The 53584-nt window shown below is 37.8% G+C and carries 48 protein-coding genes and 2 pseudogenes; 16 read left to right on the top strand and 34 right to left on the bottom strand.

Going from position 1 to position 53584, the window contains the following annotated elements; translation table 11 throughout:
• Positions 1 to 616, top strand: a 616-nt coding sequence (locus L659_RS0101475) for an IS30 family transposase (protein WP_024589359.1), incomplete at its 5' end; no start/stop codon positions are given.
• Positions 617 to 705: 89 nt separating this feature from the next.
• On the opposite strand, the gene L659_RS0101480 is transcribed toward L659_RS0101475, so the two are convergent.
• From L659_RS0101480 to L659_RS0101500, 5 genes are read right to left on the bottom strand one after another with little or no spacing between them, the layout of a single operon-like run.
• Positions 706 to 2028 carry a Na+/H+ antiporter family protein gene (locus tag L659_RS0101480; protein ID WP_024589360.1) on the bottom strand — a complete coding sequence of 441 codons (1323 nt, stop codon included), beginning with the start codon at positions 2026 to 2028 and terminating at the stop codon, positions 706 to 708.
• A gap of 8 nt (positions 2029 to 2036) precedes the next feature.
• A complete protein-coding gene (locus tag L659_RS0101485; protein ID WP_024589361.1) occupies positions 2037 to 4007 on the bottom strand; it encodes a transglutaminase family protein in 1971 nt (656 codons plus the stop codon).
• A complete protein-coding gene (locus tag L659_RS0101490) occupies positions 4007 to 4993 on the bottom strand; it encodes a DUF58 domain-containing protein (RefSeq protein ID WP_024589362.1) in 987 nt (328 codons plus the stop codon). Before L659_RS0101490 ends, L659_RS0101485 begins: the two co-directional genes overlap by 1 nt.
• Before the next feature lie 6 nt (positions 4994 to 4999).
• On the bottom strand, positions 5000 to 5905 hold the full coding sequence (locus L659_RS0101495; RefSeq protein WP_024589363.1) for an AAA family ATPase: 906 nt from the start codon (positions 5903 to 5905) through the stop codon (positions 5000 to 5002).
• A gap of 13 nt (positions 5906 to 5918) precedes the next feature.
• Positions 5919 to 6302, bottom strand: coding sequence for a response regulator (locus L659_RS0101500; protein ID WP_007582739.1), 384 nt, complete (start codon positions 6300 to 6302; stop codon positions 5919 to 5921).
• Positions 6303 to 6831: 529 nt separating this feature from the next.
• Between L659_RS0101500 and L659_RS0101505 the strand changes: the two genes are divergently transcribed.
• The 6 genes from L659_RS0101505 (at position 6832) to L659_RS0101530 (ending at position 13689) form a co-directional block, all read left to right on the top strand.
• Entirely contained in the window at positions 6832 to 8160 is a 1329-nt protein-coding gene (locus L659_RS0101505) for a hypothetical protein (protein ID WP_024589364.1), read from the top strand.
• A gap of 152 nt (positions 8161 to 8312) precedes the next feature.
• Positions 8313 to 9617 carry an ABC transporter substrate-binding protein gene (locus tag L659_RS0101510; RefSeq protein WP_024589365.1) on the top strand — a complete coding sequence of 435 codons (1305 nt, stop codon included), beginning with the start codon at positions 8313 to 8315 and terminating at the stop codon, positions 9615 to 9617.
• Positions 9618 to 9763: 146 nt separating this feature from the next.
• Positions 9764 to 10636, top strand: coding sequence for a carbohydrate ABC transporter permease (locus L659_RS0101515; protein ID WP_024589366.1), 873 nt, complete (start codon positions 9764 to 9766; stop codon positions 10634 to 10636).
• 2 nt (positions 10637 to 10638) lie between these two features.
• Complete coding sequence (locus tag L659_RS0101520; protein ID WP_024589367.1) at positions 10639 to 11469, top strand: carbohydrate ABC transporter permease; 831 nt, start codon at positions 10639 to 10641, stop codon at positions 11467 to 11469.
• Between the two features lie 10 nt (positions 11470 to 11479).
• Complete coding sequence (locus L659_RS0101525; protein ID WP_024589368.1) at positions 11480 to 12481, top strand: ABC transporter ATP-binding protein; 1002 nt, start codon at positions 11480 to 11482, stop codon at positions 12479 to 12481.
• A gap of 248 nt (positions 12482 to 12729) precedes the next feature.
• The gene (locus L659_RS0101530; RefSeq protein ID WP_002960874.1) at positions 12730 to 13689 is read left to right on the top strand and encodes a sugar-binding transcriptional regulator; all 960 of its coding nucleotides are present in this window, start codon (positions 12730 to 12732) and stop codon (positions 13687 to 13689) included.
• A 420-nt stretch (positions 13690 to 14109) separates the two neighbouring features.
• On the opposite strand, the pseudogene L659_RS01000000122850 reads toward L659_RS0101530, so the two are convergent.
• The 14 genes and pseudogenes from L659_RS01000000122850 to L659_RS0101600 all read right to left on the bottom strand — a co-directional run bounded on the left by L659_RS01000000122850 (position 14110) and on the right by L659_RS0101600 (position 28958).
• Positions 14110 to 14933: pseudogene (locus tag L659_RS01000000122850) on the bottom strand (alpha/beta fold hydrolase).
• A 460-nt stretch (positions 14934 to 15393) separates the two neighbouring features.
• Positions 15394 to 15819: a response regulator gene (locus tag L659_RS0101540; protein ID WP_024589369.1), complete on the bottom strand. Its 426-nt coding sequence runs from the start codon at positions 15817 to 15819 to the stop codon at positions 15394 to 15396.
• Between the two features lie 37 nt (positions 15820 to 15856).
• Positions 15857 to 18727, bottom strand: coding sequence for an ATP-binding response regulator (locus L659_RS0101545; protein WP_024589370.1), 2871 nt, complete (start codon positions 18725 to 18727; stop codon positions 15857 to 15859).
• Positions 18724 to 19890 (bottom strand): hypothetical protein, encoded by a 1167-nt coding sequence (locus L659_RS0101550; RefSeq protein ID WP_024589371.1) that lies wholly within the window; start codon positions 19888 to 19890, stop codon positions 18724 to 18726. The genes L659_RS0101545 and L659_RS0101550 overlap by 4 nt, the downstream gene beginning before the upstream one ends.
• Before the next feature lie 9 nt (positions 19891 to 19899).
• A complete protein-coding gene (locus tag L659_RS0101555) occupies positions 19900 to 20715 on the bottom strand; it encodes a type II secretion system F family protein (RefSeq protein ID WP_024589372.1) in 816 nt (271 codons plus the stop codon).
• A complete protein-coding gene (locus L659_RS0101560; RefSeq protein WP_024589373.1) occupies positions 20712 to 21587 on the bottom strand; it encodes a type II secretion system F family protein in 876 nt (291 codons plus the stop codon). Before L659_RS0101560 ends, L659_RS0101555 begins: the two co-directional genes overlap by 4 nt.
• Entirely contained in the window at positions 21580 to 22878 is a 1299-nt protein-coding gene (locus L659_RS0101565; protein WP_024589374.1) for a CpaF family protein, read from the bottom strand. Before L659_RS0101565 ends, L659_RS0101560 begins: the two co-directional genes overlap by 8 nt.
• A 6-nt stretch (positions 22879 to 22884) precedes the next feature.
• Positions 22885 to 23652: a hypothetical protein gene (locus L659_RS0101570; RefSeq protein WP_024589375.1), complete on the bottom strand. Its 768-nt coding sequence runs from the start codon at positions 23650 to 23652 to the stop codon at positions 22885 to 22887.
• Between the two features lie 98 nt (positions 23653 to 23750).
• Positions 23751 to 24140: a hypothetical protein gene (locus tag L659_RS0101575; protein ID WP_024589376.1), complete on the bottom strand. Its 390-nt coding sequence runs from the start codon at positions 24138 to 24140 to the stop codon at positions 23751 to 23753.
• A 374-nt stretch (positions 24141 to 24514) separates the two neighbouring features.
• The gene (locus L659_RS0101580; protein ID WP_024589377.1) at positions 24515 to 25192 is read right to left on the bottom strand and encodes a tetratricopeptide repeat protein; all 678 of its coding nucleotides are present in this window, start codon (positions 25190 to 25192) and stop codon (positions 24515 to 24517) included.
• Positions 25189 to 27108, bottom strand: coding sequence for a pilus assembly protein N-terminal domain-containing protein (locus L659_RS0101585; RefSeq protein WP_024589378.1), 1920 nt, complete (start codon positions 27106 to 27108; stop codon positions 25189 to 25191). Before L659_RS0101585 ends, L659_RS0101580 begins: the two co-directional genes overlap by 4 nt.
• A 211-nt stretch (positions 27109 to 27319) precedes the next feature.
• On the bottom strand, positions 27320 to 27892 hold the full coding sequence (locus L659_RS0101590) for a tRNA-(ms[2]io[6]A)-hydroxylase (protein ID WP_007586685.1): 573 nt from the start codon (positions 27890 to 27892) through the stop codon (positions 27320 to 27322).
• 47 nt (positions 27893 to 27939) lie between these two features.
• Positions 27940 to 28572 (bottom strand): sulfotransferase, encoded by a 633-nt coding sequence (locus L659_RS0101595; RefSeq protein ID WP_024589379.1) that lies wholly within the window; start codon positions 28570 to 28572, stop codon positions 27940 to 27942.
• Between the two features lie 14 nt (positions 28573 to 28586).
• On the bottom strand, positions 28587 to 28958 hold the full coding sequence (locus tag L659_RS0101600) for an MAPEG family protein (protein ID WP_024589380.1): 372 nt from the start codon (positions 28956 to 28958) through the stop codon (positions 28587 to 28589).
• Positions 28959 to 29111: 153 nt separating this feature from the next.
• Between L659_RS0101600 and L659_RS0101605 the strand changes: the two genes are divergently transcribed.
• Positions 29112 to 30464, top strand: coding sequence for a DUF2254 domain-containing protein (locus L659_RS0101605; protein WP_024589381.1), 1353 nt, complete (start codon positions 29112 to 29114; stop codon positions 30462 to 30464).
• Positions 30465 to 30467: 3 nt separating this feature from the next.
• Here the strand turns inward: L659_RS0101605 and L659_RS0101610 are convergent, their stop codons facing one another.
• The 3 genes from L659_RS0101610 to ggt form a co-directional block, all read right to left on the bottom strand.
• Entirely contained in the window at positions 30468 to 31193 is a 726-nt protein-coding gene (locus L659_RS0101610) for an SIMPL domain-containing protein (protein ID WP_024589382.1), read from the bottom strand.
• Between the two features lie 154 nt (positions 31194 to 31347).
• On the bottom strand, positions 31348 to 33042 hold the full coding sequence (locus tag L659_RS0101615; protein ID WP_024589383.1) for an NAD-dependent malic enzyme: 1695 nt from the start codon (positions 33040 to 33042) through the stop codon (positions 31348 to 31350).
• Between the two features lie 142 nt (positions 33043 to 33184).
• On the bottom strand, positions 33185 to 34963 hold the full coding sequence (ggt, locus tag L659_RS0101620) for a gamma-glutamyltransferase (protein ID WP_010552786.1): 1779 nt from the start codon (positions 34961 to 34963) through the stop codon (positions 33185 to 33187).
• Between the two features lie 97 nt (positions 34964 to 35060).
• On the opposite strand from ggt, the gene rrtA reads away from it, so the two are divergent.
• Complete coding sequence (gene rrtA, locus L659_RS0101625) at positions 35061 to 35657, top strand: rhombosortase (RefSeq protein ID WP_024589384.1); 597 nt, start codon at positions 35061 to 35063, stop codon at positions 35655 to 35657.
• Positions 35658 to 35746: 89 nt separating this feature from the next.
• On the opposite strand, the gene L659_RS0101630 is transcribed toward rrtA, so the two are convergent.
• The 5 genes from L659_RS0101630 to L659_RS0101650 form a co-directional block, all read right to left on the bottom strand.
• On the bottom strand, positions 35747 to 38251 hold the full coding sequence (locus L659_RS0101630; protein WP_024589385.1) for a S9 family peptidase: 2505 nt from the start codon (positions 38249 to 38251) through the stop codon (positions 35747 to 35749).
• A gap of 132 nt (positions 38252 to 38383) precedes the next feature.
• Positions 38384 to 39559 (bottom strand): endonuclease/exonuclease/phosphatase family protein, encoded by a 1176-nt coding sequence (locus L659_RS0101635; protein ID WP_024589386.1) that lies wholly within the window; start codon positions 39557 to 39559, stop codon positions 38384 to 38386.
• A 122-nt stretch (positions 39560 to 39681) separates the two neighbouring features.
• On the bottom strand, positions 39682 to 40830 hold the full coding sequence (locus L659_RS0101640) for a 5-(carboxyamino)imidazole ribonucleotide synthase (protein WP_024589387.1): 1149 nt from the start codon (positions 40828 to 40830) through the stop codon (positions 39682 to 39684).
• A gap of 2 nt (positions 40831 to 40832) precedes the next feature.
• Positions 40833 to 41315 carry a 5-(carboxyamino)imidazole ribonucleotide mutase gene (gene purE, locus L659_RS0101645; protein ID WP_002962540.1) on the bottom strand — a complete coding sequence of 161 codons (483 nt, stop codon included), beginning with the start codon at positions 41313 to 41315 and terminating at the stop codon, positions 40833 to 40835.
• Positions 41316 to 41475: 160 nt separating this feature from the next.
• Entirely contained in the window at positions 41476 to 43065 is a 1590-nt protein-coding gene (locus L659_RS0101650; RefSeq protein WP_076915491.1) for an ABC-F family ATPase, read from the bottom strand.
• Positions 43066 to 43703: 638 nt separating this feature from the next.
• On the opposite strand from L659_RS0101650, the gene L659_RS0101655 reads away from it, so the two are divergent.
• Positions 43704 to 44912 (top strand): porin, encoded by a 1209-nt coding sequence (locus L659_RS0101655; RefSeq protein WP_024589388.1) that lies wholly within the window; start codon positions 43704 to 43706, stop codon positions 44910 to 44912.
• A gap of 90 nt (positions 44913 to 45002) precedes the next feature.
• Here L659_RS0101655 and L659_RS1000000123880 read toward each other — a convergent pair whose 3' ends face one another.
• Together L659_RS1000000123880 and L659_RS1000000124020 are read right to left on the bottom strand one after the other, a co-directional pair.
• Positions 45003 to 45233, bottom strand: a complete 231-nt coding sequence (locus L659_RS1000000123880; RefSeq protein ID WP_024589389.1) for a hypothetical protein — start codon at positions 45231 to 45233, stop codon at positions 45003 to 45005.
• Positions 45234 to 45418: 185 nt separating this feature from the next.
• Positions 45419 to 45550, bottom strand: a complete 132-nt coding sequence (locus L659_RS1000000124020; protein WP_263640614.1) for a hypothetical protein — start codon at positions 45548 to 45550, stop codon at positions 45419 to 45421.
• Between the two features lie 11 nt (positions 45551 to 45561).
• On the opposite strand from L659_RS1000000124020, the gene L659_RS0101665 reads away from it, so the two are divergent.
• Complete coding sequence (locus tag L659_RS0101665; protein WP_024589390.1) at positions 45562 to 45789, top strand: hypothetical protein; 228 nt, start codon at positions 45562 to 45564, stop codon at positions 45787 to 45789.
• A gap of 521 nt (positions 45790 to 46310) precedes the next feature.
• On the opposite strand, the gene L659_RS0101670 is transcribed toward L659_RS0101665, so the two are convergent.
• The 4 genes from L659_RS0101670 to L659_RS0101680 all read right to left on the bottom strand — a co-directional run bounded on the left by L659_RS0101670 (position 46311) and on the right by L659_RS0101680 (position 48483).
• Positions 46311 to 47192, bottom strand: coding sequence for an alpha/beta hydrolase (locus tag L659_RS0101670; protein ID WP_024589391.1), 882 nt, complete (start codon positions 47190 to 47192; stop codon positions 46311 to 46313).
• 30 nt (positions 47193 to 47222) lie between these two features.
• Positions 47223 to 47393 (bottom strand): MarC family protein, encoded by a 171-nt coding sequence (locus L659_RS1000000123885; RefSeq protein WP_231388422.1) that lies wholly within the window; start codon positions 47391 to 47393, stop codon positions 47223 to 47225.
• A 23-nt stretch (positions 47394 to 47416) separates the two neighbouring features.
• Complete coding sequence (locus tag L659_RS01000000122860; protein ID WP_231388423.1) at positions 47417 to 47833, bottom strand: MarC family protein; 417 nt, start codon at positions 47831 to 47833, stop codon at positions 47417 to 47419.
• Positions 47834 to 48000: 167 nt separating this feature from the next.
• Positions 48001 to 48483 (bottom strand): GNAT family N-acetyltransferase, encoded by a 483-nt coding sequence (locus L659_RS0101680; protein WP_024589392.1) that lies wholly within the window; start codon positions 48481 to 48483, stop codon positions 48001 to 48003.
• Positions 48484 to 48590: 107 nt separating this feature from the next.
• Between L659_RS0101680 and L659_RS0101690 the strand changes: the two genes are divergently transcribed.
• The gene (locus tag L659_RS0101690; protein ID WP_024589393.1) at positions 48591 to 48797 is read left to right on the top strand and encodes a hypothetical protein; all 207 of its coding nucleotides are present in this window, start codon (positions 48591 to 48593) and stop codon (positions 48795 to 48797) included.
• 82 nt (positions 48798 to 48879) lie between these two features.
• Here L659_RS0101690 and L659_RS0101695 read toward each other — a convergent pair whose 3' ends face one another.
• Positions 48880 to 49434: a cytochrome b gene (locus L659_RS0101695; protein ID WP_024589394.1), complete on the bottom strand. Its 555-nt coding sequence runs from the start codon at positions 49432 to 49434 to the stop codon at positions 48880 to 48882.
• 201 nt (positions 49435 to 49635) lie between these two features.
• On the opposite strand from L659_RS0101695, the gene msrA reads away from it, so the two are divergent.
• From msrA to L659_RS0101715, 4 genes and pseudogenes are all read left to right on the top strand, one after another.
• Positions 49636 to 50235, top strand: a complete 600-nt coding sequence (gene msrA, locus L659_RS0101700; RefSeq protein ID WP_024589395.1) for a peptide-methionine (S)-S-oxide reductase MsrA — start codon at positions 49636 to 49638, stop codon at positions 50233 to 50235.
• Between the two features lie 227 nt (positions 50236 to 50462).
• Positions 50463 to 51377, top strand: a pseudogene (locus tag L659_RS01000000122865) (2OG-Fe(II) oxygenase family protein).
• Positions 51378 to 51711: 334 nt separating this feature from the next.
• Complete coding sequence (locus tag L659_RS0101710) at positions 51712 to 52974, top strand: hypothetical protein (RefSeq protein WP_029769797.1); 1263 nt, start codon at positions 51712 to 51714, stop codon at positions 52972 to 52974.
• Positions 52974 to 53414 (top strand): hypothetical protein, encoded by a 441-nt coding sequence (locus L659_RS0101715; protein ID WP_024589397.1) that lies wholly within the window; start codon positions 52974 to 52976, stop codon positions 53412 to 53414. The genes L659_RS0101710 and L659_RS0101715 overlap by 1 nt, the downstream gene beginning before the upstream one ends.
• The last annotated feature ends 170 nt before the right edge of the window (positions 53415 to 53584 follow it).

Below are 53584 nucleotides of genomic sequence, written 5' to 3' on the forward strand. Positions count from 1 at the left end.
AGATAAAAAAGCAGGTGGTGAGTTATACCTACATCTGCGCCGACACGGTAAGAAATATCACAAGCGCAGTCATGGTAAAACAAACCGAGGGCAAATAAAAAATCGCGTTAGCATTGAAGAGCGCCCACAAATAGTTGATGAGAAAGGCCGTATCGGAGATTGGGAAATAGATACCGTCATAGGCAAAGGTCATCGAGGCGCCCTTGTTACCATTGTAGAGCGGGTTACCCAATTCACTGTATCAACTCAGGTGGCAGGAAAAACAGCGGAAGCCGTCACTGCGGCGACGATAGAACTATTAAGGCCATATAGGTCAGCGCTTCATAGCATCACAGCTGACAATGGAAAAGAGTTCGCTTATCACGAGCAAATCACAGAGGCTTTAAGTGTACCTGTTTATTTTGCTCACCCTTATCACTCATGGGAGCGCGGATTGAATGAAAACACGAATGGATTACTACGTCAGTATTGGCCGAAGAGCACAGATTTTAAGGCGGTAACACCAGCACAAGTTATACCCGTACTTGAGCAACTTAATAATCGTCCGAGGAAGACACTTGGATTTGAAACGCCTGCAAAATTGATGCAGGATCACTTGGCGGCTAAAGCCGCCTAAACGTTATGCACTTCAGATTTGAATCCGCGATACCTTTTTGGTTGTATTTAGCTTTTAATTAAATTTACGAATACTTACATGCATACTACTTAAAGCACCATTGCTGCAATCCAGCCAAATATCAGCAGTGGAATGTTAAAGTGAATAAATGTTGGAATAACAGAGTCTCTAATATGGTCGTGCTGGCCATCTGCATTTAAACCTGATGTTGGGCCAAGCGTTGAGTCTGAAGCAGGGGAGCCTGCATCACCTAAAGCGCCCGCAGTACCAACAAGTGCAGCGGTAGCCATAACAGAAAACCCGAGGTCTAAACACAAAGGAACAAACAAAGTTGCAATAATAGGCACTGTTGAAAACGAACTACCAATTCCCATTGTAATTAATAACCCGACTAACAAAATAACACCGGCGGCCAAAGGTTTATTACCATCTAAAAGGGCGGCTGTGCTGTGTACTAAGCTCGCTACGTCGCCAGTGGCCTGCATAACTGATGCAAAGCCTTGTGCCGATATCATAATAAAACCAATCATCGCCATCATCGCAACGCCTTTGCTAAATACGTCGCCGTTTTCTTCCCACTTAACTACACCAAATACACTAAATATCATTACACCTACTAAACCGCCTAAAATCATTGAGCCACTTAGGTTTTGTGCAACAAGTGAGGCAAGTACCGCACATAGCCCTACAATCATTACTTTTTTAGGGTTTTCTACCTCAGCCGATTTACTCTGAGTTGTTAATGGGAGCTCGATGTATTCGCGGCGTTTTTTGTAGGTAATAAATACCGCAATAAGTAACCCAATAAACATACCTAATGCAGGAATTATCATCGCCACAGGGACTTGGGTATTTACAATGTCTAGGCCGTTATCAACTAGGTTTTTGTGCAAAATAGAATATAAGTAAATACCCCCAAAACCATAAGGCAGCACCATGTAAGAAGTTGCTAATCCAAATGTTAAAATACACGCTATAGCACGCCTGTCTAACCTTAACTGATTAAAAACCACGAGTAACGGCGGGATTAAAATAGGAATAAACGCTATGTGTACAGGTACTAAGTTTTGCGAAGAAATCGCACAACCTAAAATAATTAATAAAATGAAGTAACTTAAAAATGTTTCATTCCCGCTGCCTTTAGCATTTACTTTAGCAAGTAACTTATCAGCGAGAATGCGTGTTAAACCCGACTTAGAAATAGCAACAGCAAAAGCACCGAGCATGGCATAACTTAGTGCAATTTCAGCTCCGGCAGAAAGGCCAGAATTAAATGCATCAACACTTTCTTTTATACCCAAGCCTGCGGTTAAACCAGCAACTAAAGCACTTATGATCATGGCAACAATGACGTTAACGCGAGCCAGAGATAGCCCGAGCATTAAAATAACGCCTATAACAACAGCATTCATAGTATTCTCTATTTGGAAATTTTAATTAATTTTATCAGATCTTTAGCCTGAGTTTTACGCTCTTTCGTAAAAGGTTTTTTACCATAGCGTACTTGGTTAAATAACTGACGAAATGTGTTTATAGATTGTGCAGAACGAGGGGATTTGTCAGCAAAAAAATGTAACTGCTGACTCGGTGTTAAATTATCGGGTGTATTTATTTTTTGTTTTTTAGCCCATGCTTTTACTTCATAAAACTCTTTAACCATAGGCGCTAATTTAGCCGGGCGTTTTGGTAAGTTTAAATAAACAAAATAACCTACAAAACAAAAACCAGCTGTTAATAAAACCATTAATGGTACAAGCCAAATGTTTTTACTACCAAAAATTGATTTTAAAAAATCATTTTGTTTTTCTTCGTCAAAACCAAGTACCCAGCTAGACCATTGATAATCGAGATTTTCAAGTTCCAACCTTAACCAATTAATAGCGGGGAAATTACTTAAACTCACTAAACCAAAATCAAGATTACTTTTAAATTCGTCATTCAGCTCTTGGTTTTGCGAAAGTGAGCCATTTAAACGCTCTGGTGCGACAACTGCGGTTGCATCAAAAATAACCCAACCTTCGTTTTGTAAATATACTTCTACCCATGCATGTGCGTCGTATTGGCGAACAGTGAGCGTATTATTATCTTGATTTAATTCACCACCTAAATAGCCACTTACTAGTCGAGCGGGTATACCTGCGGTTCTAAAAATGTACGCAGCGGCACTGGCATAATGGCCACAAAAGCCACGTTGGTTATCAAATAAAAATTGATCTATGGTGTTATCGCCGCTCATAGGAGTGGGAGTTAATGTGTAAGTAAATCCCGTACCTGCAAAGTATTGTAATAAGCGGTTATAAAAATCGCGATCAGAGTGTGTCTTTTGCTTTAAGGTTTTAGCAAGTGATGATGTTTTTACATTCTCTTTATAAGCGAGGTATTTGTAGCGTTTTTCTTCAAATTCGCCAAGCGGTAAAGCTGTGAAGTTAAAGCTATTTACATCGTATTGTAAGTTTTTAGCTTGTCGGCTTTTTTTTCGCAATAAACCTAGCGAATTACCTTCAACATTTTGTGAGTTACTATTGGAGTAGGCTAAACCATAGAGCCATTTTTGTGTAGCAGGCTCTGTAATAACTGAGTAGCTTGCAATAAGTTGCTCATCATTTTCGCTCTGGGTATTTGTCTTTAGATTATTATATTTTAAAAAGTCAGACGTAAACCACGCATTGCCATTAAATTCATCATGAACTATTGCTCGCCAATAATAAGGCGCTACAGGTTTTTCTTCGTTAAATTTAGCTCTAAACACAAGTTCATCTGAGTTTGAAAGCTTTGCAATATCGAATGGATCGACTTGTTCAGAAAGCCCTGTTTTAGCAAGCTTAGGCCCAGGAAGCTGCCAAAAGGCGGGCATTTTTGGTAAAAAAAGCAGTAAAAATACAGCTAAAGGAAGTGCTAAAAGTAGCAATTTACCACTTTGCTTAGAGGCTATTTTTAAATTATGTTTGGACTCGAGTAGGCCAAGTACTGCAAAGTTTAATATGTATAAACTACTTACAGTTAAAGTCGTTAAAATGCTTTGGTTAAATAAATACACCGATGAGAGTGAAAAAAACGTAAGCGTTGTAATTACATGATAGTGTTTTTTGGTTTTAGCCTGTAGCAGCTTAAATAAACTAGCAAGTAGCAGCATGGCCACAAATAAAATAACCGTATCCGACATGCCTACTGTGTAGAGCATTAAACCTAATGACACACCTGCGAGTATATTTGCCAGCCAAGCACTTGGCTTTGGTTTATTACTCAGCGATATGTAAAAGTTCCATGCACAAATAAGTGTAAGTACACCTACGAAAACAAGCGGTAAATGTGATACAAAAAATACAATTAAACATGAATATATAAAAGACAGTGAATAATTTATTACTTTTTCGTTTTTAAGTATGTCCATTACACATCACCATTAAATGAGCATAATAATTCTAAGCATTGCTGCTTATGTTGCTGTCCGGTATTTGTATTTATTGTTTTATTCGGTAGCTTTAACATAAAAGGGGTGTTTTTCTCGGTTGCTTCACATACTAAAAAGCATAACTGGCTTAAACGTTGTTCTGTATCCCCATTCATCAACGTAAAATCGAGAAGCGCATTCGCTGTTTTAAAGTCTACAAACTCTTTAACTAACAACTGCTGTGTTTTTGCGTAATGCTTCCACGACACTCTTTGCAAGCCCATCTCAGGCAAGTGTGGGATTAACGACTCAAACTCTTCGCTACCAGATTGGGAAGAAATACCTTTATCGGCTTGCTCATCAAGCATAGAAACATGCGCATCACTGTGTACTTGTTCAAGCGACGGGTATACAAAAACATCTGTTTGTAATTGAATGTAGCTCCAAACAGTTATTAAACCAAAGGGATATTTACTCGCTATTTTAATACGTTGCACTGAGTACTTACCGCGTGAGCTGTAGGGTAAGTTGAGTGTAAGTAACTGAGTCTTACTATCAACTTCGTCGGTATGTTTGTGAGTTTGCTCACTACCTTGATATGTTAAATTAATAGATTGGGTAACTCTAGGGCTTTGTAATTCAAATACAATACTCGGTTTTTGAGGTGCGTAGCTGTTAAATGCATCTTTAAATTTAACCGTTAAGCCTTTAGCGTTACTGTAGCCCATTAATACAGCAATAATCATCACCACAAACATAAGATAAGACATTATTAAAATTAAATTATTTTGATAATTAATGCCCATTACAAAGTTTAAAATAGCCACAATTACAAAGTACCAGCCAAGGGATGATGGCAATACATAAATTGTTCTGTGTTCAAGTGTAATTGAGTTTTTTAAATGTTTATTTTTTAATAACTTATTAAATACACTTCGCTTAAATGACTTAAATAAAGAAGGGCGCTTAGCTGTTTTTTTTGGCATAAAAGTTTATACCGGAACTAAAACGTTTTTTAAAATATCGTTTACTTGCGCTTCACCGGACTCATTATGCAAACCTAATCGATGCTGACACACACTTGTAAATACGGCTTGAACATCTTCTGGCATTACAAAATCACGACCATCAATAAAGGCCCACGACCTAGCCGCTTTAGCGAGAGCCATACTGGCACGCGGTGATAACGATGATGCAAAAGCGTTGCTTGTGCGTGTGTAATTAACAAGCTCTATAATGTAGTCAATAATCGGGCTACTTAAAGTAATTTGGCTTATCTGGTTTTGAATTGCCGCTAACTCTTGTTGGTTAATACGCTTAGGTAATTGGCTGTAATCTCGTTTTTGCATATTCAAAATTAAGCGTTTTTCGGCTTCTTTAGGTGGAAAACCTAAGCTAATGCGCATTAAAAATCGGTCTAATTGCGACTCAGGTAACGGGTAGGTACCTGATTGGTAAAGCGGGTTTTGTGTTGCAATCACAAAAAATGGATTTGGCAGCGTATATTTTTTTCCATCAACTGTTACTTGTTGCTCTTCCATTGCTTCAAGCAACGCACTTTGTGTTTTGGGTCCTGCGCGGTTTATTTCATCAGCTAAAACAACTTGGCTAAAAATAGGGCCTTTATGAAACGTAAAACTGTGCTCGGTAGAGTTAAACACATTAGTACCCAGAATATCAGCAGGCAGAAGATCACTGGTAAATTGTATACGCTGATACGATAAACCTAACACAGCTGACAATGCATGAGAAAGAGTGGTTTTTCCCATACCAGGCAAATCTTCAATGAGTAAATGCCCTTCGCTAAATAAGCATGTAAGTGCCAGTTTTATTTGTTGTTGTTTACCAAATATAACACTCGAAAGATCTTCTATAATCGCAGTAACAGTACTATGCATGCTAACCTTATTATTATTCTATTATTTCAAGACGCTTCATTACAGTGTCTACTTTTTTTGTGTTGAAAGGTTTTGCAATAAAGCCTTTAGCGCCCATTTCCCACGTGTTTTGTACGTTTTCGAGACTATTGTGGCCAGAGCACATAACAACATGAGTGTGCGGATAAGCACTATTAATGTATTCCAATATATCTGCACCGTTAGAGTCAGGTAAATCTACATCTACAAATATTACGCCTGGCGGTTTATTGTTCATAATAGGTTTAGCAGAGCTAAAATCGGCGCTTTCTAATATATCTTCAAACCCTAAGTCAGTTAAAATTTGGTTTAGATAATCACGAATTTCCTTAACGTCATCAATAATGAGGATGGGCTCTAGCGGGCGAACAAATTCCATATGTAGGTTACTTCTATTTTGAATACATCTAAGTGCTTCAATACTAAGCTAACCCCATCATAAGCTCAAGAACGTTACTTAAAAAACACTAATAAATAAACTGTTTATAGGTTTGCCCAACAACCTATTTTTAAAGGATTACCTGCTTTTATATCTTCTACTAACTTATATTTTCATTAATTGTATTGAACAATAATGACGTATCTACAATAAATCCCTTAATCCTACACTTTATTTCCTCAAAATTTGATGTAACAAATTTGCTACTTAACTTATTGATTCAAAAATATTTACATAAAAATTCGATTTTTTGTAAACGTTTTGTAATAAAAAATCGTTGACCTTCTAAATTCATTCTGTGATTATGCTCAGTAGATGAGCTTATGCTCACAAGTGCAATTTCATTAACTATTTAATGTTTTGCTCAGTCAGCCTCATCTATACACACTGAATTAATACCAATTTCATTAAATGAATATGCAATTTAATAAAGTTGGCATCACACACCACACTAAATAAAGAGCTTATTATGTTGAATAATAAAAAGACTAAATTTGCAATTTCTCTCATAGCGGCAGCTATGGCTACATCGGCTCCAGCACAGGCTGATATTTCTGAATATTTAGATCGCGTTGACGTAGACTTTTTACTAATGCAAAACTTTCAGTCAATTCAAGCTAAAGACGGCGCATTTAGTCCAGAAGATGAAGAACAAGAGTCAGGATTTGGCCGTATTAGAGCTAATCTAATGCTTAAATTTCATATTAACGAGTTCATCACTGCCGATATAGATATTGCAGAAGAGCCTAATGACTTTGGTGGCGAAGATCGTGACTTTTCATTTCACAACGATTTTGCAGGTGTTGAATTTGACTTACTAGGTCTTTATGGCACACCAAAAGAAAACGTAAATTTAACACTGCGTTTGGGTAATATTGGTGGATCACCTTTTCAATTTAAAGGTTTTCAAGACGGTGCAGATAACCAAAGTAATGCACTTATTGGTAATGGTATTACCGATTACGCAACCGCAGAAAACGGCGCACAGCTAAGTTACAGCGAAACTTTCGAAAGTGGTGTAGTACGTGCTTATAATGTTACAGGTCACATTACGACTTCTAGTTTTGGTGAAGCGTTTCAAGAAGACAGAGGTTATAACTACCGACTTCAAGGTACTCTAGAATTTGAAGGTGGCTTTAAAGCAGGCTTAAACTTATTAAAAGCCAATCAAGGCGACCAGTTACGTTTTGAAAACGGTGTAGCCAGTCTTGATGGTGTAACCACAACAAACTATCGCTTTGGCGATGGTGAAAACTATAATTTTTCAGCGTCACCTTCAAACGAGCGTGACACTCACGTTGGCGCAATGCCAGGGCTTGAGCAATCAATCATCCAGCTTAATTTAGCTTATCAACCATCTGACGAAACTAGTCTAATTTTTATGGTTGGTAAATCATCTGATGATTACACGTTTGCAGATGCCGCTGGTAATGCAGTTGCCGGTATTACCTACTTTGGTACAAAAGGCATAGCTGATGAAAATGGCACTACTTTTGATTCAAACAGTGTAATAGAAGGCGACTCATCTGTTGAGTACTTCGTGTTTGAAGCACAACAATATCTAATCCCTAAAAAGCTATATGTAGCGGCTCGTTATGCAGAAGCCGAAAACACTTCCGACTTAATTGAACAAACAGACAACACAGTAGAGCGTATTCAAGTAGCCGCAGGTTACTGGTTTAACGATAAAACGCTTTTAAAAGTTGAGTATGTTAACCAAGAAGAAGGTGTTAATTCGGGCGGCCAAATCGGTAAAGGATTTGACGGCTTCACTTCTGAAATATCTGTTAAATTTTAAGTCATTATCCAACTAGTCTAACTATTTATACAAAGGACCTAAAAAGGCACTTTGCGGGCAGTTTTATGCGTCAAAACTGCCATAAATAGAATTGGTAATAGATTGAAATTTAATAGCACTGGTTAAAACATAACGTGTATGGGGAATACCCGATGAAAAATAAATTAATTATGCTCGCGTGTGGCTTTATAAGCATGGGCGCTGCGGCAAAAGAAACAATTACAATAGCGACTGTTAACAATGGTGACATGATCACCATGAAAGAATTAAGTAGTGACTTTACCAGCCAAAACCCTGATATAAATCTAAAATGGGTCACTCTAGAGGAAAACATTCTTCGCCAACGTGTCACTACCGATGTAGCAACAAAAGGCGGCCAATACGATGTTATGACCATAGGTACTTATGAAGTACCAATTTGGGGCAAGCAAAATTGGCTAAAAGAGCTGGATAATTTAGGTGAAAACTACGATTTAGACGATTTAATTCCGGCAATCCGAAGCGGTTTAACGATTAACGACAAGCTTTATGCTGCGCCATTTTATGGCGAAAGCTCAATGGTTATGTACCGCACTGACTTAATGGAAAAAGCAGGGCTGACAATGCCTAAAGCCCCAACATGGGACTTTATACGCAAAGCTGCTAAAGCGATGACAGATAAAAAAGAAGGTGTTTATGGCCTTTGTCTACGTGGTAAAGCAGGTTGGGGCGAAAACGTTGCGCTTATTACATCCATGGCAAATTCGTTTGGTGCTCGTTGGTTTGATGAAAATTGGAAGCCACAGTTTAATACCCCAGAATGGGAAAATACCCTTCAGTATTATGTAGATGTGATGAAAGAATCTGGTCCTGCTGGTTCATCTGCAAACGGTTTTAATGAAAACCTTGCACTATTCCAAACCGGAAAATGTGGTATTTGGATTGATGCAACAGTTGCAGGCGCATTTGTTACTAACAAAAAAGACTCAGAAGTTGCCGATAAAGTAGGGTTTGCACTTGCGCCAGATAACGGTCTAGGTAAACGCGGTAACTGGTTATGGTCTTGGACTTTAGCCGTACCGGCAAGCAGCAAAAAACCAGATGCCGCAATGAAATTTATTAGCTGGGCAACATCTAAAGAATACACTCAACTTGTAGCCGACAAAAAAGGTTGGGCAAAAGTACCGCCAGGTACACGTAAATCACTTTACAGTAATCAAAAGTACATGGACGCAGCACCGTTTGCGCAAATTACCTTAGATTCTATTCAATCTGCAGATCCTAAAAATCCAACCGTTAAACCGGTGCCTTACGTAGGTATTCAGTTTGTTGCCATTCCTGAGTTTCAAGGAATTGGTACAGCTGTTGGGCAACAATTTTCAGCAGCATTAACTGGCCAAATGACCGTTAAGCAAGCGCTTAGTACGTCTCAGCACCTTGTTGAGCGAACAATGCGTAAAGCTCGCTATCCTAAATAGCATGTAATGGGCGGGTAAGTACTCAAACTTACCCAATATTTTATGTCAATTCTATTTACTTGTTAGTTATAAACGCTATCAAGGGTTTCTGATTTTCACTTGATAGTTAACAAGTAAATAGAATTGGCTTTTTTAAGGTCACCTTTATGGCAACAACTAACTCGCGCACGCTTGCTCGGTTTATGCTTCTTCCTAGTGTAATTTTATTACTTGCTTGGATGATAGTTCCGCTGTGTATGACACTGTATTTTTCATTTATTGATTACAACTTACTCGTTCCAGGGGATAAAGAGTTTGTAGGCTTTTTAAACTATGAATTTTTCCTAACTGATCCGGCTTTTTTTGAATCATTTTTTAACACGCTTTACCTAGTAACTGGGGTTTTACTGATCACTATTTGTGGTGGTATTGGCTTAGCTATTTTACTAGACCAAGCAATATGGGGACGAAACTATGTTCGCATTATGGTACTAGCCCCATTTTTTGTAATGCCAACTGTGTCGGCATTGGTATGGAAAAACATGCTAATGAACCCAGTTAATGGCTTATTTGCACATTTTTCGATTTGGCTTGGTTTTGAACCTATCGACTTTTTTGCTCAAATGCCGTTATTTTCAATCATCATTATTGTGTCTTGGCAGTGGTTACCGTTTGCAGCATTAATATTACTCACAGCTATACAATCTTTAGACCGCGAGCAATTAGAAGCGGCTGATTTGGACGGAGCAGGCCCATTTAGTAAGTTTTTTTACATCGTTTTACCGCACTTATCGCGCGCTGTAACTGCGGTTATTTTAATCGAAACTATATTTTTACTGTCAATTTTTGCTGAAATATTAGTTACAACTAGTGGCGGCCCTGGTTATTCGTCGACCAATATAACGTACTTAATTTACACGCAATCACTACTTCAATTTGATGTAGGTGGCGGTTCGGCAGGGGGCATAGTTGCAGTTATTATTGCAAATATAGTCGCTATATTTTTAATGCGCTTAATTGGCAAAAACTTGGAGGGTTAATAATGACTATAAAAGATAGCCGTCGTTCCAAACTAATTTATACCATTGCAGCATGGACAATAAGCGGCATGATTTTCTTTCCAATTTTATGGACGTTAATCACCAGCTTTAAAACCGAAGCCGAAGCAATTTCAGCAAGCCCAAGCTTATATGCGTTTGATTGGACGCTAGAAAATTACCGAGATGTACTGTCGCGCTCGCCATACTTTACCCATTTTTGGAACTCTGTAGTTATATCGCTAGGTTCAAGTTTGCTGGGTTTATTAATTGCGGTACCTGCTGCGTGGTCTATGGCTTTTGTACAAACTAAAAAAACAAAGCATTTATTAATGTGGATGCTTTCAACCAAAATGTTACCGCCAGTAGGCGTACTTATTCCGATTTATTTATTGTTTCGTGACTTTGCGTTACTCGATACAAAATTAGGTTTAGTGATTGTAATGACACTCATTAACTTACCAATAATGGTATGGATGCTTTACACCTACTTTAGAGAAATACCAAACGAAATACTTGAAGCTTCACGTATGGATGGCGCAACAATTGGTGAAGAAATATTTCATGTTTTATTGCCAATAGCCTTACCGGGTATTGCCTCAACGTTATTGTTAAATGTTATTTTGTCGTGGAACGAAGCATTTTGGACACTTATTTTAACCGCTGCAAATGCTGCACCTTTAACGGCATTTATTGCCAGTTACTCAAGCCCTGAGGGGTTATTTTACGCTAAGTTATCGGCAGCATCTGCCATGGCCATTGTGCCAATTTTAATACTTGGTTGGTTTAGTCAAAAACAATTAGTGCGTGGATTAAGTTTCGGCGCAGTAAAATAGGAGAATACACATGGGCAGCATCACACTAAAACAAGTCACTAAAAACTTTGATGAAGTAAACGTAATTAAACCGCTCGACTTGGAAATTAAAGACGGTGAGTTTATCGTATTTGTTGGGCCATCAGGCTGTGGTAAATCTACATTACTTCGTATGATCGCAGGTCTTGAAGATACCACCAGTGGTAATATAGAAATTGACGGCATTGACGCTACAAAAACACCGCCTGCAAAAAGAGGCTTAGCAATGGTGTTTCAATCCTACGCGTTGTATCCGCATATGACAGTGCGTAACAATATTGCTTTTCCTTTAAAAAGAGCCAAGGTAAGCCCTGCAGAAATCGAAAGTAAAATTGCTAACGCCGCTAAAATTCTTAATTTGACCGATTATTTAGACCGAAAGCCTGGGCAATTATCGGGCGGTCAGCGCCAGCGTGTAGCGATAGGGCGCGCAATTGTACGCCAACCATCGGCATTTTTATTTGATGAACCACTTTCAAATCTAGATGCGTCACTACGTGTAAATATGCGTTTAGAAATATCTGAATTACATAAAAGCTTAGCTACAACAATGGTTTATGTTACACACGATCAGGTTGAAGCCATGACAATGGCAGATAGAATCGCGGTATTTAATGCCGGTATTATTGAACAAGTAGGCACACCTTTAGAGCTTTATAAAAAACCTGTAAACAAATTTGTAGCTGGTTTTATTGGTTCGCCAAAAATGAATTTTATAGATGCTCCACAAAATGAAGATGCGAATGTTAGCTGTATTGGTATACGACCAGAGCATATAACACTCTCAACTGAGCAAGGTACTTGGGCTGGAACTGTAGGTGTAATTGAGCATTTAGGATCGGAGAGCTTTTTACATATAAATATTGAAGGCAAAGGGACCGTCACAGTAAAAGCAGATGGTGATTGCCCATTAAAATATGGCGACAGTATTTACCTAAGCGCACCGGCAGATAAAGTATTAAAGTTTGATAATAACGGTTTAACAATTCGCTAAAGCCAATTTTTAAATACCTTAAATAGCACCTTTATAAGGGTGCTATTAACTAAATTCTAATTACATAATCCTATGAAACCTAGGTATTTTTTATTAAGGAATGGTATATTTACAATTATAAATAACAAAAACGTTATTGATAAATAGATATTCCAAAATTAATAAAATAATTTATATAGCAGCACATATAATTAAAATTATGTAATGAAAATAAGGATTTAGTTTTCCTTATATTTTAAGAGGTTTACGTGGTAAAGCTATCAAATACAGAAATTAGAAAGCTAGATGATGCAGCCAGAGCAGGGTGGTTATATTATGTTGGCGGTAACACACAAGATGAAATTGCTAAAAAGCTAAATATATCGCGTCAATCTGCACAAAGAATGGTCGCATTATCTGTGAGCCAAGGATTAATTAAAGTTAGACTTGACCACCCGATTGCTAAATGTATGGATTTGGCCGAAAAATTAAAAAGCCGTTTTGGGTTAGATTCGTGTGAAGTTGTACCGAGCGATCCGTCTGAACCTTCATCTACATTAGGTTTGGCTCAAGCTGGCGCGGCTGAAATAGAACGTCATTTAAAATCAGAACAACCCAAAGTACTTGCTATGGGAACCGGTCGAGTTTTACGTTCATGTGTAGATGAGCTAAGAACCGTTGATTGTCCGCAACATAAAATTGTAGCAATGCTAGGTAATATGGCTTTAGATGGATCGGCTTCACCTTATGATGTTGTAGTAAGAATGGCCGAACATACCAATGCAAAACATTATCCAATGCCATTGCCAGTTTTACCAAGAAGCATTGAAGAAAAAGAACAGTTACATGCACAGCAAAATATAACCGGTAATTTAAAACTCGCAAAAGATGCCGATGTAACATTTGTGGGTATTGGTAGCTTAGGTGAAAAATCGCCATTGCACATAGATGGTTTTATTGATGCGCAAGAACTTAAAGAGCTACAAGATCTTGGTGCCGTTGGTGAAATGATTAGTTGGGTGTTTGATAAAAACGGTAAGCTTTTAGATTGCACAGTTAATCAGCGTGTAGCAAGTACGCCATTAAAAACAAATGCTAACAAACAGATTTATGCGATAGCTGCTGGTGAAGAAAAAGTGTTAGCCATTTTAGGCGCAGTAAGGTCAAACATGATCAGCGGGTTAATTACCAATGAATATACAGCTGAGCGTTTATTAAGTATTGATTAAACAAATTGATAAATAAAGTATCTGTATTAGTAATATCTGTTATTGTAATAAAATCACTTAATGTCCGATACCGTCTAGTATTGGACATAGTAAGAGCGCATTTAAGTGCTCTTTCTATATATACATTAACTACCTATAATTTATATTATGTTAAATAGCATAAATAAATACATAACCAAGTTACTCACCTTCATTAATTAACGTATAAACGCGATATTTTGACTATTTAATAAGCATTAACCTACTTATCTTAATAGTTAGTGCCTTACCCATTTACGGTATTAGCTTCTTGAACATATAAAAATACCGCTTGGTTATTAATATAATCAAGCGGTATTACAATGATTGCCTATTCGCTACTTTACCCAATCAAACTTAACGTATTGAAACAAATAGCTTTTTAATAAACCTAGTAATTCACTAGAATGTTTTATCATTCATAAATTCACTAATAAGCTCAGACACTTTATCTGGATGTTCATCAATAACCCAATGAGCGGCTTTATCTATCCAAATCAATGATGAATTTGGAATTGCTTCTTCTAACATTGGCGCATACTTTGGCTTTTGAAATTTGTCTTCTTTACCCCATATTATGAGTGTTTCATGAGGTAAGCTTTTAAGATCGCCTGTAATAGCTTCGGTATATTCTTTATTAAGCCTGCGCATGTTACTAAATAAAGCGGCTTTTCCTTTTTCATTACTCCATGGTGCTAAGTATATTTTCATCAACTCTTCAGTCATTACGCTCGAGTCGTAACGCCTTTGGGCATGAAATCTCTTAATGTATCAGCAAATTCGGCTACAGTTGTTTTTTCTTCTACACCTGGTTCTAGCAAAGGTTCAAATTCTGGTATTGGCCAAGAATCAAAACATACACTATCAATTAAAACCAACCCGTTTACTTTATCCGGATGATTTACAGCCATTAATTGAGCAACACCACCACCAATATCATGTGCAGCAATATTAACTTTAGAAATACCGAGTTCTTCCATAAACTTACACATTATTCTACATTGCGCATTTATAGATACATCGGTGTTAATTGGCATATCAGATTCACCAAAGTTTAGTAAATCAGGCGCTATTACTCGATATTTTGATGCAAGTTTTGGCATCACATTTCGCCATAAAAATTTATTGGTTGGTATTCCGTGTATCAATAATAAAGGTGTTCCTTGTCCCATTTCTTGATAAGCAATTTGATGACCTTCTACTGTAACGTACTGTGTCTTGTTCATAATTTTGCCTCTTTAACTTTAAAAATTATAATATTTCGTGAACTATAAAATTGGAATATAACCTTATAAAGCAAATTCCGTCCCAAGATGAGTATTTATTAGTTATTAAAAAATCTTAATGTTTTAAAAGTTAAACCCTTGCGATACGTGGGCTCTAGGCTAAATAAATTTACTGACTTTATAATATTACAGCGTTTAACAATTGTGTTTATCAAACCGCTTTAAGAAGTGTGAAACGATGACTCGTATACATGCAACAATTACAAAAGCGAAGTTTGTAATACTTTGAAGGAATAATTTGAAGTAATTATTCTTATTAAAGGACTTTTACAAATTTAAATAAATTAAAGGTTCATATACACAAAAGCACTAATAAATATTAGTGCTTTCAAAAGTTATAATTTAATTTTTTAGTAAGCTATAAATAAAAAATAGTTAACCGCCCTACTGTTTCTATTTATCATTCCAAGAAAGATCTAATATTTTCTATTAATACACTTTGCTTAACTGGCTTCAATAACAGACCGTTAAACCCAAGCTTCACATACTTGTTATCACTATTTTCGTTTTCACTAAATGTATGAGCGATAATTTTTGTTGCTGATGCGTCAGCATGCTTTCTTATTTTTAGCATTGCGTCGGTACCTGTAAATTGCGGCATTACTATATCCATTAAAATAATATCGTAAATATTTTGAGAAACCATAAGTAGTGCCTCTATAGCACTTGATGCAAAATCTATTAAAATATTTTCTTCGTTAAGCATTTTCCTAATTACTATTTCTATTAGCAAGTCATCATCTACTAAAAGCAGTCGTTTAGTTTTATTTATTGGCGTTACTTTAAACTCGATAACTTCAGTCATATTTTCAATAGTGTTTTTCATTTTTTACCTCATTACTGTTCCAGTAATATACGCTAACTTATAACGACTTATCTTTTAAAATGCGTGTTATTTGGTTTATTAATACACCTTGTTTTACTGGTTTTAATAGCATGTCATCAAAGCCCTGGTTAACGTATTTTGAATCTGTATCGGGTGTCGATGTATGCGCAATTATTTTAGTTTTCAAATTGTCACTGTGTTTTTTAATTTTTAACATAGCGTCAGTTCCCGACAATTCTGGCATTACTATGTCCATTAAAATAATGTCGTAACTGTTTTGCGATACCATCAACATTGCTTCTATTGCACTGCGCGCGTAATCTATTTTAATATTCTCATTTTTTAGCATTGCTCTAATTACAATCTCAACAAGAGGATCGTCATCAACCAGTAATAGCGTGTTTTGGTGTTTGTTAGTTACTAAATCAGTATTTGTTAACGAGCTACTTGGTGCTTCTTGCTCGTTGTCTTTACCCTTACCTTGTTTGGTTGCTATGTTTACCAACATAGAAAGTGATATCGTTGATTTATTCGCGTTACTACTTACAGTTATCGCTTTACCACCTAACATTTTAAATATTGAAATAAAAAACTTTAACTCTAATGACACGTCTTTATCATCTATAAAGCGCGTTATATCATCACCCGATATACTTTTAAGCTCAGTTATAAAGTTACTACTGTCGATCAAATTACTTAATGAAAAATCGAGGTGTAAGTAATTACGTTTACTTTCATTTTTAATCTGAGCGTTAATTGAAAGCGTTGTATTATTTGATGAATCCAAAACCTCAGTCACTAACTGAATAACCAATTGAGAAATTAACTTTTCATCGCTTGCGACCGTTAATTCAGGCGTAATATTATTTTTAAGAACGATTCTTTTATTTTCAGCCTCTTTAGCTAAAATCGATATATTATTATTGATCATTTGATTTAGGTTTACGTTTTTGGCCTGAAGCTTTAACTTACCTATCTCTGATTTATTTATATTTACGAGCTGTTGAATCACACTTTCAAGCTGGTCGCACACATCAGAAATATTCCCCACATTGTTTTTAAATTCGTTAAAGCTTATTGGATCTTTAGATATTTCAATTAATGACTTTAAAGATGATAAAGGCGTTTTCAACTGACGGCTAAGCCTTGTAACAAATTTTTCTTTTAATTGATTTGTCTGTTTTGATTTTTCGAGAACATCAGCGAGTAAACATTCTTTTTGATGTGCCTCTGTATCATCTCTAAAGTAGCAAACGAAACCATTAAAATCTGTATGTCTTTGTAATACAGTTATCCACTTCCCGTCTGTAAAACCTATATCTATTAATTGGTTACGATCATCATCAAGCTTATGATGTTCATGGTAATGATTTATAATATTATGCTGCTGCGCAATACTTATCAGCTGGCTATACGATAGCTGACTGTTTTGTTTATTCACCTGTGCAAATAAAAGATTAAAAGCATTGTTGGTAATCACAGGAAATTCGTGGCTATTAAAAATAGCAAACCCATGCGGCAGTGCATCCAGAGAACTTGAAAAAAGCTCCTCTCTATTGAGTATTAACTGATTTTTTTGTTTTATTTCACTGTGTAAACGCCTTGGCAAACGTAAAAAATAATACACAAACGCGAATACACAAAAAGAGATTAACCCTAATCTGATTAAACTGTATTTAGTTATTTGTGGTCGTACTATTTTATTCATTGGTTGCACATGCAAGCGCCAAGTAGGTGGAAAACGACTGCTTAAAGCGCTAATACTATTTTTAATTATACTCGGGTTTACTTCTCCTTGTTTTCCTAAAGTAAACTGTGGTGTTGCTATAAAAACGTTATAATTTTCAGTGTTTAATTTGCCAATAACGGCTTTTAAAAACTTACTTAAATCAAATGCTGTAAGTGTATAAATAGAGCCTTTTTTTATTTTTATTTCAGAAATTAAGAAAGCCGTATCAGCAACCGTAAATACTTCTACTGCTTGTTTGTTCGCTCTTTTATTGAATTTTTTTAACCAGTTTGTAAACCCATACGCGGCTAAATCAAAATTATTTTTTGACCAAAGTGCAAGCTGGTTATACTCAGAATCAAACACAACATACCCTTTATAAGTTAAGCTTTGTGAAACCTGACTCTGCACTAAATTATTAAGTTGTTCTTTTGTATAGCTATTTTGGCTTTGTAAAAAACCTGCGATAACTAAATCTTTTTGCGATATATATAATCCTTGATTATCAAATCGCTCTAAAGCATTAAATAACGTTTTACGTAATTGCTGAGTTTGTTCATTGTAATTACTTTGCAGCTCCTTTTTTTCTATAGTATAAAGAAGTAATGCAGTGAATGAGCATAATACTAATGCAATTAAGAATGCGACGGGTGCTAAACTAAATACATGAATATACTTTTCCCCATAATTCTTTTTCTCAGGATTAGTACTTTGATTACTTACTGAATCTGAATTTTTATTTAACTGTGTCTGCAATAATTGAGCAAATGAAATAAACTGATCTTTTTGTGAACCTATTAATGTTTTAGGTGCTAAATCGGCCATCAGCACTACGCCTATCAATTTATTAGTGACACTATAAATTGGATATTGTGCATAAAAACGAATTAATTTGTGAGTGTTGTTTGATACATCATCAAAAAAAGTATCTTCAAATAAATATAGTTTTTCTTGTGTGCAGCGTTTTTGATAGCTTAATAACTCATTTTCGACGCTTTCTTTATCGCTGCAGGTTATTAACTGCTCTGAATAAACTTCTCTAAAATCGATAAATTTAACAATTGCAACGTCATAAAACTGTTTTAGTAGCGTTAGCGTTTCTTTAATTTCTGTTGATATTTCATCAGTTGGTGTATCTGCTAAATTAGAATGTGAGGTAAATATATTTGAGGCGTTCATTGACGTTCTCCTTCCCCTTTTGGGGGAGTATGTATCCACGTTGTACTGTTTTGGCCGCTATGTACGGGCAGTAAAACTTTAAATGGTGGTGTTAAGCTACTAAGTGCAGGTTCGCCTGTGGTGATATTAATTACTTGTTCTGCATTAACTAAATTAAGTGATGTTTTGCAATATGTAATGCCTGGCTCAATTCCTATTAAGCTCAGTGTTTCACTAATGATAAGGTTATTTACTAAATCGATCCCGACCAGCTCAAATGTAGTTTGTAAAATAGTGAAGACGAGTGTCTCTACAATGTTTTCATCTTCTTCTAAGCGTGTACCTTCTGGGCAGCATATTGTACCAAGCTCTATATCAACGTTTGTGCCTATACCTACTAATGAAAGTGCATTAAGGGCTGTATTTAAAAGCGGTTCTACCTGAGGTAAATATAAATCAAGTATGTCACCTTGCGATTCGTACCCTGTTTGGCATGTATCACACGATTGCGATAAACCTTGATCGCTTGTACCTAAAAGTGGATTTCCTAAAGCTGTTACTCCAACTAAACAACTGCTGTCGGCCGGTTGTTTATCTATTTCAAAGCTTTCACAAGGTGAGCCTGTTACTACTTTTTGCGATACATAACGAGATAGAATTTGTTCACTATTAGCAGGGCATTGTTGTGGCGTACTTTTTAATAACTGACCAATAACGGTGTTACCTAACTGCCCTATTGCATAATTTGGACCTTGCTGCAGCGCATTTATATAACTTACATTACCGGTATTATTTAACTTGCTGACACCTTGGCTGTCGGTTGCTTCATCGCTTAAGCCCTTTAAACACGGGTTACCTTGGCAATTTGGAGCATCGTAATAAACAGCTTCTCGCGAGGTAAACCTATCATCTCTTATGCCTATTAATGCCCTGTACGTGTTGTTTGCTCCACGGTCTGTATAAAAAATGAGTGGTGCTTGATGCTCATCAAAACTTACTGCAATACCGAGTGGTCTATTATTAGCATCAACTACAGTAATTTGATTATCTACCTTAGTTTGGTGGCGCTTAATAAGGGCATCCCTTACTAAAATCACCCCACCAATTGAGCCAATAATTAAAATAGTTATAATTAATATAAGCTCAATAGTAAGTATGTACCCTTGTTGATAATGCTTTTTCATATCAGGCTCCTATAACACTTCTACAAGCATTTTAAGTACGTTCATTACTTGTAATGCTGCGGGAAAAAACACCAATACCAAAAACATCGGAAAACAAATTAAGATAATGGGAAAGGTTGTGTGCATCGCTTTTTTGTTTACTTTTTTAGCGAGTAAAATGTTCTTTTTTAGAGCTAGGCCTTCAAGTTGAGCCTCTACTGCTTGGATAAGTGGCGTACCAAGTTTTGACCCTATTAACATTAAGTTGGCGAGTTTTTTAATTCCTAATACGCCAGTTCGTTCAAAAAGTGAATTAAATGCAAATTCACGATCTTTACCTGCGCTTAGTTCGAATAAAAATAACTTTAGCTCTTTGTATAATGGGTGTTTTTGACTTAATCCATGATCAACCGCCAGTGCAAATGAGCGCTCTAGTGAAAATCCAGCGCGCATGTAAACCAGTAACACCCGTAAAAAAAACTCTAAGCTATTATTTATAACGGTTTTACGTTGATTTTTACGTAATAAAAACCAGCATTCGGGTGCAAAAAAACACATAAAACACAGTAATAATTTAATCGATTGGCTCAGCTCATAACCTGTTAGTTCTATAACCGTAAATGCACTAAAAGTAGCAGCCACTTTGAAGCAGTACAGGCTTATTAATATTTTATTAATTTGAATCCCTGCTTGTCTTAGTTGACGTTTAGAGATGATGATTAGCGGATACCAATTAATGTTTTTAGTATCGGGTTTATCTAATTCGACTTTAAGAGATTGCCTATGAATATGGATAAATGAGCCCATACTTACTAAAAGTCCGATAAGTAAAAGTATATCAATCATAATGTTACCCTTAAGCTAAGGCGTAGCCATAAAAAACCAAATAGCTGACAAAGAAGCGCAACCGTTATAAATGCAATCCCATTAGGATCGTTTAATAATGGTTCAAACCAGGTTGGATCGGTATAGCTAAATAAAGGAATTAGTGCGTAAGGTAAAAAACCACTAAATACAGCAGCGTACTTAGTACCCGAAAGCTTAGCTTTTAGCTGTTGGCGGTCGAGGGTCCGAAGCGACATCATGTTGCATACGCTTTTTAGCATATCGGTTAAATCACACTGGCTTTGTGTATGTGTAATGATGCTATGAGCAAACAATCTTACGGTTTCGCAGTTGTATCTTTCAATTAAAGGGGCAAACGACGTTTCGGCATCACTACCCATGCTCATGCGTTGTATTAGTAAGGTGCTTTGTTTTTTTATATATGGGTCTGCATGTTCATCAGCAAACTGCATTGATTGCTGTAGCGATAACCCTGTGCTTAAACACGATTGTACGGTTTCAATAAATTCTAAAAAATGATGCTCAAATTTTGCTAATTTATAATGAGCCAAGTCAATCACAGTTATAAAACAGGTTACAAAAACCACGATTGAAATAATAAACGCGCTGGTTGATGCCTCTGGGTAATATAATTTAGCTAAAAACCATGAGCTACTAGAGAGCGAGCACGCCATGCTTATAAACCAGGCGTTACTTATGTTTAAGCCTAGCACTCGTAGTGACAAAGTAAGGACGTCTTTTTCTTCTAAAATATCTACTTTTTTAGTGCCTTGGCTGCTTTTATTTTTAGCATACAAAGAAACCAACACACTAGTTGCAAGTACAAAGGTTATAACCGCCGCTATAGCTAATAAATAATCAAGTTTAGTCATTGTTAGCCTCCGGGTTATTGTGCAGTAATGCTTTTAATTCTTGTGCATTTGCCCCTTGGCCTTTCATAAACTCAATAACACTCGAGGTATTTATTAACTCACTTTGTACAGGCTCTGCTTCGTTAATACTATATAGCGGGCTAAAATGTGCGCCGCCATTAACACGCTTAATTTCACCAATACTTTTTAGAGTTCGGGTGCCATTAGTTGAGCGAGAAACATGCACTATAAGTTGAATACTCGACGCGATTAGCGAACTTGTATGGGTATCGCTCAGTTGTGCATTGTGTAATTGCACTAAGGTAGATAAACGAATAACGGCATCATTTGCGCTGTTAGCATGTATGGTCGTCATCGAACCTTGGTGACCACAGTTCATTGCTTGGAGCATATCGATTACTTCGCCAGAGCGTACCTCTCCAACAAGTATTCTATCTGCGCGCATTCTAAGGGCTGCTTTTACTAAATCTCTTAGGCTTACTGCACCTTTACCATCGCTGTTTGTGTCGTGGGCTTCCAATTGCACAACATGGTTGTGATGCAAATTAAGCTCAGCGCTTTCTTCAATGGTTACAACACGTTCATTTGGATTAATTGAGTTGGCAAGTACGTTTAATAATGACGTTTTACCAGCCCCCGCATTGCCACACACTAAAATATTAACGCCTGTTTTAACTGCACTTTTTAAAAACGATAAGATGTTTTTATCTAAAAAATGATTATTAACTAAAAAGTCATCGTTTATTTTTTTATGATTAAACTTACGAATCGATACAATCGCGGCGCTGGTACACGCAGGCGGTACAATAATATGAACACGGCTACCATCTTTTAGTTTGCCATCAACAATTGGCATAAGCGCATTGACTTGTCGACCACAGCCATCAAGTAAGCGATCAACAAATCGGCGTAAATGGCGTTCGTCATCAAACTTACTGGCAGTGCAAAGTAGTTTGCCTTGTTTATCAATCCATATATCTTGCGTGTCGTTTATTAAAATATCACTAACCTGATCGTCCAGCATAAACTGTGCAATAGGACCCAGACCCTGAATTTCATCAAATACAGCCTGAACAACCTGCTCTTGTTGGTATTGATTAAATGAAGATTGATTAAATTGTGGAATTTCACTGCACAATGCAGAGATTTTTTCGAGAACATTACTTGATAAAAGCGCGGTTGGTTCTTGTTCGTACTCTTCGATAACGGCATCGTGCAATAGCTTTTTAAGCTCTTCAAAGGTACTTAAACTGGTTTGAACTTCTTCATGTTTGCTTGATAAATTAAACATAAAAACTCACTTAGCTACATATACAGCTTCATTTTTAACGCCTTTAACCACTTCGATTGTGCGACTGGTTTGTAAGCGTGAAAAGTTTTGCAAACGACCTTGTTCAATGTCATAAGCGCTATGCACAATAATTGAAACTTTGTCGGCGTTATCTATACCCGCCAACGAATAAACATCTTTTGGAAGTACCGCAAGGACTAATGAAACACCGCCCGCAGCGGAGTTAGACTCTTTAGCTAAATTATCCATTACGCCACTTTTAGCGGCTTGCGATTTAGGACCTTTTGAAACACCAATCAACTGTACATCACGGGCAACTGTTCTTACTAAGCGATTAGTTTTAGCGACTATGTCGAGTCGGTCACCTTTGTGTATGCGCGAAAGCGGAATATCTAAGGTGTTTAGTTTTAAAGTATATAAAACACGCCCTGCCGGAATGGCTTCTGATAAATTTTGGCTTTTTTCTCTAATAAAATCGGTGTCGAATAAGGGTTGTTCAACCATTTTATTAGTTGCTAATTTTTGACCTATTAATGCACGCGGATTTTGAACGCTCAGTGCAATATTTGAATAGTTACTTGGATCTATACTCTTTTGCTCTACATCGTGAACGGTTACAGTTTGGCCGGCAGACATATTTTTGTTTACTACCCAAGCTGTTACGCTATTTTCATCGTTTACCTGTCTAATACCCAAAGCCGAAGCTAACATGCCAGAGGTGATGAGTAATATGAGAGCCGCAGTGGTTGCGCCTTTGTTACTTTTACTTTTCATAATATTCCTCCAGAGTAACTTTCACTGCCACACTTTTTGTGGCAGTGAGCCTTAAGCTTGGTATTCAAACCTGCTTGCCTTATATTGGGTACCTTGCGTTAGTTACCTTGTGAGCCGCCTGCCGTTGTACGCGTTGCAGCATCACCACTTGGTGTTGCACTAACAAGTGCGGCACTTTCACTAAAGTCTGATGCAACAAAAGTGAATGAACTACCATCGCCTGCGTACACATCAACTGAATCTACAAACCCAGAACCAGACACTTCAGCTGTGCCTTCGGCGTTAATCATGCCGTCAAATACATAGCTTTGGTCAAGTGAGCCAATTGCTTCAGCTACATCTTCAAGTTCGCTGGTTACCGAGTCACGTAATGTAGATAAACCAATTACAAGTGCCGCTACCATTGAAGTAGAAAGAATGATTAGCTCTGACGTTAGTACAAAACCTTTTTGCTTTTTGCTATTTAAGTTATGTTTAATAGTTTTCATAATCGTAGCCTTTAAATTAGAAGAGCTTATGCTCACTTTATATATAGCGAGGACCATGCCAACTAATTAAATCCTTTAAATACATATGGTTAGTGTGTTTAGATTATTTATTCTTTAGCTGTTTTTACTTTTGATTTGCAAAATGCAAATCAATATTAAAAAATAATTTTTAGATACTTAATGTTAGAAACGCTCTGTTAAATTATTAAAACTAATAGGTATTCAAAAAGGGTTAAATATTAGAAGCAGTCTTGTGGGGTAACTTATAAAACGTATGATTAGCGTAAGCTCTACTACTATTTTTGATAAATAATAAAGTGGTTTTGGCTCCTTAATAATGCCAAATTTTAGGTATAAAAAAAGGCCCGAAGGCCTTAAGAATAACAATTACCTAAAACAGAGAGTTTACCGCGCCTAGCAAGTGCTTTTTTATGCGTGGGTTCTACACGTAAAACTTGCTCATAGTAGCCACAGGCCAATAAATTATTGGTATTAGCTTCTTCAATTAACCCTTTATGGTAAAAATAGGCGGTACTATTTAAACCAAACTTAACCGAAAGCTCTAAGTAGTTTGAAGCTATAACGTAGTTGCCCTGGGCATAATGTATAGAGGCCATTTGCAGGTATGGTGAAGCATGTGTACCAAAAACATCAACGCCGTATTGAGCAATACTTTTTGCTTTAGCTAAATTACCTTGCTCTATTGCTAACGTAACCCCTAAAGTAATTGCATTTAATGGTGGATTAGCTTTATTCAGTAATGTGTTTATAACTTGTTGAGATTGATTAGCACGGCCACTTTTATAAAGTACGTAGGCCGATATCGACAGTATTGCCGTGTTATCGGGGTGTTCAAGCATTAACTGATTCACCTCATGCACTAGGTTTAAACAGTTACTTGCATTTATACCTTCACACTTTAATGGTTGGGCATTTAATTGGTATTTTTTTACTATGTCACCCAACGCGTTGTAAGGATTTACTGTTGGCTTGTAATCAATATGAGCGCAACCCGATAAAGTAAGCAGTAAAATAATATAAAATATTTTCATAGCCCTTGCTCCTGTATATAGCTAAGTACCTGTGTGTCTATATTTGCCTGTTCCCACGAACGTAATGTGTTAATTGGTTCACGCACCAGATTTGGAGTTACAACAATTATAAGCTCGCGGTTGTTTTCACTTTTGCTGGTTGTTTCACTTAACTTGCCTAGCATGCTATTGCCGTTGCCATCAGGTACAAAGTCGTGGCTTGCATTGTTATCGGTGCTAATTAAGCCACCAATAATAAGAGGCTGACCATCTTTTAAACGCGTTGACGTTTGCATGCTGCGTGTATTAAATGCACTACTGTTTAAACTGCTGCCTGTGCTTTGTGCAATTTCGGCAGTTAACGTGGTATCGGGTAATGAAATTACTGGGTTTAGATCAAGTGTTATTCTATCTTTGTCGTCAACCATGGCGCGTACATTTAATTCAACTCCGAATGATTTAAATTCTGTACCGCTAAACACCGACCCACTACTACCTTGCTGACCGCTTGTAATGCCAGATGGGCTATAACTTGTAGGTACAGGTACTTCACCACCGACTTTAAACACGGCACTTTCACCGGCTAAAACCGTGATTGTAGGGCGAGAAAGCGTTCGAGAAATACCTTCTTGTTCAAGTAATGAAAATAACATATCAATGGCAAACTGTGAGGTAGAAAGCTGTAAGTTATTAGTTAATTGACCGCCAATTAATTGCAGCGCATTTTCTATTGTTGCAGAGCCTGATTCGCGTTCAGTCATACCGTCACGGCCAAATAAACCCGCTTCTTTTTCATATCCATTAGAGAGCACGCTAATATCTGGGCGCCATTGCTTTAACCTACGTTGATTTACTTCGTATAGCTGCACCGATACACGCACTTGCGGTAAATCTTCAACTTCAATACTCGACAAAACTTTACCGCCAGCCACTGACAGCAACGTTGCTCTTGCAATATTAGAACTCACATTACTTAAATTTAATCCTGAGGTAGCATCATTTATTAAACCGCCTGACTCGTTGGCAAGTACTTCAATACCTGAACTTTTATCCTGCGTTGCGCCGCCCATTAAATTATTAGGATCAAGAGGAGAGCCCTGAGTTTGTAATGCTTGCTCTGGTTCGAATAATTTATTAATTGTATTTAATAAGCGCACTAGCTCTATCTGGTTTTTTACAGAGCCGGAAAGTAAAAACACATCGTTGTCGTCATTTGATAACTCATCAACCGAGATGCGTTTAATGGTCACTTTATCTGCGCCCATTGATTTAATCACTTCGCTAATACGCTCTTCTTTTGGCTTGGGTGCTTGAGTTACTTTTATTAAATTAATAATAGCGACTTTACTCGAGTTTTGAGAGCTGCCGCCGTTTGCGTTACCCAAGCCTTGCAAGCGTTGAGCAAGTGAATTAAACATACCTTGGTTAGGATTTGAGGTGATAACGGGTTGTGATGCTTGTGAGCTACTGGCATAAAGGTAGTTTTTTGCAGCTTCATAAGCGGCATGACGATAATTTATAGTAGGTACTTCACCACGTAATACAACAGCATGGCGATCAGGTGCTATGGTTAACTGCACGTCAGGGTGAATATCGTTTAAGGCATTTTCTAGTACGCTGTAGTCTTCGGTTACGCCAAGTAAAAATGTTTCAGAGCTTTTATCGTCGTACCACACCATCATAGATGTACGGCCTAACTTTTTAGCTAAAATTAGTAGCTCGCGACCATTAACCACGTTCACATCAAGCGTTGTTTCGTGGCCTAGTGCTATACGCGAAATATCACGGGTAAACACAAAGCGAGTATGCGTCCATTTAACCAAGTGCGATACTTTTTGTACCCGCTCACCATTTGCATTTTCTATATAATCTAAATGACTTTCACTGCCCATAGCGGTAAAAGATATTAGTAATAGTATAAAAATAAATTTTAACATAAGCCTTTCCCTCAATTTGCTTACTATATAGGTAGCAAGTATGAGGCCAAAGGTTTTTGTTTTTATAATCAATGGATTAAGATGTATGAACGTGTTTTTTATTATTTTGATTCGCAAATTGCAAATCAATGATTCACACAGGGATTAATAAAGGAATAAGCTTAAAAGGGGTAAGCACAGAGCATGTAAATACGCTCTGCACTGGTATTAATTAATGCAAAGCGGCTGTAAACGGAATGCTTTCACAAATTTTAGCTTCAGCTATAAGCAGCTCTTCTAGACGAACATCAACTTCTTCTTTTTCAAAGTATTCGTAAGCGAGTTCTACAAATAGGTTTTTATGTTTTTCTTCTGACTTAGCAATAGCAACATAAAAGTCTTTTTCTTTACCCTCAGGAAGTGCTTGTGCAACTAAAGAAAAACGCTCGTGGCCACGTGCTTCAATGACACCACCTACTAGTAATCGGTCCATTAAAAAACCATCACGACCGTGTCTAAATAGTGCACGTATTTGTTTTATGTACGGATCTTTTTTGTCGTCACCTAAGTTTACATCGCGCTCTAAAAGTAACTTAAGCACTTGTTTAAAGTGTATTAATTCTTCTAGTGCTAAATCGGTCATGGCTTTTACTAATTTACGTTTGTCTGGGTAATGCGAAAGCATAGACATAGCCATACCCGATGCTTTTTTTTCAGCAGCGGCATGATCTTGTAAAAAAGTATTAAAGTCAGCAAGGACAACTTCGGTCCATTCAAATGGGGTGTGGTATTTTAATTCAAACATGTTCTGTACAACTTAAATAATAATGCGGGGATTTTAACGTATTTGTTTTAAAAAATCTTGTAAAGCAGTAATTTATCTATCCGTCCTTTAGCCGTAGATTCAACTTTTAACGGGTGTTTAATATCGTTCCACGCGGTGACTTTGCCGCCCATATTCATTTTTTCAAAATCAGTTTTATCACTTTTTAATGCTAAAAAATCGCATAACTTTTTATAGCTATCAGGCTTTGCTATATCAATGGATAAAAAATCGTTGTCGCGGTTATTAAAGTACGTTTGAGCATCATTAAAATGTTTTTTATAGCAGTGAGCTAAGTAACTATCGTCGCTAATATTATTAAGCGAAAGCTCACTAAACGTATTTAAATAACAGCGTTTTATATGAATATTAAAGCCCCCGTCTGCACGGGTTAAATTAGTGTGCATACGCGTTAAAAGCTGTTTTATTGATACAAGCCATGCACCAAGTTCGCGCTCTAAATAAATAAACTTAGAGTGTGGGTAATGAATATCAAGCGCTTTAAAGTCATTAAATATGGGAGTGTCGGCAATCGCGTTAGCATTTTCAAAACAAGCATTAGTATACGCGGTATGCGCCGTTGTAATACCAAGCTCTAAAAATGCGTGGCACACACTCGTTGTGCCGGTACGCGGTAAACCTATTATAAATATTTTGCTCATTAACTTTTCTTTAATTAGCCACGTGTCACTAGCAATACAAAGGCGCTAACAATAATCACTAAAAATGTAGTAATAGTACCAATTTGGCGATATTTCAGGCTTTTTTCTACTATGCCTATATTTTGAAACACACGCCCTATTAATAACGCACCACCTAATATATGACAGTAATGGCTAGCAATCCCTTGGTATTCTGCCAAAAAAAGTAAAATTAAAGCAATTGGCACGTACTCCATAAAGTTAGCGTGGGCACGCACAGCACGTTGCAGCGTTGCGTTACCATTATCACCAAGTGATATCTGCTCCGCGCGGCGCACTTTTATTACGTTAAAGCTCAAATAAATGTAAAAGAATGCAAGTAATGCAGCATAAGTTGAAATGATCACGGCGTTTTCCTGTTATTTTTATCGCATAAGCATGCGCTTTATTATTGTGGGCGTGATAATAACATATAAATTTGAGCAGCATTATCAGAAGTTTAATAAATGCCTATGCTAAGCTAAGGGTATTAAGTAAGTAGAAAAATACATAAGGATTTTATGTTTGTACCTCGCAAAGTAGCCGACAGTTACCGTGAAATGATTAACAGTATTGGCTTTTACCCTTCTATGCTTTCAGTGGGCTTTTTAGTATTTGCCATTATAACTATGTCGGTTGAATATTTAGCCCCTATTGAGCAGCTAAAATCGTTTATATCGGTTGTACTTGTTGATAGCGCCGAAAACGCGCGTACTATTTTAAGCACCTTAGCAGGGAGTATTATTTCGCTAACTGTTTTTAGTTTTTCTATGGTTATGGTTGTTTTAAATTCGGCCAGTGCGAGTTTATCGCCCCGCGTAGTGCCTGGGCTTATTACGCGTAAATCACACCAAATGGTTTTGGGGTTTTATTTAGGCAGCATAATTTACTCTATTATTATGCTTATAAATATTAATAAGCTTGATGGTGGCAGTACGGCAATTCCTTCAATTGGTGTGTTGTTTGCACTTATTTTTGGCCTGATTTCATTAGGTTTGTTTGTATTTTTTATACATTCAATCTCTCGCGCCATTCAGGTTGATAACGTATTAAATGGCTTGTTTAGCCAAACTAAAAACGAAATTAAAACAATAATACAAAGACAACAAGAGAACCCAGTAGAAGACTTTCCAGACTTTAGCAAATGGCATTCGGTTAGCAGTAAAACAGAAGGGTATTATAAAGGCGTACATACCGATAAGCTGTGTGCCATTTTGGCAGAGCAAGATATAAAGGTGTATATATCTGTAAACCAGGGCTATTTTACAGTTAAAGGCTATCCGTTTTTAAAATGTAATAAAGATATAGCGAACGATGAAGAGCTGATAAATAAAATTCTCGACTGCTTTATTTTTTATATAGAAGAGTACATTAGCGATCATTACCGTTATGGGTTAACGCAAATATCAGAAATTGCAGTTAAGGCAATGAGCCCGGGCATAAACGATCCAGGTACTGCGGTTAAATCAATTGATATGCTGAGTATTTTACTTATTCAACGGCTGTCAATTAACGATATTAACTACTCGTTTAAGCACAGTGATAATGCCCCATTGTTGTACCTTCATGAAACAAGCTTTGATGAGTTATTACACGACAACTTTACACCGCTGCGTAATTACGCCAAAGGCGATGCATACGTAATGACAAACGTGCTTGAGGCATTTAAAAATATTTTGTTTGTTGCCCATAAAGATACCGATGCACGCAACAGTTTATTTAACTATTTAAATGCGATTGTTGATGACATAAATGAACATGTAACTAATGAATACGACAGACGCGAAGTGACTAATATGCTCAACTCAATAGCGCGTATTAGCCAAGAGCAAGGTGAGAAGTTGGTGGCACGTTTTGAGCACCACCAAAAATAAAGTTTAATCTATGTAGTACACAGCGTAGCTTGAGGCTGTTACTTTAATCTCTCCAGCATGGTAGGCATCAGGTACATAGTTACTTGGTGCGCTATCAGCCATCATTACTTTTTCTGTGCGCATATAAGGTTGCGACTGCACATTGAGTGGACTTAGTGACGCGCTGTACAACCCTTTTAAATCAACGCCATAATCTTCACTAAACTCTTTTGCTGCATCCCGTGCGTCTTTAATTGCTAACTTTTGCGCTTTTTTATGCAGCTCGTTGTAGTTACTTGCTAAAAATTGCGTTTGATTAATTTCGTTAATACCGTTGTTAACTAAGCTTTGTAGTAACTCAGGGTATTTATTTATATCGCTAAGTTTTACAGTTAATGTACGAGAAACCTTAAAGCCTTTAAATTCTTGATTACCGGTAGTGCGGTTGTATTGGCTATCACGGTTTATTGAAATTTGTCCGGCGTTTATATCTCCCTCTTTAACACCAATTTCTTTTACGAGCTTAATTGCCTTGGCGATGGTTAAGTCGGTTTTATTTTTAGCAGCAATTAAGTCTTTATCAACTTCAGTAATACCTACGCTAAGCTGTACGTAATCTGGCATTGTAGTAAGAGTCGCTTCGCCCTTAACATAAATATGAGGAGCATCGGGAGTCGCTGCCGCGAGTGCATCAAAACTAAGTACGTTTAAAGCCAGTGCACCACCTAAAACAAAAGTCAGTGTTTTCATTAAGTCGATCCTTTAATTATGTAAAAACAAGTAAACACCGTACGTGGTTAATTAAATATGAACAAGCACAAAAAAACAGGCCATTGCCTGTTTTTTGTTAAGCGTTGTAATTAATGCTATTACACCATTTACTTTTAATTACGTATAAACGTTATTAAACACTACAACGTTTATAGTTACGGTATTTTGGTAACCAGTAATTTTTGTCGATTGCTGCCCATAACGCATCATCAGTAATCTCAAGAGCAACGCCCTCTTCGATTGCTTTTTTAGCAATGGCAAATGCAATACGCTTACTTAGCGTTTCAATTTCAGTTAGGGCTGGTAATAAACTACCTTTACCTGTGTTTGCACGCGGCGACGACTCTGCAAGCATTTCGCTAGACACACTTAACATAGCATCTGTAATGCGTGTCGCTTTAGCGGCAATAACCCCTAAACCAATACCAGGAAAAATATAGCTATTGTTACATTGTGGGATTGGGAAAATTTCACCGTTGTGTTCAACCGGATCAAACGGGCTACCTGTTGCAACAAGTGCCTTGCCATCTGTCCATTTAATAACATCAGCAGGATGCGCTTCTACCTGCTTAGATGGATTACTCAATGGGAAAATAATTGGCTGCTCACAACCTGCGTGCATTGCACGAATAGCTTGCTCAGTAAATAAACCAGGTTGGCCTGAAACACCAATTAAAATGTCTGGTTGTGCACAGTTCATAACATCAAGAAGTGATGCGTATTCACCGCTGTAAGTCCAATCACTTAACGAGCCTTGCGGTTGTGCAAGTGCTTGTTGGAAATCGCGTAAGCCTTCCATACCCTCTGAAAGCAGGCCAAAACGGTCAACCATAAATACTTGGCTACGCGCTTGAGCTTCTGTAATACCTTCAAAAACCATTTGGCTAATAATTTGCTCAGCAATACCACAACCAGCAGAGCCTGCACCCACAAAAACTACTTTTTGTTGGCTTAGGGTTGAATTTTTAACGCGACACGCAGCAAGTAAAGAACCGACCGTTACAGCCGCAGTACCTTGAATGTCATCGTTAAAGCTACAAATTTCATTGCGGTAGCGCTTAAGTAACGGCATTGCATTTGGCTGTGCAAAATCTTCAAACTGAAGTAATACATTTGGCCAGCGACGTTTAACCGCTTTAATGAATAAATCTAAAAACTCATCGTATTCGTCTTGAGCAATACGCTTATGGCGTGCACCCATGTACATAGGGTCGTTTAAAAGCTTTTCGTTATTAGTACCCACATCAAGCATTACAGGCAATGTGTATGCTGGGCTTATACCACCACACGCAGTGTAAAGTGACAATTTACCAATTGGGATACCCATGCCACCAATACCCTGATCGCCTAGGCCTAAAATACGCTCGCCATCGGTTACAACAATAACTTTTACTTTACCTTTGGTAGCGTTGCGTAAAATGTCGTCAATTTGGTAACGATCTTCATACGAAATAAATAAGCCACGTGCGCTGCGATAAATGTCTGAGAATTTTTCACAAGCGTCACCAACTGTAGGCGTGTAAATGATTGGCATCATTTCTTCAAGGTGGTCACGCACTAAACGGTAGTAAAGTGTTTCGTTGTTATCTTGAATCGCACGTAAGTAAATATGCTTATTAAGGTTGTCGGTAAAGCTAGAATACTGCTGATAACAACGCTCAACTTGCTCTTCTATTGTTTCAAAGCGAGGAGGAAGTAAACCAGCAAGATTGAAATTTTCGCGTTCTTTTTTACTAAAGGCGCTGCCTTTATTTAATAGCGGTGTTTCAATTAGGCCAGGGCCAGAATGATGAATATATAAGTAGTTAGGATCAGTATTAGTTGTCATATTTCCAGGCTTTAACGGAGTCTTAAGTTATGATCTGTCATTATCAGTGTTAGAGGTTTAATTGCAACGACAATTAAGCTAGTCAGACCATTGAGAGAAAATACATGCGGGCTTCACTGCCCGCATGCATATTATACATAATTTAAAATTTGATAGTGGCGTTATTATCAGTTAAATCAGATAACGCAACACCTTCACGGCGAGGGTCTGCACCACCATATAAGGTATTATTTTTAACTTCAACTGCGTGTAAGCCTGAGTTTAAATCAATAATACGTACATTGTGGCCGCGTTTAGTAAGCGCAGGCGCAATGGCTTCAATGGTTGTGCCTTTTTCAAGGCTGGTGTAATCGTTACGATTTGTTGTACGCGGTAAGTTAATAGCGTCTTGCGCTGATAAATTCCAATCAATAACACCCACAACAACTTGTGCAACGTAATCAATGATACGACTACCGCCAGGTGAGCCTACAATTAAACGTAAGCTGCCATCTTTATTAAATACCATTACCGGTGACATAGAGCTACGCGGGCGTTTACCAGCCTCTACACGGTTTGCTACAAGCTTGCCGTTTTTACGTGGCGATAACGAAAAGTCAGTTAGTTGGTTATTTAAAATAAAGCCATTAACCATAACCGTAGAGCCAAACGCCATTTCAATTGAACTGGTCATCGAAACTGCATTACCTTTACTATCTACAATAGAGACATGCGAAGTAGAAGGTAACTCGTATGAATCATCCATTGCATAACTTAAGTACCCTACTGGATTACCGGCTACGGCTTTTTGGTCTGTTTCGGTAATTAATTTAGCGCGTGAGGCAATGTAATCTTTGTTTAAGAGTTCTTGTGTAGGTACTTGAGTGAAATCGGGATCGCCCATGTACATATCGCGATCGGCAAATGCAATACGCGAAGCTTGGCTAAAGTAATGAATCGCCTTTTCGCCATTTGGTTTAAGTGCGCTCATATCTTTATGCTCAAGTAAGCCAAGCATTTGTAGTACTGCTACACCGCCACTACTTGGTGGCGCCATAGAGCACACGTTATAAGCACGGTATTGTATACATACCGCATCGCGTTCTTTACTTTTGTAATCTGCTAAATCTTGCACACTTAATTTACCAGGGGCAACTTTAGAGTGCTGTACAGCATTAACCATTTGTTTAGCGTTTTCGCCTTTGTAAAATGCATCAATGCCCTGCTTTGCGATGTCTTTGTATAAATCAGCAAGTGGTTGATTCTTTTTAACGCTACCCGCTTCGATTAATTTTCCATTTGGGTAAAAGTATTCGTTAATAATCGGCATACTCAATACGCCTGGGTTTAACTGGCGTGCTAATAAGCCATGTAAACGCGGCGAAATTACAAAGCCTTGCTCTGCAAGTTCAATAGCCGGTTTAAAAAGCGCTTCCCACGGCAATGTACCGTATTGTTTATGCGCGCTTGCAAAGGCATGTAAAATACCAGGCACACCAACAGAGCGTCCGCCTACTACAGCTTCAATCCATTTAACGGCTTTACCGTGCTTATCTAAAAACAGTGTTTCGTCTGCATTTGCAGGTGCTGTTTCGCGGCCATCAAAACTAGTCAGCTTATTGTTTGCTTTGTTGTAGTACATCATAAATGTACCGCCGCCAATACCTGACGATTGCGGTTCAACTAAAGTAAGCACTAGTTGAGTTGCAATGGCAGCATCTACGGCACTGCCGCCTTGGGCTAAAATTTGTTGACCGGCTCTGGAGGCATATGGATTTGCCGCAGCAACCATGTATTTATCACCTTGCACTACTTTTTTATGGATTAATCCAGTAGCTGCTTCAGGTTCGCGAGTTTCAATTTGAGTTGCTTGCTGTGCAAATGAAGGCAGTGATACTGCGCACAGTCCAATGGCAAATAATGAGTTAAGTTTAAAATGCATAAAAATACTAAAAACACTTAATTACGTAGTTGTATTTGGCATCTTAAAGTTAAACGGGCACAATATGCAAAAATTTTGACTAAAAAAATATAATAAAATGCTTAATTTACCTATTCAACCTCGTTATATATTACCGCCTATTATTCTGCTGCTATTTAGTACCATTTTTGCTGCATTTGATTTAAATAATTTACTTGAATTTAACCGAAGCTTAATTGATGAAGGCGAACTGTGGCGAATTTTTTCTAGCCAATTTGTTCATGCTAATTGGGCTCATTTGGGACTAAATGCCAGTGGTGTTTTACTAATATGGCTTTTACATGGCGAATACACATCACCTACTCGCTACGCTTTTAATACAACTGCGCTAGCACTGTGGTGTGGACTCGGCGTGTATTGGTTTTGCCCAAGCATACATATTTACACCGGATTAAGTGCTCTGCTGCATGGTGTAATTATTTGGGGGGCAGTTAAAGATATAACCTTAGGGCTTAAATCGGGTTATTTATTATTTATAGGCGTATGGATTAAAATAGCGTTTGAGCAATTTAGCGGCCCTAATGCTGATATTGGAAAGCTTATTAACTCCACTGTGGCTATTGACGCACATTTAATTGGTGTAATTGGCGGGACTCTGCTTGCCCTACCACTGGCTATAGAGCTCCTTAAAAAAAACTTTAAAAAGAAAAAATAAAGTTAGATTTTGTTCAACCCAATAAAAACGCCGCATTAGTTAACTAAACTAATGCGGCGTTTTTGTTTTTATACTTTAAGAATTAAAGATTAAAGCGTTTCTTTAAATAATTTATGAATACGGCGGTATTCGTCTAACCAACTTGAAGGCTGTACAAAACCATGTGGTTCAACAGGGAATATAGCTGTTTCAAAGTTTTGTTTTTCAAGCTCTATTAAGCGCTGTACTAAACGCACTGAGTCTTGGAAAAACACGTTATCGTCAACCATGGGTGCGTTAATTAATAAACGTTTGTTTAAACCCTCAGCGTAATAAATTGGCGAGCTGCGCTCATATGCAATCGGGTCAACATCAGGATGGTTTAATATATTAGCCGTATAACCTGTGTTGTAATGTGCCCAGTCGGTAACAGGTCGTAGTGCCGCACCTGATTGAAATAACTCAGGCGCGGTAAACAATGCCATAAAGGTCATAAAGCCGCCGTATGAGCCACCATAAGTACCAACTGCTTTGGTATCAACGTTGGCATTTTGCGCCATCCATTTAACGCCATCGGCTAAATCTTGTGTTTCAGGTGTGCCCATTTGACGATAAATCGCGGTGCGCCAATCACGGCCGTAACCTTTAGATGCGCGGTAATCCATATCCATTACTATGTAACCTTCATCAGCGAGCAATGAATGAAACATAAATTCACGAAAATAAACCGAAAACCCCATATGTGAGTTTTGTAAGTAACCCGCGCCGTGATTAAAAATAACCGCTTTGCGGTTTTTACCTACTTCACCTTCTACGTAATCAGCTGGGTAGTACACTTTTGCGTATATTGGTTGATCAGTATGGCTCGATGGCACAGCAACAATTTTAGGTGCAGTTAGCTTTTTAGCTAAAAACTCATCCGACACAGTATGCGTTAATCGCGTTGCTTTCGTATTGGCTTTAGCGTCAGCTACATAAAGCTCATTAGGCATGGTAATTGTAGAGTGCTTAAGGAGTAACTTAGTTTCATCTGGGCTTAACGTGTAATCAGTCATGCCATTTAAGTCAGTAACTTGCTCGCTATTACCTGTTTGTGGGTTAACACGGTAAATTTCGTACAGACCTGGGTGCTCAACATTCGCTTTGTAATAAATTGCGCTGTCATCGCTGGCAAGCGTTAAGTTAGAAACCTCAAATTGGCCTTGTGTTAGCGCGGTTGCTTTGCCGTTAATTGGTTTTTTATAAAGCTGGCTGTAACCCGACTCTTCCGATAGGTAATAAAGCGTGTTTGAGTTATGTAACCAACCAAAGTCGTTAAACGCGTAAGCAATCCATGCATCGTCATGCAGGCGATGTTGCGACACAAGTTTGTTGCTTTCAAAATCAACGTTCGCAAGCCAGCGGTCTTTGTTGTCCCACGCTTCTAGCATGACAGCCACTTGCGAGCCGTCATCGTTCCATACTATTGGGCTTTGCTCAAAACCCCAGTCCATAATAAGGTTAATGCCACGAGGCACCTTTTTAGACTTATATGTTTTACCATCACGTGCATAATTTTCTTTTTTAACTGCGGCTAAAACATCTTCGTCAAAGCCCGGTAAGGTATTAAAGCTAAGTGATGTTTGCTCTTTGTTAGTTAAATTGATGTACACAAGCTTTGAGGTTTCTTCTTTAGCGTCGGCTACACGGCGGCGTGCTTTTTTAGGCTCAATGGTTGCATCATCAGTGATGTAGTTAGGCATAATATCGCCATCACCACGCCAATCTGTTTGCTTTTGTACAACGACTAACAGTGCATCACCATTTGGCGAAAGCTGCGCTTCTGCAACTTTATTACCGTCACCTAAGTAGTAAGCCGTGTTAGCAATTGAATCGTTTTGTTCATTAATTTGCTCATTACGTGCTTGCTTATCTTTTTTATTTTTTTGTTGAAGCGCCACAAACTTAATCAATTTATGCTGCTCTTTAGCAATATACGTGCTTGGCTCTTCAATACCTTTTGGCTCATCAGCAAGTTTTAAGTTAGCAAGCTCTGTGGTTAAGCCTGTTTTTAAATCAACTTTAAAAAACACATTGCCTTGGCGGTAAACTAAATCGCCGTTATTTAAAAATTGTGGTTTAGACTCGCTCGCTGATGTCGCTGTAATTTGCTTAAGTTCACCCGTTTTTAGGTTTTTAACAAATACATTGCCTTTAAAGGTGTAGGCCGCCATTGTTTTATTTTTTGAATAAACGGCTTTATTTGAACCCACAGTATGAAGTTTATTAAGTGCAATTTGCTCTGCTGTTTGGCTAGTAACAGATTGGCTAAATAAATCGCGTAGTGTATTACCTTGCTCTTTTTGAGCATAAATAATAGTAGCCGAATCGCTTGCCCAATAAGCGCTCTCTGGCTGATTGCCCATCCAATCCGGATCGGCCATTGCTTGTTCTAGCGTTATTTTTTGTGAGCCGATATCTGCTGGCGTGTTTACAACCGCAGCAACCGATGTTGCTGGTAAAGCACTTTGCTGTGTTGATGAGGTGTTAGCGGTCGCGCTACAACCTGCAAGCATGACACTTGAGGCAACAGCTAAGGCCACTAACGTTTTAGATGAAGAAAAATTAAAAATCATAGTGCTTCTATACGGTTATTATAATTAAGCCGTATTTAAGCAGAAGCACTCAAGTTATTGCAATTTTTTAAGATAAATAGCCATTAAACAGGGTAAAGCTCAGTTTACTAGCGCATCCTCTGTTAATAGGCGTTATTCAACGATTAAATCAAGCCACACCAGTCGATGATCGCTCGATGCGTTTCTGTCTTTAATTAAACGATATTCATTACTCGTTTTAGTAGGCCAAAACACACCACCATCCTTAATTTTTAAGCCGTAGTTTGACGGTAAAACGTAATCAACACGCGCTTGCCAATTAGCACTGTAATTTTGTGCATAAGGCACATCATACTGCTCTCTAGCGCCCTCACTTTTTGGAATAAAGCTTGCATTTATCAATGGGTTTTTAAGCAGTTGGTCGGTGGTATTTGTGCGGGCTTTATCGCCCTCTGGTGCAGCATTTAAATCGCCTAAAATAACAAACCGAGAGTAAGTTTTTAAACCGCCCTTTTCCCCTTTATCATCGTAAATATACTTAGCGTTTGAAACGTAATCGGCAATTAACCTTACTTCATCGTGGTTACGTTTGCCGTTTCTATCCTCTTCACCGTCAAATACAGGGGGGGTTGGGTGAGATGCAATAACATGAATGGTTTTATCATTTACGTTAATAGGTAAATCCCAAAACGATTTAGAGCTAAGTCTTAACGCTTGCCATTCTTGTGTGTTATACCAGTTTTCGCCTGTTTTAGGCATTACGGGCATTTGTGCATTTGGCATGTCTTTATATTTAAAGGTTTGAAGGGTTCTTACTTTATCAAAATCGATTGGGTATTTTGACAAAATAGCCATACCGTAATGGCCTTCAAAAAAGCCAAAACCTTGTGCATCGCCCATCACGCCATTTTTCTTGCCATCGTTATCTAAATCAAACTCAGTGGCTAGGCCTGTATTTACAGGGGCAATATAAGAGTAAGGGTAATTAATAGCGGCTTGTTTTTGCTGACCTACATTTAAATAATGCTTATTAAAGTATTCAATTCCCTGCTCTTTTGGGATGTAATCAAATTCGTTAAGTAAAATAATGTCAGGGCGAACACGTTGAATAATTTCCGCTATATTCTTAATTTGCTGGTGGTTTGCTTTAAGTGCATTAACTAAAGCATCACTTTTAACTTGCTCACCTTTAGGTGTGTGATTAGTTGCATCCATACTTACATTAAAAGTAGCAACACGAAGAGAGTCTGATGCAAATGCACTGTTACTAAAAAAAGGACTAAAAGAAGCGGCAACAAGTAGTGCGCTATAAATTGCTTTAAGTTTCATTAAATAATTTCACTGTAAAATTTTAGACCCAATCATTATTTCACAATCTAGGTAACCTTGCGCCTTTTTTAAATACAAAAAAATGCCGAGCAAGCTCGGCATTTAATAAAACGGTTAGCCATTTAATGAAGAATTATGTTAGCCGCCGCTTTTAAAATACCTGGGTAGTCTTGCTCAGGTAGATATTCAGTAAGCTCACCTAATTTATCTGCTAGATCGTTCATGCTAGTGGCTGATACATTTATATGGCCCATTTTACGACCTGGTTTTGCCGTTTTACCGTACCAGTGGCTAGTCACATCTGCGTATTTTAGTACGTCAGCTGGAATATTAGGTTGCCCTAGTACGTTTATCATCGCGGTAATGTGTTTAAGCTCTGTATTACCAAGCGGCAAACCTGCAACAGCACGCATGTGGTTTTCAAACTGTGAGCAATGGCAGCCTTGTTGCGTCCAGTGGCCTGAGTTATGTACACGCGGTGCAATTTCGTTAACGAGTAACGTGCCTTGTACATCAAAAAACTCTATTGCTAATACGCCAACGTAGTTAAGCTCGTTTGCTATTTTTGTAAATGCATCGTTTGCTTGCGCTTCAACGCTGTGATTATTTTTACCGGCAATAGAAAGCGTTAACACACCATTTGTGTGCTCGTTTTCTGTTAGCGGATAAATAGCAACATTACCGTGTTTATCGCGCGCACCAATAATAGATACTTCACGATCAAACGGGATCATTTTTTCAGCAATAATCGTATGTGGGGTAAGCTGCGTACCCGATGCAATAAAATCAGCCATTTGTGACCAAATTTCGTCTATTTGACTATCCGATTTTAAACGCCATTGGCCTTTTCCATCGTAACCTGCTTGGCATGTTTTAATAACAAGTGGCTTACCTAGGGTTTTAACTGCGTGTTCTAGATGCGCTTTTTCAGTAATTAATTGATACGGCGCACAAGTTACGTTTGTTTTATCAAGCAATGCTTTTTCAAGCGAGCGATCGCCACCGGTTTTAATAGAAGCTTTACCTGGGTAAAACTTATTGCTGTTACAGCAAAGTGTTAGTACGTCATCAGGAATGTGCTCAAACTCTGCAGTAATTGCATCAGCGTTTAATATTGCTTGCTCAAGTGACGTGCTATAAACCTCACCAGTTAGCGGATGCTTAATTTGCTTGCTGCCTACATCGTACGCAACAACGTTTAAATTAAGCGGCGCGCCTGCAAGACTCATCATACGTGCAAGTTGCCCTGCACCTAATATTAAAATATTCATTATTACTCTGCAGGGTTTGGATTAGCTAATATAGTGTCGGTTTGAGCTTTACGAAACGCTTCAATTTTTGCAAAAATTTCTGGATTTTGACACCCTAAAATTTGTGCGGCTAGTAAACCTGCGTTTGCTGCGCCCGGCTCACCAATTGCAAGTGTGCCCACTGCAACGCCTTTAGGCATTTGGCAAATAGATAAAAGTGAATCAACACCATTTAATGCTTTTGATTTTACAGGTACGCCAAGTACAGGTAGTGACGTAAAAGCAGCTGCCATGCCAGGTAAATGCGCAGCGCCGCCAGCGCCAGCAATAATAACTTTAATACCACGTTCTGCGGCTGAACTTGCGTAATCAGCAAGTAATTGAGGAGTGCGGTGTGCAGACACGACTTTAGTTTCGTACTTAATGCCAAAATGCTCTAGCATAAGTGCTGCATGTTCCATGGTTGGCCAATCTGATTTAGAACCCATAATAATGCCAACAGTCATAAATACTCCTCAGTAATATATTTTTAAAATAGCGGACTTATGTCCTGTTTAAGCCGGGTATTATACCCAAAGCCATATTAATTGCGACTAATACAAAGCTACAAAAACAAAAAAGCCATGTTTAAACATGGCTTTTTAGGGTTAACGGGTAAATAGCTAATTAAGCTTCTTTACTCGCTAGGTATTCTGCGTAGTTGCCTCTAAAGTCAATGATTTTACCATCTTTAACTTCCCAAATACGGGTAGCTACCGATGATACAAATTGACGATCGTGCGATACAAACATTAATGTACCTTCGTAGGCTTCAAGTGCTAAGTTAAGCGCTTCAATAGATTCCATATCCATGTGGTTGGTTGGCTCATCCATTAGCAATATGTTTGGTTTATGCATCATAATTTTACCAAACAGCATGCGGCCTTGCTCACCACCTGAAATTACTTTAACTGACTTCTTAATATCGTTTTGAGAGAACAGCATACGACCTAAGAAGCTGCGAACCACTTGCTCGTCGTCGCCTTCTTGTTGCCATTGTTCCATCCACTGAAACAAGTTCATGTCGGTTGCAAATTCATCTGCGTGATCTTGCGCGTAGTAACCAATATTCGCATTTTCTGAGAACTTAAACTCACCGGCTTTAGGTGCTAAGCGCCCTGCCAATGTATTAAGTAATGTTGTTTTACCAACACCGTTTTCACCAATAATAGCAATACGTTCGCCAACTTCTACTAAACCTTCAAGTCCAGAAAACAACGTGTTGTCGTCAAAACCTTGCGTTAAGTTATTCATTTCAAGCGCGTTTCTGAATAACTGCTTTTCTTGGTCGAAACGAATAAACGGTGTTTGACGTGAAGACGCTTTAACTTCGTCTAACTGAATTTTGTCGATACGTTTAGCGCGCGATGTTGCTTGCTTAGCTTTAGATGCGTTAGCAGAGAAACGTGATACAAACTGTTGAAGTTCAGCAATTTGGTTTTTCTTCTTCGCGTTTTCGCTAAGTAGCTGCTCACGTGCTTGCGTTGCTGCAAACATGTATTCGTCGTAGTTACCTGAGTAAATACGTAGCTCACCGTAGTCAATATCGGCCATGTGAGTACACACAGAGTTTAAAAAGTGACGGTCATGCGAGATGATTATCATGGTACAGTCGCGTTGGTTTAACACGTCTTCTAACCACTTGATGGTGTAAATATCCAAGTTATTGGTAGGCTCATCAAGTAGCATTATATCTGGGTCTGAAAACAACACCTGTGCAAGTAGCACTCGTAGTTTAAAACCAGGTGCAATTTCTGACATTGGGCCAAAGTGTTGGTCTGTGCCAATACCTACGCCTAATAGAAGCTCGCCTGCTTTAGATTCAGCAGAGTAACCATCCATTTCAGCAAACTCAGTTTCAAGATCGGCTACTTTCATACCGTCGTCTTCACTCATTTCTGGTAAAGAGTAAATACGGTCGCGTTCTTGTTTTATTTTCCACAGCTCTTTGTGACCCATGATCACAGTATCAATTACTGAGTATTCTTCGTAGGCAAACTGGTCTTGGTTTAGTTTAGCAACACGTTCATTTGGATCAGTACTTACATTACCTGAAGACGCTTCGAGCTCACCACTTAGAATCTTCATAAATGTTGATTTACCACAACCATTTGCACCGATTAAACCGTAACGGTTTCCGTCGCCAAATTTTGCTGAGATATTTTCAAATAATGGTTTAGCACCAAATTGCATGGTGACATTAGCTGTACTAATAATAGCGCTACCCTCCAAAGGAGTAATGATGTATTTAAATTGCGCGCAGTTTAAACCAAAATGGCCTGTTTTTCTATGAAAGTTTAAAGGCAAACTAACGCGTTTTAGCCATTTATTAGCACTGTATAGTGGGTAACTCAAATAACAGATTAAATTAAATGGTTTTGTAAATTTTTATTCAGCTTACACAAGTAAAAATTCATCAATATATTCACTTTAATACGTCTAGGGAGTTTAGAATTACGTATACTGAATTAGAGTAAAAACACTTTTAACGTGTTTGTGTGTTTACTTAACTCATTTTTGTACACGCAGTAACAATAAAAAGTTATATTTATGAAAATAAAGCACTTTTAGAGCTTTTGCACTAGTCGCTATTTTTTAACCAAGATGAAATTAATTCAAATTAGAATTTTTACACACCACCTATTACCAATCCTTTTTACCTACAAAACAACTAAAAAAACAAACCTCAGCAACACCTGAAAAACAAAATTAACCTCAAGTGAATGTCAATTAAGTTTGCCGTTCAATTTTGTTGATTTTTTTTCACTTTTTAGCCGTTTATTGCTTTGTTAATCTTCGAACCTGAATTTTTACCTACGTAAAAACACTGAAATTTACACAGGGCAACACACAAGATGAGCAAAAAATTAGCGACACTGATTAGCGCAAGTATTGTATTAGCACCCGCTGTTTCAGCGGTAGAGTTATACAAAGATGATAAAAACACTCTAAAAGTAGGTGGATATCTTGATGTGCGTGTAATTAACACACAAAACGAAACCGAAGTTGTTAACGGTACTTCGCGCATTAATTTTGGCTTTACCCGAAAGCTCAAGAAAGATTGGACTGCCCTTGCACTCGTAGAATGGGGTGTAAACCCTGTAGGCAGTAGCGATATAATTTATAACAATCGTTTTGAGTCAATTCAGGACGAGTTTTTGTATAACCGTTTAGGTTACGCAGGCCTTTCACACGAAAAGTATGGTCAACTTACCATTGGTAAACAATGGGGTGCATGGTACGACGTAGTTTATGGCACAAATAATAGCTTTGTATGGGATGGTAATGCAGCTGGCGTTTACACCTATAACAAAGACGATGGCGCTGTAAATGGCACTGGCCGTGGTGATAAGTTAGTGCAGTACCGCAATAGCTATAACGATTTTAGTTTTGCAGTACAAGCGCAGCTTAAAAACAGCGAATTTTATACCTGTGACGTAAGCGATATTTCAGAAGAAGAATGCGAAACGCTATGGAACTCTGGCGATAGTGCAGCCCAAGAAGTTGAATTTAACTACACATTTGGTGCATCTGTAACATATACCCCTACAGATATGCTCACGCTTACAGCGGGCATTAACCGTGGCGAGTTTGATTTAACGTTTGGCGATGGTTCTACTCGCAATGTTGAAGATTTAATTTACGGTGCAGGCATTATGTGGGGCAACATTGATAAGCCAGGCCTTTACGTTGCTGCCAACATAAATAAAAACAAAAACCACGACACAGATAATATTGGTCGCTTAATTAAAGACGCAATAGGTATAGAAACATTTGCATCTTACCGCTTTGATAACGATTTTCGCCCTTTTATTGCCTACAACGTGTTTGATGCCGGTGATGACTACGTAATTCAGCCAAACTTTAACGCCGATCCAGACGATGTATTTAAGCGTCAGTTTGCTGTTATTGGCCTTCACTACTTAATTGACGAAGACACTATTGCCTACGTAGAAGCGCGTAAAGACTTTAGCGACTTTGAAAGTGATAACGACGATCAACAAGCACAAATGGAGCAGTCGGAAGATGACGGTATAGCATTTGGTTTTAGATATAAGTTCTAAATATAAGCTCTAAATATAAGTTTAAAAACGACTACAACTTCCCTAAGCACAACCCTTTTAGCCCTTTTAACTTTTTTAACTGGGCTTTTTTTATTCCGCCATACTTTTTTCAATACTCAATTCTGCATTTAAGGCTATTTCAACAAATGTATTAACAGCCGCATTAGTATCTGCTTTTTTAATTTGTAATAGCACCGGGATTTGCGTGAGTACGTCGCTCAGTTTTATAAAATGGCACCCTTCACTATATAATTTACGTACGCAATAAGGCGCAATTGCCACACCAAAGCCAGCAGCCACTTCGGTCACTAATGTTTGCATTGCAAAATGGTTTCATCAAAAAGACCAAGTGCTTCCTCTCTATTAAAAATAATAAATGGCTCATTTTTTAGTTTAGCTAAATCAATATTTTTATAATTTGCCAGCGCATGATTTTGATCAACGATGGCCTCCAATGAATCTACATAAATAGTATGACTTACAAATTCATCATTAATTGAATCAGGTCAAGGCCGTGAAAAACCCACATAAATTAAATCGTTTTTAAACGCATGTATTTGCTCAGTTGCAGTCATTTCAAACAATGTAACGTGCACGCTTGGGTATTGCTGTTTATATTCTCGAACCAGTGCTGCCATAAAGGTTAAACATGCCGAGCTTAAGTGCGCCTTTAAACCATGTGACGGTAGAGCTCAGCTATGTGAAAGTACGCGGCCGTAACTTATCGTACTTTACGATGGCTGTATTCTCGGGTCAGTTTTTTACCTCATTTATGCAGTACATACCTGGTGGTGAAAAAAACGTATTTATAATTTGTAGCGTTTCAGCATTTATAATTGCACTGGTATTGTTTTTTAAACCGATCAAAGCAAAGTAGTAGTAACTTAAAAAAGAGCATTTTTATAAATACTCTTTTTTACCTAAACCTCCCCCTTTATTATTTGCACTACTTCCCTGATTACTTTTTTCTAATTTGACTCTATTGCTAAGTTTAGCTTTATAATAAAACTTAGTATGATGTGTTCTTTCACTATAAAGCCACCAGCTAATTTATATTAATTGCATTAAGAGTGTAAAAAGGTGGTGAAACTATATTGAAATTAAAAAGTACTTACACTGTTTATTGCTGATCACAAAGGCGTAAGGCTGATTAAAAGCAGTAACAAATAGGTGTGATATATGCTCATAGGTACTGACTGCATTCTAACTCAATAGCTACGTACTGTATATAAACACAGTACGTGTATTTGCTGTCAAAAATAATTTAAACCAACTTCCCTTTGTAAGTCGTTAATAATATTGAACTAAGTAAAGTGCTATGAAGCTGATTCGTTATCATAAATAGATAAAACAGCGGTAACTGTATATGCATACAGTTACCGCTAAAACCTATCTAACCTACTTTTTAATAAACGCACTATAACCAGCTAATGCCTTTGATACACTAAGTGGTGGATTATCTGAATGCTCAGCACCTTCGTTTATAGCGCTTTGCCACACAAGGTTATTATTAGGGTTTGCTGTTAAAGCAGACTCTAAATTATCAAACGCTTTTAACATTAACGGATGCTCTGCCCCACCCACCGAAAGATATAAATAAGTAGGCGCCTTAACTTTGTTAGCTTGAGTAGTTAAAAACGCTTCTACATTATTAACCACTGTCATGTCGTCATACCAAGCCGCTGGGCTAAATGCAAAGTAGCCATTAAACAGTTCAGGCCTTGTATGCAGTGTATAAAGTACAAAGCTACCACCTGCCGAAAAACCACTTAATACACGATTATTACTAAGCTTATATTTTGCCGATAAATACGGGAATAACTCAGTTTCAATAAACGCTAAAAACTTGTCGGCTTCACCATTAGGCTCTATAAGTGTTTCGCCCTCTGGGCGCGCTTGTGTATTTAGATCTTGGCGAGCATAAGGAGGCACTAAATCGCGATTACGTGTATCTGTAAAAAACAAATTAGGAATAGACACCAATATAGCCTTATCCCCTTTTTCGCTCTTAGCTTGTTTTGTAAGTGCTTTATCCCATGTATCTAAATTAAAGTTACCATCGGTTTTAATAATTAACGGATACGCTTTTTTAGGATTGTAATTAGCGGGTAATCTTATAAACACCTTGCGCGACTCATTAAGCACGCTTGAGTTAATTGTTACATCTGTATAGGCCGATACATAATGGTTGTAATAGCGTATGGCTAAAATACCGATAGCAAAAATTACTACGGCTAAACTTAAATTAATAAAATAGTGTTTTGTTATTTTTATTGCCATGCGGCATTCCTTTAAATGTTTAGGAGTTATTTAATCGAGCTTAACCCATTGTTTTATTTCAAGCGCGGTCATAATAAGCTCAACCGAAAACGCGGCTAAAATCATCCCCATTACACGCGTTAAAATAGACGCGCCGCCAGTACCAATAAGCTTAATTATTTTACCCGAAAGCAGCAACAGTATTAGTGTAATACCCAACACAGCAAGTGTAACAAGCGCTGTGCCTATTTGAGTGGTAATTGGGTGATGTGGTTGTCGGTAAGTAGTATCACCGCCAAAATAGCGCCAGGGGTCGCAGTTGCTGGTATAGCTAGCGGAAAGACCGCAATATCGTGTTCGGGGTCTTGTTTAGCTTTGTTAGAATCGTTTCCAAATATCATTTGCAGGCCAAACAAAAACAATATAATTCCGCCCCCTAATTGAAACGACACCAACCTAATTCCCATCGCATTAAGTATTAGCTGCCCTATTAAAATAGAACCCAATAGTACGCAACCAGCGTAAAGCACCGTTTTAAAGGCTGTTTTACGACGTTGTTGATCTGTTAAATGAGAAGTAAGCGCAGCAAACAGCGCCATAGTGCCTATTGGGTCAATGGTTGCCCAAATAACAAGCGCATCTTGAGATAGTTTTTCTAGCATATAAAATCCTTGTTAAGCGTAAATATTTAATAAAACACGGGTAACAAATTCATTTGCTTACGCTTAACTATAATAGAAAGCCGTTATTTTTTGTATTTTATTTACACTTGGAGGCGTTGACCTTTCAGGATTGAAAAAAGATAAGCACTTATAATTGCCGTCTTTCGTTAAAGTGATTTATGCCAAATAGAATTTTCTCTTAAGCTAAAACCTAACTTAATAAGTAAATTATGGGAACGTGCATTGTGTGCACTCACCTCAGCCGATACATGTTTAAGCGGAATATCCTTAAGTAGCGCTTCAATAAAACCAGTGACTACTTCAAACATTACGCCTTTATCCCAAAAGTCGGGGTGCAGCTCAAATCCTATAAACGCACTACTTTTACACGGCGTTAAATTATAAAGCCCACAAGTACCCATTAACTTTCCAGATGTATTATGTTCAATTGCAACTCTAATCACTTCGCCTTCGTAATAGGCACTAATATCATCTTGTATTAATTGTTTGATTTGTGTTTTGCTGAGCGGTGTTTCGTAGTCGTTAAATTCTGACACATGCGGGTGGTTTAAAATATTAAATAAACACGCAGCGTGTTTGTGGGTAATTAAACGCAGCGTAACGCGTTCAAGCTTTGTGGCATTAAACATTTTATTTAAGTGGTTAGTTAAATTAGCTCTTTATGGGCAGGCATTATTAACTTACCATACCCCATTAACAAGCATTATCTTTAAAGCAAAAAGAGTAAGAGAACGTAATGAGTGACGATTTTCAAGTAATACAACCCACTACCACAGTATATTGCCCAAAGCGCGGCGAAGGCTGGACCTTAACAGGCATTACTAATATTAACGAGTTTACCTCAGTAATGTTTGACGGCACACGCTATACACTTCCAGCACGCGAAATAGTAGAAGAACTTTTACCAAATCAGTTAGCCCGTGAAGCACAAAACCAACAATAAACTTTGTTAACCGCCAAATCTAAATTACAAAAAGGGCTTTATACATAATATAAAGCCCTTTTTGAGTTTACCTAGCGCTAGGCTATTTACTTTTTTCAAATAGCATACGCTTAAACGTGTTATCGCCCACTACATAATGATGAAACAAAGCGGCTGCGGCATGTAAGCCAATTAAGTAATAACCAACAACGCCAGCGGTTTCATGTATTTCTTTTATTTGTTTTGCTAAATCACTATTTTTTGCCACCAATGCAGGTAACTCTAAGCCAAAAAATGGGATAGGCTTGCCCGCAAAACTTAAAATTAGCCAACCAGCTATTGGCATTGCAAGCATTAAAACATATAGACCCAAATGCATTATTTTAGCTACCGTTTCTTGCCAATTTGGTGGCGTTGGTGTTATGAGTGGTTTTGGACCACTTTTAAAACGTACGACTAAACGAATACACACAATAAATAATACCGACAGCCCAAGCATAAAATGCCACATTTTAAATGCTTCACGTGTATCGGTGCCTTTATCAAAAAATACTCGTAACTCTATACAAGCATATACGGCTATCATTAGTAGTAACATGAGCCAATGCAGCGCAATCGAAAGTTTGTTGTAATGATCAGTCGTGTTTTTTAAATTCATAATGCCTCAACTTATTAGCTGCATACAAAGCAGTTTATATGTGTATTTTTACACGAGTACGCCCAGCTTGTAGAAATAATATTGCTATTTAATGATCTAAAACATATTTATCCCACTAAAAATTGAAATACCTTTTATTAATTAAAGGTCTACTAGCTGTACATAACTGTTTATACATTCATCATATTGATGCGAGATTTTATGAAAAAATTATTAGTTCTAGTTTTAACTTCATCTGTTTTGTTTTATGCGTCACTTGCTCATGCAGATAAAACCGAAAAAGCCGTTTTAGCTGGAGGTTGTTTTTGGTGTATGGAAAGTGACTTTGAAAAGCTAGAAGGCGTAACCGATGTAATATCGGGCTTTACTGGCGGCAAACTTAAAAACCCTACCTATAATGGTAATCATAAAGGCCATTACGAGGCTGTAGAAATTACTTACGACCCAGCCATAGTAAGCTATCAAGGTATACTTGATCATTACTGGGTAAATATTGATCCTTTTGATGCCAGAGGCCAATTTTGCGATAAAGGCCCTAGTTACTTAAGCGCTATTTTTGTAGAAAACGACGAACAACGTAAATTAGCTGAAAAAACAAAAGCAGCAGTAGTAGCCGAGTTTCCTAATCAAACTGTGGTTACACCTATACTAAACGCAAGTACCTTTTACCCTATTAAAGGGAGGGAAAGCTTTCACCAAGATTATTACAAAAACAACCCAATCCGATACAACACTTATCGTTGGCGTTGTGGTCGCGACAGCCGCCTAGAAGATATTTGGGGCGAAAGAGCAACTCACTAGTATTTATAAAGCAACTTAAATTACACAAACAAAAGGCTGCATATTGTGCAGCCTTTTACTTATCTACAAAGCTAGCTTTCTCTGCTTCAAATAAGTATACAAACCTTCATTATCAATAAATAGTATATTCTGTTTCCTAAAGTAGGCTGTTTATCTACTAAATCAAATATAATAAATTGCACTCCTAGATTGATATAAACCAAACTTAACAACTGGAGTTACACAAAATGTTTGCCAATCAATTACAACTAGCGCGTGCTCTAGAGTTACCTACACGACAAGCCATGCTTTACCGTGAACCAGCAGTACAAGACTTTTGGAATAGCAACACCGACCTAATTACAAACGCGTGGAGCGAATGGGAAACAACATCAATAGATAGCTCAACGTTTACGTTAGGCGACTCACTACTTGATAAAAACCTACGTGAAGCAGTAAAGCAAGCATGAGAAGATCCATCAAAAGAGCTAGCCGTAAAAGCGTTATTACACGAAGTAGCGCCTGATGTGTTTCAATTTCAATTTTTTGATCCAGAGCGCCTAGCGGTTTTACGCGGATATTTAGAACAAGTATGGAATTCGCAAATTCCTATGCGTCCACCATACGGCATAGTGTTAAATCGCCGTGGTGCAATGCTTGATAGTCGATCAGAAGGTTATTTAGCCGCGCCAAGCTTTCAAGCGTTTTATAACGAAATACTAAACACTTATATGCGCCCTATTTCGCGTATGCTGTTCCCGGAGGTTATGGGGTTTGATACACAAACATTTGGTTTTTCTATTTATTATGAGCCAAACACAGATTCGTCAATTCGTCCACATACAGATGCATCGGCCGTAACGCTTAATATTAACTTAAACTTACCAGGGGAAGAGTTTACAGGGTCAGAAGTTGACTTTTATCACCCGTACACAGGTGACATTAAATCACTTACCTTTAAGCCCGGCACTGCCATGTTACATCGTGGCAATATTGCACACGCAGCCAAGCCTATTACCAGTGGCGAGCGAACTAACTTTGTATTGTGGTTGTATGGGGAGCGCGGTCGATTACCAGCACAAGGTGCACCACGCATTCCTATTGATGCTAAACAGCGCTGGACTAACCCAAATAAACCAAATGATGGCTATGCACCATTTTAAATAAGCGCTTTTAGAGTTTTAAGTCAAAAGGCTGCCTAATTTAAGCAGCCTTATAAAAGTAAAGCTTATCCAGTAACCAACACGTTTTAAGTTTGGTAATATCAAAAAACCGCCCTATTCATAATCTATATTGTCGTCACTTATAACAATAGATAACACAAATTTTCCATCTTGCTTTTCCTATGGCCCAGTACTTCGCTTAACAAAGTACAAAATTTAGGGGGTGTGTCATGTTTTTTTGTATTTAATTCATAAAGCACTGTAATGCTTAAGTTGGTAATTTAATAAATTGTGCTATCTTTTTACTATCTACATTATAAAAATACGAGCTAACATGTTGTTCCGAGGTACAATTGCCATAGCAATATTGGCAATTTCTGCTGCTAATAAAACCTATGCAAACGACATAGATGTACAATTTAGTGGTTTTGCATCCTTAACACTCAGCTACACGGACGATTCAGATATTGGCTTTGCATCGAGTTATTCAAATGTCAACGAATCTGGTTTTTCAGCAACGCGAGATTCAATTTTAGGTGGGCAGGCTAATATATCACTCTCAAAAAATTGGGACTCTGTGTTTCAAGTAGTTATTCAAGATCATGCCTTTAAAAGCTTTGATAATTTTTTAGAGCTCGCCTTTGTGCGCTATCGCCCTACCCGTCATTGGGCTATTCGTGCAGGCAGGTTAAATAGCGACCTTTACTTACTATCGGAATACCCTTACGTAGGATATGCCTATTTATGGGTGCGCCCGCCTCATTCGTACTACTCTTTTGCAAACATTGCAGGAAATTTCGATGGTGTAGATGTGGAATACAGCAAAGCAATTAACGACGGTTTTTTACGTTTAAAACTTGCTTATGGTAGTACAACAGCCAAGCTACAAGCCTATAATGACGACTTTTTTATTGATTTTGATAACTTAACCACCTTTAGCGCAACCTATACATTAGATGCATGGACTATGCGTTTTTCATTATCAAAGTCAGACTTTGGGGATTATAAGTTAACCTCTTTAGATGAGTATTTAGCCGCACTCAACTCAATACCACAAAGTATATGGCCGCAAGCGCAAAAAATATCAAACAAATTTAACACCAAAGGTAACAGTATAGAATACGCCGCGTTTGGGCTTACTTACGATCACAACAATTGGCTAATCCAATCTGAGGTGGGTATTTCAGAATCCGATTGGATAGTTGCTCCGTCAGTTCTTAGTGGCTACATTAGTGCAGGTTACCGTGTAGATAACGCAATATTTTATACAGGTTTTACAGCGGCTAAACACCGACATGACGTAATAAAAGTAAACGATCCTGCTTTTCCGCCAAGCACTCCCGATCAATTTTCAGTGCCTATACAACAACTCGCAGTTGCCAGTCAGTCTGCTGTTAAAGTTACCAATGTTCACCAACACTCAATTAACGTAGGCGTAAAATGGCAACTGTCTGAGCGCATAGCATTAAAAGCCCAGTTAGACCGCTTTGATATAAAACCTCAAGGCGCTGGCTTATGGAGTCTTAGCAACCCTTCAGATGTTGATGAGGGCCACAAAGTACATATACTTAGTCTAAATGCTAGTATGGTGTTTTAATGATGAGCCCTCGCAACTTTTTTATAACTGCATTGCTGCTCTTGTGCCTGCTTTTTATGAGCTTTTATGCTAAATCTACAGAGTTTGTAGTCGTGGTTAATAAAAGCAATGCGATTAACGCATTATCAAAACGAGAAATTATTGATATTTACATGGGCAGGTATTTAACTTTCCCTGATGGTGAGACCTCAAAACCGCTTGATTTGCCCGCGCAATCAACATTAAAAAACGACTTTTACTTAAAACTGGTTAATAAAGACGAGCAAAAAATAAATGCGTATTGGGCAAGGCTTTTATTTTCAGGGCGCGCAAAGCCACCCACGCCTTCAACATCGGTAGAAGACGCAATAAACAAAATAGCAGCATCACAATTTGCAATTGGCTACATTCCGCTCTCGCAAGTTACAGATGCAGTAAAAGTGGTATACACATTTGATTAAAATTATTAGCCAAAAACTCTACATACGCGTCGCTATATCAATTGCGTTAGTTGCTATTGTTGTGTCTTTAGTCTCGTCTATGCTCTCTTATTACTCAGGCTTTAAAGAGAAAAAAAACACAAATTACCTACTCGTTCAACAGTTAGCGCAAACAATGGAAAAAACAGCCG

Source organism: Pseudoalteromonas sp. S8-8, assembly GCF_000497875.1.
Classification (GTDB): domain Bacteria; phylum Pseudomonadota; class Gammaproteobacteria; order Enterobacterales; family Alteromonadaceae; genus Pseudoalteromonas; species Pseudoalteromonas arctica.

Coding starts and splice junctions, on each gene's coding strand:
- L659_RS0101495 (WP_024589363.1), bottom strand. CDS start 5,905: ATGCATAGTACTGTTACTGCGATTATAGAAGATCTTTCGAGTGTTATA.
- rrtA (WP_024589384.1), top strand. CDS start 35,061: ATGCTTAATTTACCTATTCAACCTCGTTATATATTACCGCCTATTATT.
- L659_RS0101590 (WP_007586685.1), bottom strand. CDS start 27,892: ATGTTTGAATTAAAATACCACACCCCATTTGAATGGACCGAAGTTGTC.
- L659_RS0101520 (WP_024589367.1), top strand. CDS start 10,639: ATGACTATAAAAGATAGCCGTCGTTCCAAACTAATTTATACCATTGCA.
- L659_RS0101710 (WP_029769797.1), top strand. CDS start 51,712: ATGTTGTTCCGAGGTACAATTGCCATAGCAATATTGGCAATTTCTGCT.
- L659_RS0101545 (WP_024589370.1), bottom strand. CDS start 18,727: ATGAACGCCTCAAATATATTTACCTCACATTCTAATTTAGCAGATACA.
- L659_RS0101490 (WP_024589362.1), bottom strand. CDS start 4,993: ATGCCAAAAAAAACAGCTAAGCGCCCTTCTTTATTTAAGTCATTTAAG.
- L659_RS0101560 (WP_024589373.1), bottom strand. CDS start 21,587: ATGACTAAACTTGATTATTTATTAGCTATAGCGGCGGTTATAACCTTT.
- L659_RS0101615 (WP_024589383.1), bottom strand. CDS start 33,042: ATGACAACTAATACTGATCCTAACTACTTATATATTCATCATTCTGGC.
- L659_RS0101485 (WP_024589361.1), bottom strand. CDS start 4,007: ATGGACATACTTAAAAACGAAAAAGTAATAAATTATTCACTGTCTTTT.
- msrA (WP_024589395.1), top strand. CDS start 49,636: ATGAAAAAATTATTAGTTCTAGTTTTAACTTCATCTGTTTTGTTTTAT.
- L659_RS0101565 (WP_024589374.1), bottom strand. CDS start 22,878: ATGTTTAATTTATCAAGCAAACATGAAGAAGTTCAAACCAGTTTAAGT.
- L659_RS0101515 (WP_024589366.1), top strand. CDS start 9,764: ATGGCAACAACTAACTCGCGCACGCTTGCTCGGTTTATGCTTCTTCCT.
- L659_RS0101480 (WP_024589360.1), bottom strand. CDS start 2,028: ATGAATGCTGTTGTTATAGGCGTTATTTTAATGCTCGGGCTATCTCTG.
- L659_RS0101640 (WP_024589387.1), bottom strand. CDS start 40,830: ATGAATATTTTAATATTAGGTGCAGGGCAACTTGCACGTATGATGAGT.
- L659_RS0101500 (WP_007582739.1), bottom strand. CDS start 6,302: ATGGAATTTGTTCGCCCGCTAGAGCCCATCCTCATTATTGATGACGTT.
- L659_RS1000000124020 (WP_263640614.1), bottom strand. CDS start 45,550: ATGGCAGCACTGGTTCGAGAATATAAACAGCAATACCCAAGCGTGCAC.
- ggt (WP_010552786.1), bottom strand. CDS start 34,963: ATGCATTTTAAACTTAACTCATTATTTGCCATTGGACTGTGCGCAGTA.
- L659_RS0101715 (WP_024589397.1), top strand. CDS start 52,974: ATGATGAGCCCTCGCAACTTTTTTATAACTGCATTGCTGCTCTTGTGC.
- L659_RS0101670 (WP_024589391.1), bottom strand. CDS start 47,192: ATGGCAATAAAAATAACAAAACACTATTTTATTAATTTAAGTTTAGCC.
- L659_RS0101630 (WP_024589385.1), bottom strand. CDS start 38,251: ATGATTTTTAATTTTTCTTCATCTAAAACGTTAGTGGCCTTAGCTGTT.
- L659_RS0101605 (WP_024589381.1), top strand. CDS start 29,112: ATGTTTGTACCTCGCAAAGTAGCCGACAGTTACCGTGAAATGATTAAC.
- L659_RS0101595 (WP_024589379.1), bottom strand. CDS start 28,572: ATGAGCAAAATATTTATAATAGGTTTACCGCGTACCGGCACAACGAGT.
- L659_RS0101695 (WP_024589394.1), bottom strand. CDS start 49,434: ATGAATTTAAAAAACACGACTGATCATTACAACAAACTTTCGATTGCG.
- L659_RS0101550 (WP_024589371.1), bottom strand. CDS start 19,890: ATGAAAAAGCATTATCAACAAGGGTACATACTTACTATTGAGCTTATA.
- L659_RS0101525 (WP_024589368.1), top strand. CDS start 11,480: ATGGGCAGCATCACACTAAAACAAGTCACTAAAAACTTTGATGAAGTA.
- L659_RS0101510 (WP_024589365.1), top strand. CDS start 8,313: ATGAAAAATAAATTAATTATGCTCGCGTGTGGCTTTATAAGCATGGGC.
- L659_RS0101680 (WP_024589392.1), bottom strand. CDS start 48,483: ATGTTTAATGCCACAAAGCTTGAACGCGTTACGCTGCGTTTAATTACC.
- L659_RS1000000123880 (WP_024589389.1), bottom strand. CDS start 45,233: ATGCAAACATTAGTGACCGAAGTGGCTGCTGGCTTTGGTGTGGCAATT.
- L659_RS0101585 (WP_024589378.1), bottom strand. CDS start 27,108: ATGTTAAAATTTATTTTTATACTATTACTAATATCTTTTACCGCTATG.
- L659_RS0101665 (WP_024589390.1), top strand. CDS start 45,562: ATGCCGAGCTTAAGTGCGCCTTTAAACCATGTGACGGTAGAGCTCAGC.
- L659_RS0101580 (WP_024589377.1), bottom strand. CDS start 25,192: ATGAAAATATTTTATATTATTTTACTGCTTACTTTATCGGGTTGCGCT.
- L659_RS0101570 (WP_024589375.1), bottom strand. CDS start 23,652: ATGAAAAGTAAAAGTAACAAAGGCGCAACCACTGCGGCTCTCATATTA.
- L659_RS0101690 (WP_024589393.1), top strand. CDS start 48,591: ATGAGTGACGATTTTCAAGTAATACAACCCACTACCACAGTATATTGC.
- L659_RS0101555 (WP_024589372.1), bottom strand. CDS start 20,715: ATGATTGATATACTTTTACTTATCGGACTTTTAGTAAGTATGGGCTCA.
- L659_RS01000000122860 (WP_231388423.1), bottom strand. CDS start 47,833: ATGCTAGAAAAACTATCTCAAGATGCGCTTGTTATTTGGGCAACCATT.
- L659_RS0101540 (WP_024589369.1), bottom strand. CDS start 15,819: ATGAAAAACACTATTGAAAATATGACTGAAGTTATCGAGTTTAAAGTA.
- L659_RS0101655 (WP_024589388.1), top strand. CDS start 43,704: ATGAGCAAAAAATTAGCGACACTGATTAGCGCAAGTATTGTATTAGCA.
- L659_RS0101575 (WP_024589376.1), bottom strand. CDS start 24,140: ATGAAAACTATTAAACATAACTTAAATAGCAAAAAGCAAAAAGGTTTT.
- L659_RS0101505 (WP_024589364.1), top strand. CDS start 6,832: ATGTTGAATAATAAAAAGACTAAATTTGCAATTTCTCTCATAGCGGCA.
- L659_RS0101610 (WP_024589382.1), bottom strand. CDS start 31,193: ATGAAAACACTGACTTTTGTTTTAGGTGGTGCACTGGCTTTAAACGTA.
- L659_RS0101635 (WP_024589386.1), bottom strand. CDS start 39,559: ATGAAACTTAAAGCAATTTATAGCGCACTACTTGTTGCCGCTTCTTTT.
- purE (WP_002962540.1), bottom strand. CDS start 41,315: ATGACTGTTGGCATTATTATGGGTTCTAAATCAGATTGGCCAACCATG.